Source organism: Embleya sp. NPDC059237 (assembly GCF_042754105.1).
GTDB lineage: Bacteria > Actinomycetota > Actinomycetes > Streptomycetales > Streptomycetaceae > Embleya.
Map to the genome: position 1 here is coordinate 924,781 of NZ_JBHZAE010000001.1, position 53,792 is coordinate 978,572.

Consider the following 53,792-nt stretch of genomic DNA (forward strand, 5'->3'; position numbering starts at 1 on the left):
CGTCGACCCATGAGGAGTTGCACGCCGAGGAGCTGCTGCACGACACCCAGCGGCTGGGCTGCACGAAGATCGTGGACGTGGTCGAGCGGGATCTGATCACGGTCGGCGGCACGCTGCGCACGGTGACCTTCCGGCCGCGGGCGGGCGTACCCGCGCTCGAGGCGGAGATCTACGACGGATCGGGCGCGTTGTCGGTGGTCTGGTTGGGTCGGCGGCGAATAGCCGGGATCGAGCCGGGGCGGCAGTTGGTCGCCCACGGTCGGGTCAGCACCACTCAGGGGCGGCCCGTTCTGTTCAACCCCAGGTATGAACTGCGCCCCGTCGGCCGAGAGTGAACGAGTGACCGCCTCCATGGATAAACCCGCTTCCGGCGCGCCCGGCGACCGCCAGGCCCCCACCGACAGCGCGGCCTCGATGATCGCCGCCTTCGGCGGTGTTCGGGGCATGATCGACATGACCGTGCCGGGGCTGGTCTTCGTGATCGCCTACACGATCAGTCGGTCCACCTGGACGGCGGCGATGACCGCCGGCGGTGTCGCGCTGGCGTTCGCGGTGGTACGGATCATCCGCCGGGAGACGCTGCAGCACGCGCTCGGCGGCTTCCTGGGCGTCGCGCTGGCCGGGTGGATCGCGGTGAAGTCCGGCAAGGCGGAGAACTTCTACGCGTTCGGGATGTTGTTGTCGGGCGGCTACGCGCTCGCCTACCTGATCTCGATTCTGGTCCGCTGGCCGATCATCGGCGTCCTGCTCGGCCCGATGCTGGGCGAGAACTTCACCTGGCGGCGGATCCCGGCCCGCTACGCGGCGTACCGCAAGGCCACCTGGGTCTGGTTCGTCATGTTCGTGCTGCGCATCGTGATCCAGATCCCGATCTACTGGACGGGCAACGTCACGGCTCTGGGCATCGCGAAGGTCGCGCTGGGTGTGCCGCCGTTCCTGGTGGCCTGCTACATCACCTGGCTGATCATGTCCAAGGCTCCGCCGCCGGTGAAGGTCGCCGACGAGGAGGACGAGGGCGAGGGTGCGGAGGGGGAGCGTGCCGCCGGCGTGGAGTCGGGCGCGGCTCCGGTGGTGGAGCAGCGCGACGAGCGGCGGGAAGGCCGCGTCGCGGACTGAGCGGGGCGGGTCGAGCCCGGAAGGGCGAGTTCGGAAGGGCGAGTCCGGCATTCGTTCGGGCTTGCCATTTCGGCTTGGCGCGCTCGTATTTTCGGCTTGTGTGTCCGGCTTCTTTTTCCGGACCGCGTTCTCGGCTTGCGGCACGACGGGCGTCGCGGCGTGCGTGCGGATTTTCGCTTCGACCTCGGTTCCCGCTTCGATTCCGGCTATCGTTGTCCAGCTGTCGGAGTTTATTATCGGAAGATTTGCCGAATTGGTCGCTCGAGTGATCATTCCTGCCGAGAACTCCGGTCGATCCCGGAGAATTTGGACCAGCTGCGGTCGAATCAGTCATTACCGCATGATCCCGTAACTGTGCGATTAGCGTCCCGTTAGACCTCCAGTGGACGAAGGAGGCGGGGACGGTGGCCGGAAACGGTGACCTCATCGCATTGGTGACACAAGCCGGTCTCTCCCGGCGCGAACTGGCCCGCTGGGTCAACGTGGTGGCCGAGCGCCGCGGGCTGCACCTCGGGTGCAGCCACACCTCGGTGGCCCGATGGCTCGAAGGCGCGCAGCCGCGGTGGCCGATTCCCGAGCTGTTGGCGGAGGCCCTGGGCCGACGTCTGGGCTGCGAACTGACCGTCGCGGACCTCGGCTTGCGTGATCGGCGACCACCGACCCCCGACCCCTTCGACGGGCTGATCGTCGCCCGGACCGCGGCCGAAGTCAGACACGCCGTGGCCGAATTGTCGGAGAGAGACATGAACCGCCGTACTTTCCTGGCCAACACGGCCTTCGGCGCCGGGGCGTTCGCCGCTCCCGCGTTGTTCTGGTCGACCGCATCCGGGGCCGAGGGCGAGCCCGAGCAGCTTGCCTCGCACGGCCCCACCACGGTGCGCGACGCAGACGTACTACGCATTCACCAGACCGTCCTGGCGTTTCGCCGACTCGACCGTGCCCAGGGCGGCGGGGATCTGCGGGACACCGTGGTCCACCACCTCAACGGCGTCGCGCGGACCAAGTTGGCCGGCTCCTACGGCGAGGAGGTGGGCCGCCGATTGTTCCGGGCGGTGGCCGAACTCACCGAGTTGGCGGGGTGGTTGTCGTTCGATTCCGGCCGGCACGCGCTCGCCCAGCGCTATCACATCCAGGCGCTGCGGCTGGCCCAGGCGGCCGACGACCCGGCGTACGGGGCGTATGTGATGGCCAACATGGCCTGCCAGGCGGTGTATCTGGGCCACGGGTGGGAGGCGGTCCAGCTGGCCCGGGCCGCCGAGCAGGGCGGCGGGAGCCGGTTGGGCCCGCGGGCGCGCGCGATCGTGGCCTCGATGGAGGCGCGGGGCTACGCGGCGCTGGGCGACCGGCGCGCGTGCGAGCGGGCGATGGGGACGGCCGAGCGGCATCTGGACGCGGCGAACGCGGTCGAGGACGACCCGTCGTGGTGCAACTACTTCGACGAGTCCGAGTTGCAGCACGAGTTCGCGCACAGCCACCGCGACCTGGGCCTGCCGGACAAGATCCACGGCTTCGCGGGCGCGTCGATGAAGCTGCGCCGGGCCGGCGCGACCCGTCGGTGTGCGCAGGACACCACGTTCATGGCCGCGGCGCACCTGGCCCAGGGTGATCTCGACGCGGCGTGCGCCAAGGCCGGTGAGGCGCTGCGGATCACGGGCAACCTGTCGTCCACCCAATGCAACGACTTCCTGGCGGACTTCCGCAGGCGGCTGCGCCCGTACGCGAAGGAACCGATCGCGCGTGCGTTCAGCGAGGAGGCGGACCACATCCTCGGCGACCTGGCCGCCGCCTAGGACTTGGCGGGCGGATCCCGGCGCCGTGCGGCACGGGTGTGCCGGAGAAGCAGGCGCGGGGTGGTTGCGTGCGGCTGCTTCTCCGGTGCGGTGAGGTGGGCCCGGGCGATACGGCCCCGCCGGGATCCGTCGGACCGGAGCCGGTCGCCGGTAGGACCGGCACTGCCGTCGGTCAGGCCGACAGCAGCTCCTCCAGCTCCTCTTCGCGGTGCGGCGCCGCGACGAACAGCAGTTCGTCGCCGGCCTCCAGCGAGTCGTCCTTGCCCGGGACCAGTACCCGGCCCTCGCGGATGATCGTCACCAGCGCCGTGTCCTCGGGCCACGCCACGTCGCCGACGCGCGTGCCGACGAGGGCGGCGTCGCCCGGAAGGGTCAGCTCGACCAGGTTGGCATCGCCCTGGCTGAACCGCATCAGGCGGACCAGGTCGCCGACACTGACCGCTTCCTCGACCAGAGCCGACATCAGGCGCGGCGTGGACACGGCGACGTCCACGCCCCATGCCTCGTTGAACAACCACTCGTTCTTCGGGTTGTTCACCCGGGCGACCACGCGCGGCACGCCGTACTCGGTCTTGGCCAGCAGCGAGACGACCAGGTTCACCTTGTCGTCGCCGGTCGCCGCGATCACCACGTTGCAGCGCTGCAACGCGGCCTCGTCCAGCGAGGAGATCTCGCACGCGTCGGCGAGCAGCCACTCGGCCTGCGGCACGCTGTCCACCTTGATGGCGTCCGGTGCCTTGTCGACGAGCAGGACCTCGTGGCCGTTTTCCAACAGCTCCGCGGCGATGGAGCGACCCACCGCGCCGGCGCCCGCGATTGCGACCCGCATCAGCCCTCCTCCGGTGCTTTCTCGAAGGCCGCCTCGACGGCGGCCACATCCGCCTGGTGCATGACCACGTGCACGAGGTCGCCCTCTTGGATCACGGTCTCGGAGGTCGGCAGGATGCCTTCGCCCAAACGGGTGACGAAGGCGACCCGGGCGCCCGATGCCTGTTCGAGCCGGGTGATGCGGTGCCCCACCCACGCCGAGTTCACATGCACCTCGGCCAGTTGCACGCTGCCGGAGGGGTCGCGCCACAGCGGTTCGGCGCCACTGGGCAACAACCGGCGCAACATCTGGTCCGCGGTCCAGCGCACGGTGGCCACCGTGGGGATACCCAGGCGTTCGTACACCTCTGCCCGGCGCGGGTCGTAGATGCGCGCGGCCACGTTCTCCACACCGAACGTCTCGCGCGCGACGCGCGCCGCGATGATGTTCGAGTTGTCGCCGCTGCTGACCGCCGCGAACGCGCCGGCCTCTTCTATACCGGCCTCGCGCAGGGTGTCCTGGTCGAAACCGATGCCCTTGATCCGGCGGCCGGAGAAGTGCGACCCCAGCCGGCGGAACGCGGAGGGATCGCGGTCGATGACCGCCACCGAATGCCCCAGTTCCTCGAGCGTCTGGGCCAGCGTGGATCCCACGCGCCCGCAGCCCATGATGACGATGTGCACGGCCGTCCTTCCGGATTTGGTCCGTTGTGCCCGGTCTGATGCTCGTTTGTGGTGTTACCAGGGTGGCAGACCTCGCCGAGACGTTACACGTGGACGCCTTACGGCATGCCCCCGGCCCGGCAAAAGTCGATGGGCTTACGATCACCTGCGTGTCAAGACTGACCGATCTGTCCAAGCGCATCCTTGTCGGCAGAGCCTTGCGCAGCGACAAGCTGTCCGAGACGCTCCTGCCGAAGCGCATCGCGCTGCCCATTTTCGCCTCCGACGCACTGTCCTCCGTCGCGTACGCGCCGGACGAGATCCTGCTCACCCTTTCCATGGCGGGAATGGCGACCTACCACTTCTCGTGGAAGGTCGGTCTGGCCGTCGTCGTGGTCATGCTGACCGTGGTCGCCTCCTATCGCCAGAACGTCCACGCCTATCCCAGTGGCGGCGGTGACTACGAGGTCGCGAACGTCAACCTCGGTCCCAACGCCGGTTTGACGGTCGGCAGCGCGCTCCTGGTCGACTACGTGCTGACCGTGGCGGTATCGGTCTCCTCCGGCGTCGCCAACATGGCCTCCGCGGTGCCCGCGCTCGAGGGGCACAAGGTGTTGTTGGCGGTCGGCCTGGTGCTGCTGCTGATGGCGATGAACCTGCGCGGCGTTCGCGAGTCGGGCAAGCTCTTCGCCGTCCCCACCTACGCGTTCATGGCCGCCATCCTCGGGATGACCCTGTTCGGCCTGATCCGGGGCGCCACCGGCGCCACCATGGAGGCCGAGAGCGCCGGGTTCCACATCGAGGCCGAGGACAGCTTCAGCGGCTTCGCGCTGGTGTTCCTGCTGCTGCGCACCTTCTCCTCCGGGTGCGCGGCGCTGACCGGTGTCGAGGCGATCAGCAACGGTGTACCGGCGTTTCGCAAGCCCAAGAGCAAGAACGCGGCCTCCACGCTGCTGCTGATGGGCACCATCTCGGTGACCATGCTGATGGGCATGCTGGCGCTGGCCAACATGACCAAGGTGCGCTTCGCGGAGAACCCGGAGAGCCAGATCCAGGGGGCACCGGCCGGATATGAACAAAAGACCGTGGTCGCGCAGGTCGCCGACGCGGTCTTCGGTGGCACGTTCGCGTCGCCGCTGTTCTATCTCGTACTCGCGGTCACCGGCCTGATCCTGATCCTGGCCGCGAACACCGCGTTCAACGGCTTCCCGGTGCTCGGCTCGATCCTGGCCCAGGACCGCTACCTGCCCCGGCAGTTGCACACGCGCGGCGACCGCCTCGCGTTCAGCAACGGCATCATCATGCTGGCCGCGTTCGCGATCGTGTTGATCGTCGCGTTCGAGGCCGAGCCCACCAAGCTGATCCAGCTGTACGTGGTCGGCGTCTTCGTGTCCTTCACGATGAGCCAGGCGGGCATGATCCGGCACTGGACCCGGCACCTGAAGACCGAGACCGAACCGGCCGAGCGCCGGCGGATGATGCGCAGCCGGGTGATCAACGCCTTCGGCCTGTGCATGACCGGCGCGGTCCTGGTGATCGTTTTGGTGACCAAGTTCGTGCAGGGCGCCTGGATCGCGATCGCCGCGATGGGCGTGCTGTTCCTGTTGATGAAGCAGATCCGGCGACACTATGACCGGGTGGCCACGGAGCTGGCGGCCGTGGAGATGGACGACACCAAGCTGCCCTCGCGGGTGCATGCCATCGTGCTGGTGTCCAAGCTGCACAAGCCCTCGCTGCGGGCGTTGGCGTACGCGCGCTACTCGCGGCCGAACGTGGTCGAGGCGGTCACGGTCAACGTGGACCCGGCCGAGACCGAGGCACTGCGGCGCGAGTGGGACGAGCGCGGGATAGAGGTGCCGCTCAAGGTGCTCGACTCGCCGTATCGGGAGATCACCCGGCCGGTGATCGAGTACGTGAAGTCGGTGCGTCGGTCCAGCCCGCGCGATGTGGTGAACGTGTACATCCCGGAGTACGTGGTCGGCCGCTGGTACGAGCAGATCCTGCACAACCAGAGTGCGCTGCGGCTCAAGGGGCGGTTGTTGTTCACGCCGGGGGTCATGGTGACGTCGGTGCCGTGGCAGTTGGAGTCGTCCGAGCGGTTGAAGGAGCCGAAGGCCTGGGTGGCGCCGGGGTCGGTGCGGCGGGGGCCGGCGCGGACGCCTCGGGGTGGGGACGGGAAGCGGGGTGGGCCGGGCTCGGGTTCGGGGCCGGGCTCTGCGTCCGGGTCGGGCTCGGGGTCCGGGTCGGGCTCGGGCCCGGGGTCCGGGGCTGGAGCGTCCTGAGTTCGGGTGGGTCGTGACGGTGTGTGGTGACGGTGGGCGCGGGTTCTTCGGGTAGGGACTACCCTGGAAGCCGCGCCCACCTCCGTGAGGCGCTTTCTTTGTGTCGTCGTGGTGTCGGTGTGCGCGCCTGGGCGTGGTCGGCCGCGGGGCATCCGAGGTCCCTTGTCGTGCGTCGGTTGTGTTCGGCCCCTGGTTTTTCGTCTGCTGCCCGTTGTTTTCATCGACTGTTTTCATCGACGTTGTACGAGCTGTGCTACGAGCTGTGCGAGGAGTGCCGTGTCTGTCGGATCCACCACCCCCGAGTCGGACCAGTCCCTGCGGGGTGAGCGGTACGAGGTCGAGATCGGCCCGGTTGCTCACGGTGGGCACTGCGTCGCTCGCCACGAGGGCCGTGTGATCTTCGTTCGGCACGGCCTTCCGGGCGAGCGGGCCGTCGTGGAGATCACCGACGGCGGGCCGACGTCGCGTTTCCTGCGCGCAGACGTGGTCGAGGTGCTGCACGCGTCGCCGGATCGCATCACGCCCGCGTGCCCGGTGGCCGGGCCCGGCATGTGCGGCGGTTGCGACTGGCAGCACGCCACGCCCGCCGCGCAGCGCCGACTCAAGGGCGATGTGGTCGCCGAGCAGCTGCTGCGGCTCGGCAAGGTCGACGTACAGGTCGAGGTGGAGGCCGTGGACAGCCCGCCCGGGCAGCCCGAGGGCCTGGGGTGGCGCACGCGGGTGCAGTTCGCGGTGGACCCGGCGACGGGCCGGGCGGGGCTGCGCAAGCACCGCTCGCACGACGTCCAGCCGATCGACGCGTGCCCGATCGCGGCGCCCGGTGTCGAGGAGTTGGGCATCGAGGCGCACGAGTGGCCCGGCGTGGCGTCGATCGAGGCGGTCTCCGCGACCGGCTCGCTGGACCGCGCGGTCACCGTGGTGCCGGCCGAGGGCGCGGACGGGCGCATGCCGATCGTCGAGCTGAACCGGGCCGTGTCGGTGTTCCGGGCCGACGACAAGGGCCGGGTACGCAAGGTGCACGGTCGGCCGGCAGTGCGCGAGGTGGCCGCGGGACGGACCTGGAAGGTGTCGGGCGGCGGCTTCTGGCAGGTGCACCCGGCCGCGGCCGACGTGCTCGTGGCGGCCGTCGTCGAGGGTTTGGAGCCGCGGCCGGGCGATCTGGCGCTCGACCTGTATTGCGGGGTCGGGCTGTTCGCGGGTGCCCTCTCCGAGCGGCTCGCGGACAGCGACACGATCATCGGCATCGAGAGCTCCAGGCAGGCGGTCGAGGACGCGATCCACAACCTGCGGGACGTGCCGGGCGCGCGCTTCGAGGTCGGCACGGTGGAGAAGGTGCTGAGCCGACCCGGCTTCCTGCGCCGCGCCGACATCGTGGTCCTGGACCCGCCGCGCGCGGGCGCGGGCAAGGCGGTCGTCGAGCGCATCGCGCGCCTGACCCCGCGCCGGGTCGCCTACGTCGCCTGCGACCCCGCCGCACTGGCCCGCGATGTGGCCTACTTCGCGAGCGCGGGCTTCAAGCTCCGGTCGTTGCGCTCGTTCGACCTCTTCCCGAACACGCACCACATCGAGTCGGTCGCCATCCTGGAACCGGCGCCTCGGGCGGTCCGACCTCGGCGTTAGCAATGTCGAGGGTGTCGAGAGTGTCGAGAATGTCGAGCCGATCAGTGCATTTTGATTGCACGGAGTGCACAGCGATTGCATGAAACGGCCGCCCTGACCAGCGTCAGGGCGGCCGTTTGCTGTCCTCAGCCAGGGTCGACCGGCAGTCGGTACACCAGGCTGAACCGGGCCGCCGCCGACAGGATGTCGGCGGTCTCGACCGGCCGCCCCACCGTGTCGTGGTAGGTGCGTCGGATCACCATCACGATCGCGCCGGCCGGCTCACCCAGGAGCGCGGCGTCCTCGGCGGCGGCGGGCCGCGCAGTGATGTCCTCCTCGGCCCCGATCACCTCGATCCCGATCGCTGCCATCCTGAGCGGCACGCCCTGGCCGGCGTGCGGGCCCTCCTCGGGCAGGGCGATCGGCGTACCGCCCGTGATCTCCAGCGGCTCGACCGAGTACGTCAGCATCACGGGCATGCCGTCCGCCCGATAGACGTACTGGGTACGCATCACCCGCGCTCCGGCAGGGATGTGCAGCCGAGTCGCGATCTCGGCGGAGGCGTCGATGATTTGTGACCGCGACGACCAGGTGCCGGTCTGTCCGCGGCGAGCCATTGCCGCCGCCCAGGGGGCCCGCCCGTGATGCGGTCGGGGGTGGCGTACCAGTCGGCTGAGCGCGGGCGGCTCGTGAACGTACATGCCCCCCTCGGCGGTGCGACCCCCAACCAGGCCCTCGGCGATCAGCAACCTGACTGCCGAGTGCGCGACGGTCTCGGACACCCCGTACCGTGCGCCGATGTCGACCCGTGACGGGACCCGGGCGCCGGGCGGCAGCGTGCCGTCGAGGATCTGCCGGCGCAGTTCGGCGGCAACCCGCTGGTAGGCAGGGATGTCATACGGCATGCCGCCGCCTCTCATTACACAACGGCCCCGTACCGGTGACGAGCCGGATCACGGGGCCGCAGATGCCACCGACAGGCGTAGCCTGGCCGGGACAGATACCTACAGGCAGGGTACCGCCCCCGCCCGCGCACCACAGGGGGCACCGCCCACTGCACAGGCAGGGGACACAGTGGCTGACGACCACGACATTCGCAGCATCGGACAACGCATCCACGACATCCGCCGCCGGGAGGGCATCTCCCGCGCCGACCTCGCCGCCGTTGCCGACCGCAGCACGGACTGGCTCAAATCGGTGGAGTTGGGCCGCCGGCAGCTCGACCGCATCGGCCCGCTCATGGCCATCGCCGACCGGCTCGGCGTCGACCTCACCGAACTCATCGGCGTGGCACCGCGGGACGACCGCAGCCCGCGCACCGGCTACGACGCCGTACCTCAAATCCGTCGGTCGCTGCTGCGGCACCAGCTCGGGCAGCCCACCGGCCACCCGCGACCGCTCGCAGACCTGCGCCTGGACGCGCACACCGCACACCGCCACCGGCAGGCCGCGAGGTTCGGCGACCTCGGCGCCCTTCTCCCTGGGCTGATCGATGACGCGTCGACCGCCGCCGCTGCCCACGGCGGCGACGAACGGCAGCAGACCCACGGGCTGCTGTCGGCGGTGCTGTGCGATACGGCGATGTTGGTCAAACGGCTTGGGCAGATCGACCTGGCGACCGTCTCGGCTCGGCAGGCCGTCGATGCGGCCGTGGCCGCTGGTGATCCTCTGCTGGAGATCGCTGCGATGTGGACCCAGGCGGAGGTGTGCGTGTCCGCCGGTGCGCGGGTCGAGGGTCTGGGCATCGTGCGGGCCGGGCTCGATCGACTCGACGCGCTGCTGAGCGACGACGACATGCCCGCCTGGAGTCTGTGGGGGACCATGCACCTGGTTGCGGCGGTGCAGGCCGCGCAGTGGTCGGACCGGGCGACCGTCGAGGACCACATCCGGGAGGCCACAGCCGCGGCTGAGCGGACCGGTGATCGCAACGACCACGGGACCTGCTTCGGTCCGGCGAACGCGGCGTTGATGGAGCTATCGTCCCGCCTCGAACTCGGAGATGGGCGGGCAGCCCTGGAGGCGACGCAGGGCGTCGACCTGTCGGCGCTGCCCACGGAGCGACGCGCTCGGCATCTCATCGACGTTGGCCGGGCCCACGCCCAGGCGCGCGACGACGCCGCGTCGATGCGTGCCCTGTTGGATGCCGACCGTCTGGCGCCGGAGTATGTGCACTCGCATGCGATGGTGCGCGACATGGTCGTGACCGCGCGCCGACGGGACCTGCTGACGTCGCGTGAGCCGGTGCACCGCATGGCCCGCCGCATCGGTGTGAGCTAGCCGCTGACCTCTCCGCTTTACCTTCTCTTGACGGACCGGGTACACCTTGTACCCGGTCCGTCGCCATGCCGCCATCACGCTGGATACATGGCCGATGACACCGTGCGCGTAGAGAGCAGCGGTACCGACGGCGACCAGGTGCGGATGTACATTCCCGGTCGCGTTCTCCCCGACATCACCCGGGACGAGGCCGCCGCGCTGTACCGACAGCTCGGCGCCCACCTGATCCGGACCATCCCCGCTCAGCCACTGCGCATGACCAGCAGCGGAGGCTGACCCATGCCCCCGGTCCGGCGGCAACTCCCTGCCGCCGGGTCGGGGTCCTGCGGGGCGCGGTCGGAGGGGCCCGGCTGGAGGTCTACCCCGCGCCGTCCCGACGGCGGCACCGACCCCGCCCCGCACCCCCGATCCCCTGGGCGCGACGCCGCCACCACGCAACCCGAGGACACCATGACCATGAGCATCATCAACCCCGACATCGAGCCGGCTCCGTGGGCGATCGGCGACGGGGTCACCATCCGCATCCACCCCGACGGCCGCCGGACCCGCGGGACGGTCCGGAGCCTGCGGCACGACGGCACCCGGTGGACCGCCGAGGTCGAGCACGTGATCGCCCCGTACAGCCGGGAGACCCTGCCCGCCGCCGAGCTGCTGGCGTGGGATCACCGCTGCGCCGTCATCGACCAAGCCGGGCGCATCACGCCGTGGGTCGAGCCCACCGCCGAGTAGGCCACCGTGACCAGCACGCCCGCCGCCCGCCGGTCCGCGCTCGACCGCCTGGCCGCCGCTGCCGCCACCCGCGACGAGACCGCCCGCGACCTGGCGGCGGCCGGGACAATCGACGAACGCCGCGCATGCCGCGGCGCCCTGCGCGCCGCCGCCATCCTGCTGCACGCCAGCATGGTCGACGCCCAACGCCACGGCGTACCGACCGCCGAGATCGCCGTAACCGCCCGCGCCACGGTCCGCTCCGTCGCCGCCGTGCTGCGGCGCGAGCGCGATCTCACCCGTCCCATCCCCGGCCGCGAACGGATGAGCGGACAGCGCACGCTGACCCTCGGCGCGGTCGTCGATGCCGTGCTGGCGTACGGCACCGCGCACCCGACCACGCATGCCGCGATCCGTACCGCCCACCGGCACGGCGCCAGCCCCACCGCCCTGGCCACCCTCGCTGGCATCAGCACTGCCCGGCTGTCCGCGATCCTCCTGGCCGCAGGCACGGACAGGAGACCGTGAACTGCCCATGCCTCTGCCGGACTCGGCCTACCCTGGCCACCATGGACACACCGCCCAGCCGCGCCCGCACCCTCACAGGTGGACCCCTCGACGGCGAGGTCATCACCCTGCCGCCCGACCACGGCGGCGACGGCGTACTGCTGCCCCAGACCGAGGGCGACGACGACCGGCTGCACAGCTACGAGCCGGGCGCCGACCCGGCCGACGGTCGGCTGTACTACCAGTGGAGCCTCGGCTGACCCAGGACACGACGAAGCCGGCCCGCCCCGAGATGGGGCGGGCCGTTGTCGTTCATCGCCGGCGGCTGCTCGGCTCGGTGCTCGGCGGCAGCGTCGGCGGCGGGCTGGTCGGTGCGGGCGCGCCGTCGCGGCGGCACACCAGCGCCGCCGAATCCCAGGCCGGCGCCGCGAGCGAGTAGCTGGCCGGGCACGTCGGACCGGCCGGACCGGGCGCGCCGTCGCGGCCGTCCGCGCCGGCAGCCCCGGCCGGGCCGGGCTCACCCGCCGGACCCGCAGGACCAGGCGGACCGGCTGGACCCGCAGGCCCGGCCACGCCGTCGACACCAGCCGGCCCGGTCACCGACTCACCAGGTACGCCCGGCTGACCGCCCGGCCCGGCGGGACCGACGATCGACTCGCCGTCCCGGCCGGGCGGCCCGGCGGGACCAGGCGGTCCGGCCGGGCCGCGCTCGCCCGCACGCGCGGGCAGATCCGGCACCGACGTACCCGGGTCCGGGACCACGGGTGTGCCGCCCGTGGCCTGCACCTGGGCGCGCATCGCCCGGACATCGTCCGCGAGGGTCGCGACTGCCGCGGCTCGGCGGTTGCTTTCCGCCGCGATCCGGTCGGCGCGACCCGCCTCGGCGGACACCCGGATCCACACCAGCAGCACCGCGCCGGCCAGGGTCAACAGGACGGCGGCGAGCGCCCACCATCGCCACTGCCGGGCGAGTACGCGCTGAGTCCGGGTCACGGCGAACCACCGCCCCTCGCGGCGAGTTGAGTACGCAACAGCGAACACTCCGCTTCGAGGGTCGCCTTCGCCGCGCGTTCGGCGGCGAGTTCGCGTCGCAAATCCTGCACCTGCTGGCGGAGATCACCGCGCTCCTCTTGGAGCTGATCCGTCAGGCTGTTGTAGCCGCCGATCACTCCGCCCTCCCTCTGCGCGCGCCCCGACTGTCTCGATCCGTACATGGCCGCCGCCGCAGCCAGCGGCGCGCCCACCAGTGCGGCGATCGCCGTGACCATGGCAGCGTCCATGCACAGTCCTCCGTCACGCCAAGTCCGATCAGGCGTCGCGGGTCGCCGACCCGGCCGGCGCCGGCGCCGCCCGCAGCCAGCTCGGCAGCAGCCGATCGACCGCCGGCAGAGCCATCACCCGGGTCAGGCCGGCGGCCACGGCCAGGCCGACCGCGACACCGGGCGTTGCCTCCGGGACGCCGGACGCGTTGACGATCAGCGGCGCCGCAGCCGCCGCGCTGATCACCCACTGCACCGACGTGCGAATCGTGCGCCGGGTGCCGTCGCTGATCATGCGGTCACCTCGAATCCGTGCTGGCTGCCCAGGCGGGTCAGCGACGTGCGGCCGGGGATGCCGTCGGCGTCCGACCCGGAGTAGCCGAGCCGCTGCTGGTAGGTGGCGTAGGCCGCCGTCGTCCTGGTCCCGAACGAGCCGTCGACCCAGCTGCTGGCCAGCAGGCCCTCGGCCTGTAGCGCCTGCTCGACGATCAGGCTGTCCGTGCGGTGCGACGCCGAGCCCTGCGGCGCCGACGGGTCCCGCCGGGCCGCGTCGATCACCGCGGCCAGGCTGACGGTCGGCTGGTCGCCGCCGCTGCCGCCCCGGTAGTCGCTCGGGTCGGCAGTGGGCGGGCACCCGTCCGGGAACCGCGGCGCGAAGTACCCGGTGATCCTCGCCGACCGCCGCTCGTACACGTGCGAGTACACGCCCCGGCCCTGGCCGCCGTCGCCGCCGGCCGGCAGCGTGTTGCCGCCCTTGGTCCAGACCCGGGAGCTGTCGAAGCGGGTCACGATCTCGGTGTGCGCGCCGTCGCCGAAGTTCACCCACGCGCCCACCGAGGGGTACTCCGACCACTGCCCGCGCGCCCGCGCCCAGGACGAGAACGCGCTGACGTTGTCGACCTTCGGCACGATCCCCGCCAGGCCGACATCGCTGTACATGCACCAGTCGAAGATGACGCACCACGGCACGCCGTCCTCCCCGAACTGGCGCCCCCACTTGGTGTGGTTGTCGTATCCCTCCTGGGCGTTCCAGCCCTCGTAGACGCCCTCCGGTACCGCCTGGAGATGGGCGATCAGGTCATCCCATGTCGACATGCGTGGTCCTCTCTGGACATGCGAAACGCCCCGGCCGTCGGCGCGGGGCGTGCGTTGGGAACGTGGCGAATCGACTACGTGTCGATGGTGGAATCAGGGGAATCGGGCAGCATCGTCGGCGGCCCGGTTCCGGCGCTGGGGTCCGGGTGGGCCGTGGGCACGACCACCGGCTCAACAGGGCGCGGGTCATCGCTCATGACGAGTTCACTCCAAACAGTTCACGGAGGATGGCGTACACCTGCCCGCCGCCGGTCGTGCGTTGGCACTGGACCTCGATCGTCAGCAGATCGCCCCACGCGCCGGCGCCGAGCGGGCCGCGCCAGTCGAGGTTCGCGAACCCGCCGGACGGCACGCTGACGGTCGGCCCGACCGGGGTCCCGTTGATCACCAGGCGCATCTGCCCGGTCGTGCCTGCGTCGCAGTAGGCCGACCCGAACACGACGATGTGCGAGTGCTGGCGCGGCGCATGCGACCGCGATACGGCACCCCAGGACCCGCCGGTGGTCGACGGCCAGTCCGTGCCGAACACGGACACAGGCAGCGGCAGGGGGATCCACGGGCGGCCGAGCCACCCGTCGTCGTTCGCGTCGTCCATCACGATGGCCTCGTGGCCCGCGGGCCGAGGGAACAGCCTGATCATTTGCCGGACCCCGGCCTCCTCGCCGCCGACCACCATGGCGGCGCCGGAACCGTCGGATCTGCCGACGTACAGGCCGTACTTACCGGCGTCGTACAGGCCCGTGGCCAATACCGGCTCGCCGCTGGGGGCCTCCACCCACAGCGTGCCGCCCTCGCCGATCCGGACCCGGCCGGCCAGGATCTCGTCGAGCGCCGGCCGGATGTTGGCCCGGCCGGCGAGGACCCTGACGGCGTCCTCCAGGCGCCGGATGCGGTCGAGCAGATCATTGGGGATCGCGGGCATCAGGCGGCCTCCAGGAACAGGCGGGCGGTCTCGCCGCTGCTGCGGGTCGGTGGGGTCACGGCCATGCCGACGACCCGGTACCGGCGATCGTCGCCGTCCGGGTGCCACAGGTCGCGGCGGCGGACCCGCACCGTCGCGCCGAGCATCGCCGGCGACAGGCGGTCGCCCGGGATGATGGTGATCTCCGGGATCGTCGTCTGCGACCAGGCCCGGCCGAGGTCGGCCTGGGCGTGCCCGAGCAGGGTCGCCGGGTCTTCGACCGTGGTGTGGTCGCTGGTGCCGTCGAGCCGCGGCCACCCGGCATCGATCGCGCCGGGCACCTCCTGGACGTCGGTAAGCGAGGGCGTGCTCTCGGCGGCCTGGTTGCGGTTGGTTGTCGCGCCGCGGCTCTGCCAGTGGGTTGCCCGGCCGCCGCCGTCCTCCGGATCCGCGTACGCCCGGATCGGCCCCGGGTAGTCCAGGACCACGTCCGTCGAGCCGGCAGTGATCCGGGGGTAGCCGAGCTGGAGGCGTTTGACCCGGGCGCCCGCGGCGTCGAGTTCGCTGGAGATCCGCCACTCGAACCCACCCTGGACGGCCGCCAGTTGGTCCAACAGTTGCCGGATCCTGGGCTGGTCGTAGCGGCTGTAGGTCCGGTCCCGCACGATCCCGGACACCTGGCCGTAGTCGATGACGATCCCGATGTCGCCGCCCGGCTGCGCGGCCGTGGCGGCGACCAGCTCGCGCGCGATGTCCAACTGGTCGACGCCGCCCGGCGGGGTCTCGTACGTCGTCATCAGGACGCGCCGATCGAGGTAGCTGTCCCACGTCGCGGCCTGGATCGCGTAGGACGCCCCGCCGCGGTCGCCGACCGCCGGGGTAGCCTGCCACACGATGCCGCCCCACCAGATCTGACCACCCCGGTACACCCACACCGCGGTGCGGGCCGGTTCGAGCAGCAGCGCCCGGCGGGCCATCTCGGCGGAGGTCACCGGGATTGTCCCGCGGAGGGAGCCCGCCTTGCCGATGTAGTCGTCGAAGCTCAGGCCGTCGAGCGGGATGGCGTCGATGACCTGGTCCGTGCGCAGGTCGCAGAACACGACGCGGTAGGTCGCCGCCGTCACGAAGCAGCCTCGTAGCTGTAGGACAGCCACAGACTGTCCGTCGTCCCGGGCGTGGCCGTCGGGAACGGTGTGTTGAGCGTGGGGCCCCAGTTGAACCCGCTGCCGTCCTCGATCACGGCCACCCGACTCGTCCCAGGGTTCAGTAGCGCAGTGCCGCTGTAGTAGGCGGCCCCGGTCCGGATCGCCCCGGCCGAGCCCGCCGCGTACTCCGCGTTGTCCGGCGTCGTCGATGCCGCGACCGGGATCGACCATGTCCACTGCGAGTTCGTGGCTCCTGCCGAGGTGGTCGAGCCGAACTTGAGTCGGATCCTGACCTGGATCAGGCGCCCGATCCGACACCACCGCTGATACAGCGCACCGTTGCCAATGGTGCAGGCGGCGCCGTCGGCCTGCCAGGTCGGCGTGCTCTGCGTCCACGCGCCCCAGGTGCTCGGCGAGATTGCCGATGGCAGCGTGAACTCGACCCACGCGGACCCGTCCCACTGGACCAGGCGGCCGGAGACGATCCGCGCCTGGCCCACGTAGGACCCGGCGGCGTTGGACGCGTCGACCGGCAGGATGCCGCCCGCAGCAACCGTGTACACCCGCAGGTCGGTTGCGGTGCCCCACGTCAGGCCGCCCGTGCCCGCGCTCGCGCCGGCCGGGACCGTGATCTGGTAGAGCGGCATCGTGGTGGGTGAGGGCATCGCGGGCGCCACGGGCGACGCGTTCGCCGCGCCCTGCACCACCACGATGTCGCCGATGCTCTGCCCGGTCGCGTCGTACACCGTGTCGTACACGCGGAGCGCAATCACGTCGATGCGCGGCAAGCTGGCGTGCCCGTTGCCGACGGTCACCGCGTGCGGCGCCGTGACGGCGGCAGCGTAGGCCCCCTGGGCGGTGGTGCCCTGCACGACCGCGCGCCCGAGGCCGATGGTCGCGGTCATGCCCGACCCGGACAACGCCAGCGGGCTGCCGCCCGGAATCACGCCGGACCGGGTGGTCGTCGGGCCGGTCGGCCACATCGTGCCGACCGGCGACAGCCGGGTGTCCTCGCGGGACTGGCCGCCGCCGGGGGAGGCCGGGGACGGGTACAGCCAGCTCACACGTACAGTCACGCTGACCTCCAGGTCACCAGAAGGCGGAACGCCAGCGCACGGTCATCGACGCGGCGGGATCGGTCGAGCCGGACGCGGCCCTGAACGCCAGGTCCGTTGCTCCGGGTTCAAGGCGAAACCACTCCTCCGGCACGGAGCGGCTGGTCGCCGCGTACAACCGGTCGGCGCCGGCCAAGCGCACCGACTGAGAGCGTGTGTCGACGGTGAGGGTTTCACCCGCGCCCAGCACCAGGTCGTACTCCAGGCGCACGCCGTCGGACATACGCACCATCGCCGGAGTGTCGACCGGTCCGACGAACTCGACGACCGGACTCGTCGGCGCGTAGCCGGAGTTCACGGCCGTGAGAGTGCCGGAGACGGCCGGTGTGCCCCAGTCGAGCGGGAACGTCAACGGGAACGTCAACCCGCCTTCCGCCTGGGGCAGCTTGGTCGTCGCAGTCTGCTCGACGAGTTCGTACCGGCGCGGGTCCGAGCACGACCACTGAATCGGGATGCCGACCACGGTCCCGATCCGGTACGCGCGGTCAACCGGGATCCGGCACCGGACCACCCGGCCGAACACCATCCGCGGCCCGCGCGAATCGAGCCACACGACCAGCGGGGTCTCCTCGTCGGTGAGTGCGGTCGCCCGCTCGATCCGGTCGACGACCTCCCCGGGGTCACCCGCGACGCGCATCAGCACGTCGAGGGTGACCGTGCGGGCCTGAGCGAGGAGCGGCCCCGGCATCGACCCGTGCTGTCCCGACCGGGGTACCGACGCGTCGTCGGGGGACGGCAGTTCCTGCCATCCGTCCAGGCCGCGCCAGCGCAGCGGGTCGGGGCCGAGGACCAGGTCGCGAAACTGGATCAGGCCGGGTCCCGTTACGAGTTCGCCCGCCATCCGGTCACCCCCGTCCGCGCATCTGCCAGTCCAGCGCGGCGGCGAGCTGGTCGGGCGATTCGCCGGCCGAGTGCCATCCGCCGTTGATCTGCACCATCGGGCCCGTGCGGTCCGCAGCGACGGGGGTGGTGCCGCCGACCGAGGTGATCCGCGGCAGCGCCGCCAACGACGGCATCGACGCGGTCAGGCCCGCGAGTTGGGCACGCAGGGCCGGTGTCTGCGAGTCGATTCCGTCGAGTAGCCCCTGCATGATCAACTTGCCGTTCGGCGTCAAGAGCTTGGCGTCCTTCACGGGCGGGCCCTTGGAGAACGGGATCATGTCCGTGATCGAACTCAGGACGCCCTTGACCGAGCTGATCTTGGAACTGATGCCGTCGATCAACCCCTGGATGACCTTGGTGCCCGCATCCCAGAGGAGCCGACCGACGTCACCCAGGCCATCGCGGATGGACCCCGGGATGCCCCGGACCCAATCCATCAGCGCACGGCCCTTCTCCTCGGCGCCGTCCTTCATGCTGGCGAAGAACCCGACCACGGCCGAGCTGAGCGCGCTGACCTTGTCCGACACCCACCGGCCGGCCGACGCTGCCCCGTCCTTGATCGACTGCCAGGCCCCGGATACCAGCCCGGTCACCCACGACCAGGCCGCGCGCGTCCCCGAGACGATCTCGTCCCAGTAGTAAATGACCAGCGCGGCAATCGCGATGATCGCCACCGTCACCCACGCGATCGGACCCATCGCCAGAATCCAGGCCGCCGCCATCTGCGCGCCGCGGATCAGGGCCTGAGTGCCCATCGTGACCCAGCCAGCCACAACGATCGCCGCGTTCCAGGTGGCTGCCGCGCCGGCCGCGACCCAGCCCGCAATCGTCGTCCAGTGAGCAGCAGCCGAGGTGATGGCCGACGTCGTTGCGGTCGTGCGGGTCAGCACCCACGCGGTCACCTGCGTGGCCGCGCTCACCGTGGCACCAACACCGGCCGCGACCATCGACGGCAGGAGGAACAGCGTGATTGCGGCGGCGACCGCCAGGATGGGTTCCTTGTTGTTGCCGATCCAGGTGGCCGTGTCCTTCACGGCGGGCACGACGTCGTCGCGCAGGACCCGACCGGTGGCGACCGCCGCCGGTACCACGTGGTCGTCGAGCCAGCCCGCGACGTCCCGCAGGACTGGCACTAGGTCGTCGCGCACCCACCGGCCGGCATCGCGTACGGACGGCCCGAACCGGTCCTTCATCGACCGCGCGAACTCCTCTGCGCGCGGCAACACCTTGTCGCCCAGGGTCTCGACGAACGCCTGAGTGACCTTGCGCTTGAACGCCTCCACCTTGGTAGCCGCGTTGTCGTGCATGGTCTTGCCCGCCTTGTCGGCGGCGCCGGCCACGTCGCCGAGCGCGGCCACGGCCTTGGACGGGTCGAGCGCGTACAACGCCTTGCCGAGGTCTTCGCTCTGGGTGCCGAACAGGCCCACGGCGGCAGCGTTCTGCTCCACCGGGTCCTTCATGGCCCTCAGCCTGTCGAGGACGGTTTGCAGGCCGGCGGACGCCTCGGGGCCGCCCCTGGCGATCTTCGCCGTCATCTCCTCGGCATCGAGACCCAATGCCTTGAACGCCTCGGCCGACGACTTCGACCCGTCAACAGCGCGGATCGAGAACTCTTTGAGCGCGTCGGCGACCAGGTCGCTGTCCCTGGCCCCGTTCTTCAGCCCTTGGCTGAGCAGGCCCATCGCGGTGGTGGCGTCGAGCCCCAACTTCCGGAACTGCGTGGGGTATTCGTTGAATGTGTCCAGAAGATCTTCGGACTTGTTGACGCCCTGCTGGGCGCCGCGCACCAGGACGTCGAACGCCTCGCTGGCGTCCTTGGCCATGCCTGTCTTGATCATCTGGCCGACGGTCGCGGTCACCTTTCCGACGTCCTCCTGGAGGATCGTCGAGAGGTCCATGGCCTTCGCCGCCACGGCCTCGATGTCGGCGGTCGCCGCGTCCTCGTCGATCAGACCCTGCTGCCACACTCCGCGTAGCGCGTCGTTGACCTCGCTGATGCTCTCCCCGTAGGCGCGAGAGAACAGGTGGCCGGCGATTCCGCCGAACTCCTTCGCCATCTCGGGCGACGCGCCGAGCTGGGCGGCGAGCAGGTCGGATGCCTGCTCCTGGTCCATCGCCGACTTGAGGCCGGCGACCAGGGCGGCGCCCGCAGCCGTCGCGGCGAGGGCGGCGCCCGCGATGAGCTTCTGCTTCAGCGACATGCCGGCCTTCTCGCCAGCCTCGCCGCCCGCGTCGGCAGCCTCTTCCGCCAGGGCGTCACCGAGAGCGGCGCCCGCGTCCTGGCCGGCGTCGGTGCCCGCCGACGTGGCCGCGCTGCCCAGGGATCGATCGAGGGCGGTACCCGCGCTCGCCCCGGCCTGCCGGGCGCCGGCGTCGAGCTGGGCCTGGAGCGCGGCGGCCGACGCGTCGCCCGCCTGGTTGCCGGCCTGCGTCGACCCCGGCGTGAGTACGTTCGCCAGGCCCTGCACGGCCGAGGCGGCGCCCGCCCGGATCTGGTCGATCAGCCGCCCGATCAGGCCCTGCCCGGCCCCCGTACCGGCCTGCTCGGATGTGCGGGTCACGTCGCCCGCGAGACCCTGCATCACGGCCGTGACGTGGCCGGCGCCGCGGTCCAGGTCGCGCGTGTCCAGGCTCGCGAAGCCCACCAGTTCGCCGACGTTGAGCGCCACGGATCACCACCTCCGTGGGTGCTGCGTCAGGTGCTGGGGATACCGGTGATCGCTGCGATCTCGGCCGGGTCGACGACCGCCCGCGGAGTGCGTCTCCATGCCTCGCGGAACAGGGCATCAGCGCTGAGACCGCCGAGGCAGACGCCGAACTCGCGGGTGGTCAACCGGCGGATCTCACGGGGTGTCAGGCGATACTCGCGCCGTAGGTCGGCCTCGACCACGCGCCAATGGATCAGGACCGCTTGCCAGAACTCTTGGTCTTCTTGGCGGCGGCTCGCTTCTCGGCCCTGTTCTTCGGGGCTTTTCCCGCCTCGTCCTCCTCGACGGACGCCGCCGCCTCGGCGATGGTCATGGACCCGGGGCGGGCCATGTTCGCGCCGCACCAGCGCAGCAGCACCGGCAGGGCCTCGGTGCCGAACGGGCTTGTCGACTCCCAGGCGTCCAGGGCGGCCTCGCCGAAGATGGGCGCGAGGATCAGCCGGAGGGCGCCCGCGTCCTCGCGGTCGGCCAGGCGCCGGGTCTGGAGCGTGAACGCGATCGGCACGCCAAGCGGCATCACGTGCACCTGGCCGCCGATGCGGATGCTCGCCGGGCGGACGTCGGCGTTGGTCTCCTCGATCCACGCGTCGAAGTCCTCCGGTTCCAGCGGCGCCGCGGTGCTCACGAGACCGCCATGGTGGTGGGGGCGCCGGACCGGCGGATCGTGCAGGACCAACTCGACTTGTCGTTGTTGCCGCCGCCCTGCTCGCCCGGGGACATGGTGGCGTCCCACACGACCCAGGTGGTGGTCTGGGTCTCGTGGCGGAACCTCACCCGGTTGTGGGAGGCGACGCCGAGGCCGAGCGCCCACACGCCGTCGATGTACGCCTGGCCGGGGTCCTGGGCACCGGTCGCGGTGTCGGCGGCGTGCTGGCCCTCCAGGCTCAGCGACGCCCCCCTTTGCATGACGTCTTCCTCGTAGTAACCGTCACTGCCGAAGTGCGTTGTTTCGGCAGTCTCTTCGTTCTCCCCGGGGTTGTGGGTGAACGTCGAGATGTGGCCGATGTCGAGCCACGCGTTCGCGGCGGTCTCGACCTGGAACAGCCAGCCCCTCGCGTCGATCGGTCGCTGTGCCATGGGTGTTGCCTCCTCAGGGGCGGTGGTCCGTGGGGGCACCCACGGTCAGGCGGTAGTTCGTGACGTGCTCGTGCCGGCCGTTCGCGTCCACGCCCATCGACGCCGGTGGGGCCTGGGCGACGCACAGCACCAGCCAGGTGCCGTCCGGCAGAGCGGTGCGGGTCAGGCCGTGCAGGGCCGAGTAGATGGCGTAAGAACGGCGGCGCGAGACGCGCGGGTCGGCCGTGCCGCGCACCCGCACCTGTAGCGACGGCTCGTCCACCGGGATCCGCGAGTCCGGCTCGGGCCCGCCGTACAGGGTGAGCACGACGACCCCATCCGGCGCCGGTGGCATGTGCTCGGCGAAGGTGTCGCCGGCCGCTCCGGTCGGGTCGTAGGTGACCAGGCCGCGGGCAGCCAGGTAGCGGGCGAGGCCGTCGACCAGGTCGAGGTCGTCAGCCACCGGTCACCCGCCGGGCCCGAGCCGCGACCAGGGCCATGACCTGATCACCGGCCGCGTTGAACGGTGTTTCCAGGTATTTCGCGGCCCTGCCCGGCAGGTGCTGCCAGGTCAGCTCCTCATGCTGCCGGACCGCGTACGGCGTCGAGTAGCTGACCGCGCCCGTCATCGTGTTGCGGTCGACCGAGGCGACGCCGGACCGCTCCAGGGTCGCCTCGTCGAGAGGGACCAGTTTGCGGCTCTCGCTCAGGGCGTACTCCATGCCCTCGTACAGGCCCTGAGCCATCGCGTCGCGGAGTGCGGTCACGGCCTGGTCGACGGTGAGCCGCAGCGTTGCGCGCGTCATTCCAGCGTCACCTCCTGGTGGTCGGGCGTGGGCAGGCCGCCGCCGTCCCGATCGGCCGTCGTGATCGCCGTGGTGCGTCGGCCCGACGGCAGAGTGACCCGCGACCCGGGCGGGCACACCACGCCGCGGCGGGTGTAGATGGTCGACGACGACGTGACCTCGGCGCCGGTGGGCGCCCGCACGATCCGCACCGTGTCGTCGACCATCGCCCGAACGGTCGCCTCGGGCCCGTAGATCGGGCCGTACGCGCCGTCCCCTATATGCGGCTCGATCCGCACCTGGTGCCGCAGCAGCCAGCCCGGTACCGCGCCCATCAGGACCACGTCCCGACCGCGCCCAGGCGCAACCGGCCGGCGAGTCGCGGCGACCGCAGCAGCGTCCACACCCTCGGCGGAACCTCGTCGCCCGCCGCGGCCTGGCCGGTGGCTGCCCGCGAGAGCGACACCGACCCGATTGACACCGACGCGTACGCCGCCGCCGTCCCCAGGTCATCGCCGAGTTCGTCCCACCACCGCACGAGTGCGCACGTGGCGGCGGCGAACGCGGCGATCACGACGGGGTCGGTGGGGTTGCCGTTCGCGTCGGCGTCGTACACGGCGGTCAGCAGCACCTGTGTGTCGAGGACGGCGGACGCGTCGGCGAGCAGCCGGTCCGAGTCGGCTGGTATCGGCAGGTTCGCGCTGGGCCATGCGGCCTCCAGGTCGGCCGTCGTGGCGTACACCATTCCGGCACCTCCGGGTTCAGGCGGGCGGCACGGCGACGGCCGCGACGGTGACGCCGGTGACGGCGCTGTAGTCGACCCAGACCTTGCCGCTGGCCTGGTTGTAGGCGGCCGGCCACGGGCCGATCACGACATCGCCGGTGTTCGCCGGGATGGTGACCTGGCGGGCGGTCACGGCCTGGCCGTCGACCGTGGCCGGGATGGCGAACGTCACCGTTTTGGCGGCGGCGTCCGAGTTCTTCACGCGCAGGAGCGTGCGGCCGTCGTTCGGGAACATGTGGCCGTCGACCACGGCCGCAGTGAACGCGGGCGTGAGGCCGGCGCGCGAAACGGCCTGAACAGTCAGGTCAGCCCTGGCCATCGGCGGCACCTCCGTACTTCTCGATCAGGTCGGCTTTGGTCATGCCGTCGGCGGTCTCCGGGTCGGCGCCGCAGGCGACCGCCCAGCCGACCCACGCCGCTTTGGGGGCGGACGGCGCGGGTCGCTCGGTCGGCGGCGCGGGTACCTCGGCCGGGTCGGCGTCGTCCGGGTCGGTCCAGGGCGACCCGTCCGGGTTGACCCGCCGCAGATGCCCGCGGGCGAGACGTTCGGCGATCGGCTCGGACAGCGGCAGGTCCATCGCCCACACGCCGCCGCCCTCGCCCAGGAGGTGAACGGTCTCGGCCATCAGGTGTTCCTCGGGACGCGGAACGCGGTGATCGAGCCGGCGACGTAGCCGGTCGCCACGTCCACGAGCATCGACCCGTCGTTCTGAAGGAAGCGGCCGGACTCGAACGGTCCGGCCCAGACCGTTGCGCCGTTGCCGACCGCAATGACCAGGTCGCCCTGGCCGGCGGCGATGGCGGGCGGGTTGGCGCCGGCTTTGATCGTGACGTTGCCGCCGGTCGCGCCGGCGACCAGCCGCAGCACGGTCAGTTCCGGCGCCGCCTTGGCGATGGTGTGGCCGTTGCCGACACCGGCGTTGGTGGCGGTGCCCGCCGGGTCGGCCAGGTTCGAGTTGGGAATGAGGTTGCTGTACGCAACAGCGGTGCGTGCCATGGGTCTTGTCCTCCGATCAGGTCTGGGAGACGACCGCGGTCGCCAGCGATTCGGGACGGATGACCTTCGCGCCGTACAGGCACAGGCCCTTGATCGCGTCGCTGAAGCTGCTTTCGGGCCGGTACGCCTCGGTCTTGTTGATCTGCTCGGCGTAGGAAATCGCCGCGTTGGTGCCCGCGGTCACCACGTAGTCGTCGCCGGTCGGGTTCGGCGCGTTCTGGCTGATGAGGATGTCGAACCCGGCAGCACGCGCCACCATGCCGTTGCGCAGGCCGGTGTCCGTGCCGGACTCGTTGACCTTGACGAACCGGTCGTCGCGGAGGGCCCGGCCGTGCAGCCACGGCGGCACAATGCAGTAGCGGCCCTCCAGCGGCACGGACGCGTCGTCCAGGCGGACCTTCAGCGGCACCAGGACCTTGTCGTAGAAGTCCTTCGGGGAGGCGTCGGTGACCGCGATGGTGCCGAGCTGGTTCGCCGCCTGGGCCTGGGTGTAGAGGCTGGCGATGTACTGGTCGATGACGTCGGCCAGGGCGTAGGCCGCTTCGTCCATGGCCTGCGGCATGACGTTGCCCTTGGCCTGGCGGGCGTCGACGTCGTCGACGCGGAAGGCGAAGTACTTCGCCTGATCGACCGTCAGCGTGCGCTGTGCGTCGGTCAGTTCCTCGGGGGTGATGATGGTCGAGTTCGGCACGTAGGTGCCGACGGTCGGGCGGCTGACGGACGTGATGCGGACCGTGTCGCCGGCCTCGCTGATCTCGCCTTCGTAGTCGCGGTTGACGATGGTCGGGCCCGCGTAGACGAGCCGCTTGCGGAGCGCGACGAGCAAGCGCGCGCTCCAGATCTCCGGGCGAAACCGGGTGAAGGCCATGCGGGTTGCTCCTCGGGGTTAGAGCAGGTGCGCGAGGAGGCCCTTGTCCTGGGCCTCTACGATCTGCTCGGCGGTCATGGTGGCCAGGTCGGCCTCGGTGAGCTGGCGCTGGCCGGGCTGACCGGCGCCGGTCAGGTCGGCCGGGCCGGACGCGGGTCCGGCCGGGATGGCGCGCAGCGCGGCGTTGCCCTCAGCGGCGGCCTTGGCCGCGGCGACGACGGCGGCGGTGTCGGTTGCGTCGAGGCCGGCGGTCGCGGCCTGGAACGCGAGGGAGTCGGCGAGCGCAGCCGGGTTGGCGCCGTGCTCGGCGGCGTGCTCGTACAACGCGGCCTTGATCAGCGCCGTGTGTGTGGCCTTCTGCTGCTCGCTGAGCTTCTGGCCCAAAACCGCCGGGTCGTCGGGCTGCTTCTGCCCGGTTGCGGTGGCGATGGCGTCGAGGACGGCCTGGGCCCGCTGCTCGGCCGCGCTCGCCTTGCCGCTGGTGTCGGTGATCAGCTTCTGGGCCCACTTGGGCAGGGCGTCCAGCCGTCCCTCGGGGATCTCGATCGGCGCCGGTGCTCCAGGTGCAGGCGCGGGCGTGGGCGGGGCGACCGGAGCAGGTACCGGGGCCGGCCCGGTCGCGGGGGCCGGCGCGCCCGGTTCCGGGGCGGGCGCCGGGGTCGGCGGGGTGGGTGTGGTCACGATGCCCTCCAGGGCGGGTAGGCGCGATCAGCGCAAGGTCTGGATGAAGGCGCGCTCGAAGGGGGTCAGAACGGCCTCGGCTGCGGCCTGTTCGGCGGCAGAGGGCGGTACGTACTTCGGGATGTTCTTCATACGGCGGCGGCGCATCTCGGCGATGATCCGCAACTGGCGTGCAATGGCCTCGGATGTCTCGGCGCCCGAGGCGGCGGCGGCCCGCTGTGCGGCGCGCTGCGTGTACTCGTTGCGAAGGTCGTCCCGGGTCATGCGTCGCAGGTCCCGGCGCGGGATTTCCGTCCTCGGCGCCCTGGGGCCCGACGGGGCGGCGGTCGGTGCCGCGGGTGTCGGCGGGCGCGGGGAGACCGGCGCCGGAGTGGGTCCGGAATCGGGTCGTGGTGTGCGCGGTCCCGGCGCGGGACCGCCTTGGCCGCCGTAGCCGCGCATCGGCTGCTCGCGCTCCGACTTGCGCCGCAGGCCGGTGCGTTCGACGTGTTCGCGCATCGCGGCCTGATGGGCGCGGATGCGGGCAGCGGCGGCCTTGCGTGTGGGCTCGTCCAGCGCGGCCTCGCGGCGCTTCTTCCATTTGCGGATCTGCCGCTCGATCGCCCGCTGCCGCTGGGTGTCCTCGTAGGTGGCGCCGTCTGGGTGCGGGATTGGTCGCGGCGGCGTCGAGACGCCGGGCAGGTACACGCTGATGCTGCACCGGCAGTTCGGGTGCAGGAGGCCGCGGCTACGGGCGTCGGGCAGGGACCCGGCCACCGTGACGCTGACCCATCCCCCGTCCGTGGCGTGCTGGAGCATCACCGTGCCGGCCGCTCCGGACGTCCGCCACAGTACTTTGCCCGCCCAGGGGTCGCAGCGTTTGCAGTGCAGCGGCTGTTCGCTGACCATGACGACCTGCTGACCGGCGGCGGCCAGGCGGTCGCTGTGGGCCTCGATCCCGGCCCGCCCAGTCGCCGACCTCAGCGCCATCTCGGCGTACTCGGCCATGCCCCAGGAGCGGCCCGCACTGTCGGTGAACCGAGCAACGCCGCGGTCGACGAACTGGTTCAGCGCCTGCTGTGTGGCCGCCCGCCGGGTCTCGACGCCGAGCACGGGCGCCGCCGCCGACCGGGCGATCACCTCCCGGTACACGTCCGTGGTCTGGCGCAGAATCGACGAGTGCACGGCCGTGGTCGTGTCGAGCACAGCGGCGGCCAGGCGGTCGACGACGGACGCCGTCGGCAGCACGGTGGCCGCGGCGGCGGCCTGCGCGACCGGGACGGCGCCCATTTCGGCGATGGCGGCGGCCTGGCCCCGTTCGTAGGCGGTAGACAGGGCCTGGCGCACCGTGCCGTCGGCGTCGACCGCCAGGGCGTCGACCACCTCGGCCAGCGCGCCCGACAGGTCCCGCAGAGCGGCCAGGCGGTCCTCGGCCCACGTCGGCAGCCCTTCGTTGCGGGCGAGCATGCCGCGGATCACCTGGATCAGGCTGTACTCGGCCGCTCGGTACAGGTCGCCCAAGACCGCGGCCAACTCCTCGGCGATGGCGGGTGAGACCGGCACGGCCACCCCCTACGCGTACGTCGGTTCCGGATCGGGGGGTTCGGTGACCGGGTCGGCGCCCACCTCGGTCGGGTCGCTCGCCACCAGGCCGAACTCGACATGGATCCGGTCGACCTCCTCGGCGATCTGCGGCTCTGCCCAGTCGGGATGCACGAGCCGCACCAGGGCGTCGGTCGAGGCGGCCTGGGCGCGATGCAGGACCTCGGCCGTGTTCGCCAGGGTCAGCATGTCCTCGGACACGCTGTCGCCGAACGCGATGCTCGGCCGCTCGGGCACGATGCCGCGGGTGCCGATCATGAGGGCGTCGACCATCAGCAGGGTTTCCAGGATTTCGCTGATGGCGGGCCGCTGGTACAGGATCTTGCGGTCCCGGGTGATGAACGAGCGGCGCTCGCGGGCGTTCACCTCGGTGGCGGTCATCGCCGCGTCGCCCGTGCCGCCGAACGTCTGCGAGCTGTATCCGGCGGCCCGCAGGGTCAGTTCGGTCAGCTCGTCGCAGGTGTCGCGGTGCTCGGCCACGCGGATGGCGAACTGAACGATCGTCAGGTCCGTGGTGCCGCCAGCCCGTTGCAGGATGTTGAGGCCGCTGTAGATCTCGCGGTCCTGGTCGAACACCGCTCCCTTGCCCGGCCCCTGGGACTCCAGCATGGACTCGGGCACGATCAGCCGGCCGCGGGCCTGCCGGACGTCCCGCATCCAGGACGACAGCGTTTCGTCCAAGCCGTCGAACAGCGGCTCGCACTGGTGCAGGTCGGACCGGCCGAGGTGCGCGGCGGCCGGGTTGTCCTCCCAGATGGTCGGCCGCATGTTGGGCACGTACACGGCCGTCAGTCGGTCCTTCAACCCGGTTGGTACGGCGGGCTTCAGGCCGGCGGTCGCCGGGTCCGCCTCCAGCCCTACGGCCAGGCCGAGGGTGTCGCGGGTGCCGTCGTACAGGCCGTGCAGGATCACGCCGCGTTCGTGGCGCTCCAGGTGCCGGCGAACCTTGTCGCCGTCGCAGTGCAGGACGCGCCAGAACGTGACGGCGGCGAGTTCGCCCCACCGCCATTCGGGGACGGCGTGCCGGGTCGAGGCGGACGCGATCCAGGGTCGGGGCCGCATGTTGCGGTCCCACACGACCCGCAGGTAGCCGCCGCCGCGGGCCGCCTCCAGCTCGGCGGCCTCGGCGAGGACGGCGTGCATGCCGTCGTCCATGAGTTCGTCAAGGCGGGCCTGGGTGGTCGAGTCGCCGACCAGGGCGGTCGGCGGCTCGGAGTACAGCAGTTGCGCGCTCGCCTTGCAGATGTCGGCGGGGAGCGGCACGTGGTACTTGGTGCGCTGCTCGCCGGGCGTCAGCCGGGTACCCCAGAACCAGCGGGTGAACGCGGTCCGTGCGCGGCCGAGCAGTCCGGGCCGCCCGGACTCCGAGCCGAAGAAGTCGCCGGCCGCGCCCGCGTAGGAGCGGGCGCCGCCGTACAGGCTGCTGATCTCGTCGGGGTCGCCGCGGTACCAGGCGTCCCAGACGGCGATCTGCTGGTCGGGCCCGGCCAGGGCGCGGGGCGGCCACGGGGTCTTGCCTCCCTCGGGCAGGGGCATCAGCGGGTCACCTCCTGCGGTTGGGTGGGGATGTGGCCGCGCCACAGGGACTCGGTGGTGTAGACCGCGTACCGGCCGGCGTCCATGCTGTGGTCGTCCTGCTTCAGCGGCTCGTCACGGCCCTGGGCGGTCGCCTTCGGATCCCACGAGTAGCCGGTGATCTCGTCGATCCAGCCGCGGCATGAACTGTGCACGCGCAGGCGGTCGTTGCCCAGGAGCGACCCGATCGCCCGGATGCCCGGCAGCACCTCGTTGTCGGCCTGGGTGACGCCCGGCCAGCCGTCGCGGAACAGTTGGGTGATGAACGAGGCTGCCGACGGGTCGACGACCGTCCAGGCCGGAACCTGACCGGCCAGGGGCTGGTAGCCGCGGACGTGGGCGCGCAACGCGGCGGAGTACTCGGCGTCGGTCATCGCCCGCCGGGACACGCGCGAGTCGTAGCGGTACTCGGACGCCAGGTACAGCCGGCGATCCTCGCCCAAGCCCAGGAGCAGGCCGACGAGGGGGTTCGTCGTGCCGTAGTCCACGCCCAGGCCCGGCCAGCGGATCATGTTCGGCAAGGTGTCGACGATGTGCCGGTCGTCGTCCCACATGTCGTAGATGGCGCCTTCGGCGGCGACCCACTCGCCGAGGATGTACCGCTTGTAGAACAGGCCGACGTAGCCGCGCTTGAGCGACGCCAGGTAGTCGGCGGAGAGGTGCGGGTTGTCGTCGAGCTGGAACGAGAACCGGTGCAGGTCGAGCACGTCGTCCCCCGACGACCGCAACACCGAGCCGTCGCGGGTGAGATGCAGCGACGCCCTCGACAGGTGGTCGCGCATCAGCCAGTGGTTCTTCGACTCGGGGTTGGTGGTGCCGAACCACTGGGCGCCGGGAATGCTCAGCCGGGTGGTGAACATGGAGAAGAAGCTCTCCGGGTACGTGGTGACCTCGTCCAGGTAGCCGCCGGCCAGGGTCATGCCCTTGACCTTGTCCGCGCTGCGCTCGTCGTGGGCGCCCGCGGTGTAGATGGTGCGGTCGAACAGGTCGACTTCGCCGGCGCCGCTGCGGTACGTACACCGCGACCGCCCGACCATCTCGATGATCGGGTCGATGATGTTCCGCTTCAGGGTCCGTTCGGTCTTGCCGACCATCAGCAACGGTCCCTGGGGGCCGCGGCGCACGTACTGGAGCCACCGGAAGATGCTGCTGACCGTCTTGGACGATCGAACGGAACCTTCCCAGAGGTTGCCGCGGGCGGTGGCCAGTCGCACGCTCTCGGCTTGCTTGCCGACCAGGGGGGCGATCACGTCGCCTCCTCGCCGGTCATCGCGGCAAGCCACGCGTCAACGGCGGACAGGCCGTTGGGGTCGATGCCGTGCTTGTCCAACGCCAGGTGCTTGTCCGTCGCAACGGCGGCGATGACTGCGGCCTTTGCGGCGTTGGCGTCGTCCAGCTCGGCCCGCGTGTGGGCGACGGCTTCTTCGGCGAGGGTCAGCCAGGCGTCGCCGAGGGCGGCCCGGCGGGCGGCCTGGTCGACGGTCGCGGCGGCGGTGGCCTTTTGGGTCTGCGTACGTTCGAACGCGTCCGCAGGGCCAGCCTCGGCGGCGAGCTTCGAGACGGTGCTGGGGCTGACACCGTGCCGCTTCGCGATGGCGCGGCACGACAGGGCGCCAGCGGCGACGTCGGCGAGGATCGCCGCCCGTACGGTGTCGTCGATGCGAGGGGGCACATGGTCACCCCCTCGCTGGTCGATCGGTGCTAGCAGCCGTCCCAGCGCCAGGTTCCGGCCTCGCGGGTCCAGGTCTGGGCGGTGCGGTCGAGGGTGGGGACGCCCACGGAGTACGTGACCCGGGCCCGGTCGCCGGTGATCTCATCGACCTTGATCGACTTGACCGTCAGCGCGCCGTAGACCTTCTTGGCCTGGGCGACGATCGCGCCGTACTCGGTGGTGGTGGTCTTGCCTTGGCATCGGGTCGACAGGATCTCGTAGGCGCCGGGGCCGTCTCCGGCGAACATGCGCGCGGTGTAGGCGCGGACCGCAGTCTCCAGAGGAGCGGTGTCCGGGCCAGTGTTGACCGGCCCGGGTGATGCCGGTAGCGGGACGGAGGTCACCGTTGCGGTGGCCTTCTTGTCGCCGTCTCCGTCGCTGCTACAGCCGGTGGCTAGGAGGAGCACCGCCGCCAGGGCGGTGGTGGTGGTGTGTCGGGTGATGCGCTGCACTGTGCCCCCAGGGTGTGTGTTCCCTGGTAGACCGGCGGCGCGGTTGAGAGGTTGTACGGCGGGCGGTGGAATCGCACCGAGGGCGAACGACACGCCCGAGGGAAAGATTTTACCGGGGAAATATCGACCAAGAATTGCAACGGAGAGCAGCGGAGAGCAGTGAATTGCCACGGCCCAGCGAACGCCGGGAAACGCTACGCAACGCTGACCTGCACGTTTCGTGTTCCGCGAGTGCTGCGTGTGTTGTCCACAGGGGCGTGGTTGCGTGCGCGCGGAATGTCTCCACCCTCGTTCAGACTGGATGCGCCCTGATTGCGGGGTGAGTTGGCGGGCCGTCCAGTGATCTTGGCGGATGCGGGACGGCCCACCGTACGAGTTCTCGGGAGAACCCATATGTCCGAAGCTAGCACCGACGTTATCGGCGAGCACCGACGCCGCTGGTTGAGGTTCGGCCGTGACGTAGCCGTTCAAGTTGTGGGCAGCGTCATCGCGGTGGGTCTACTGGCGCTGATCGCCTACCTGTTGGCGAGGTAGGGGCGCGCGCGAGCCCCGGGTCGGTGTTCCGGCTCGGGGCTCTTGGGTGTTTCCGGGCATGCCGAAATCACGAGCTGTGGATAACTCAGATCAGGTTAGGCGTCGCTGACGGCGTGCGCAACTGACCCGTCCGATCAACGGGTTGGCCAGCGCTCAACGCGTCGACCCGGCAGTTCGGTTGGCGCATCGCATCCGCACGGTTGGCGGGTTCGTGTCCGGACACCGATCACGCCGTGTCCGACGCTCGGTGTCCGGACACGACCGGTCACGCCGCGTCGGGCGTCAACTCGGCCCGCAGCCGGTCACGCTCGGCCTCGGTCAACCCGGGCGCCCGCCCGGCCAGTTCCGCATCGGTCACCAGTTCTGCCCGGTCGGCCCGCGGCGGTGCGTCGAGCGCACGCCCGAGGTCGGCGAGATCGTCCCAGCGCCACATCGGCCGACCCTGGATCCAGGTGCTCGACGGCGCCCGGCAGATGACTCGGCGGCCGGTGCACTCGACGTGCGGGCCGAGCGGGTGCACCGGCCGCATCATCAGCACCGACCCGCACCATGGGCACGGCTGGAGCAGCCGCAGCGGCCGTTCGTCGCCGAACCCGAGGACGCCGACGACCTGGCGGGCGACCGGCCGCAGGGTGGTGTCGATCCACGCGTTCTGCTCGCGGTTGAGCCAGGCCCGGTAAATGCCAAGGTCGGCGCACGCCGCTGGCACGGTGTTCGGGTTGCCTGCGGGCCGGCTGTAGAGGGCGAGGCCGAGGGTTGCTCGCGTCTCGGCCTCGACGTACAGCACGGCCTGTTCGACCGTGCGCATGACGTCGACGGCGGCCAGGTTGGCGGCGGCGGGCGACGTACCCCGGGCGAGCGTCGACCGCTCCGCCCGCTCGATCCGGTCGCGCTCGGCGATCGCCGCGGCGAGGTGCCGTCCGATGTGGCTGGCGCGCGGCCGGCGGGTGCCGGGTACGGCGGCGGCCCGCAGGTCGGCCCAGTGCACGGCGATGACGTCGGCCGGCGGGGTGTCGGTGTGCTGCACGGGGTTCTCCTGCGGTCGTACGGTGTCGGGTTCGGGGCCGTGGGGCCCGCCCCTCGCGACGGGGCGGGCCGCGCGTGGGTCAGGTGGCGCCGTCGAGTGCCGCGCGGACCTGCGCGGCCAGGTATCGCTCGCCGCAGCGGTCCGGGTCGGAGTCCTGTGGGAGTCGGCTGCTGAGGACGGCGCGCACGCGATCGACGGCGCCACACACGGTGGTGAGCTCGGCGGCGTGCCGGTCGCGTTCGGCCCTGGCGTGGGCGAGTTCGGCACCGAGTCGGTCGCGGTCGGCGTCGGTGCGGGCCTCGGCCAGGAGGCCACGGAGCATCGTCACTTCGGCGAGCAGGTCGAGGACGTGCCGGTCGGAGATGCGTTCGAGTGCCTGGAACGAGTCGGTCATGGTGACGTCGACCAGGCCGCCGCTAGTGGGTGGCGTGGCGGCGGTGTGCAGGTCCGCGATGATCGGGGCCAGGTCGAGCCGGCCGGGCACGGGCGCCGGGTCGAGGCCGCAGCCGCGTCGGATCGCGGCGATGACCGATTCGGCGTCGCCGGGGCGGATGCAGATGCCGCACTCGCAGGAGGGGGCGAGCGAGACGCCGCGGGCGGTGGCCTGGTCGATTGGTGTGATCACCAGCTCGCAGCCGGTCTCGTCGGTGAAGTGGTAGCTGCGCGGTTCATGCGGGTCGGTCACGGCTGGCCTCCGAGGATGGTTCGGGCGATGGTCAGGGCGGCGGCAACGGCGCCGGGTTCGTCGACCGACCCGGTCGCTGCCTGGGTGGCGCACTCGTCGAGCCAGGTGGCCAGGGCGAGGCCAACGGCCGGGCCCATGGCGGCGACGTACCGGGCGTCGGGACCGCGCAAGAACGGGGCCCGGCCGCGGGTGCCGGATCGGCCGTGAACGAGGGTGCCGCCGCTGCCGTCGGTCACGTCGGCCGATCCGGTCGGGTCGTCGGCCCAGCGCGGCCGGACCGCCCAGGGCGGCGCGGAGGCGGCGGCGGCGAGGGCGCGCAGGTGTTCGGCGGCGCGGCGGATGGTGTCGGCGGGCTCGTCGGTCACGTCCTACTCCTGGTGGTGAGTGCGATGTCGGCGGAGACCTGATCGAGTGCGATTGCGAGGGCCACCGCGTGGGTGAAGTTGCGGGCGCCCAGGCGCCGGATGACGGCCAGGCGGTGTCCGTACACGGTGTGGGTCGTAATCCACATCTCGGCGGCGGTTTCCTCGATGGTGAGACCGCGGGCGCCTGCGGAAACGGCCTGGCGCTGCCGGTGGGTGAGGACGTCGCGGGACGTGGAAGGGATGCCGAGGGCAACTCTGTCGCGGCGGATGCTGCTGGCATCGACGCCGAGTTGGTGGGCGATGGCGGCGGTGTCGAGGCCGTGGGCGACGAGGTCGCGGACCCGGTCGCGGCGGAGCTGGACGCTCGTGGTGGGCGTGGTCACGTCTCGCTCCGGGTGGCGGGTGCGGGGTGGGTGATGCGGAGAATGCGGCGGCCGTCGTGCTCGGTCTGGCGCAGGTCGGTCATGCGGAGGGTGACGCCGCGGGCAGTGGCCCGGTCAGCGGCTCGGTCGAGGACGGCGCAGAAGCGGCCGACCGGGATCGGCAGGCGCACGACCAGGTGCCGGCGAACGGTGCCGGTCACCGGGTCGTCTCCAGCTGGCGGGCAATGCGGCGCGCGTCCTCGGGCAGGGCGCGCTGTTTGGTGGTGATGGGGCTCGGGCCCTGCACTGTGGCAACGACGGTGCGGGCGAGGTCGGCCAGGCTGGTGTCGCGGTCGGCGATGAACGCTTCGGCGATGAGGTCGTGAACTTCGCGCTCCAGCGGGGTCATTCGGGTCATGGGGTCACCTCCGGGGTGCCGGGCGCCCGGTGGTGGGCGCCCGGCAGGTCGGGCTAGAAGGGGGGTTCCGAGTCGCTACCGGGCGGGGGTCCCCACCCGCCGCCCTGCTGCCGCCCGCCGCCGGAGGGGACGGCCCACGGGTCGTCGGCGGGCGGTCCGCCGCGCTGCTGAGCCTGGCTGCCGTAGCCGCCCTGCTGCCGCCCGCCGCCCTGGCCGCCGCCTCCGCGGCTCGCCTTGGTGACCTTGGCGGTGGCCCACTTCAGGGTCGGCCCGATCTCGTCGACCTCAAGCTCGACGACGGTGCGCTTCTCGCCTTCCTTGGTCTCGTAGGACCGCTGGCGCAGCCGGCCCTGGGCGATGACCGCGGTGCCGCGCTGGAGGGATTCCGCAATGTTCTCGGCCAGTTGCTTCCAGGCCGTGCAGCGGAGGAACAGCGGCACGCCGTCCTTCCACTCGTTCGCCTGCCGGTCGAAGGTGCGCGGCGTGGATGCCAGGGTGAAGTTCGCGACCGCAGCCCCGTTGGGCAGGTAGCGCAATTCCGGGTCGGCGGTCAGGTTGCCGACCACAGTGATGGAGGTGTCTCCGGCCATGTGCTGTGTCCTGTCTGGTTGGTGACGGGTGGTCAGGTGGTGGGGTTGACGGCGGCGGCATATGCCTCTTGCCGGCTGCGGTGGGTACCGTGCTGGAGCCGGGTGCCGCTGATCGAGCCGCGGCACTGGTCGCCGGCGGCGGCGCGGCACTGCTGGTACGGGCAGGCGATGCCGAGCTCGGGAAATCGCGTGCTGGCCGGGCCCCGGGTGATCGCGGCGATCTCGGCGCGGCATCGGTCGGCGGGCCGGGCCGCGGCGAGCTGCGCGAGGCTCGGCCACTGGCCGTCGATCTCGCGGTTCGGTGCCGGGTCGGCGTGTCCGGCAACGACGGCACCGCGCGACGCGGCCAGGTGGGCGCGGTAGGCGGCCTCGTCGTCCGGGTCGACGGGCGGCAGCGGATCGGTGTGCCGCTCCAGCAGCGTCCGGCGCTTCGGCGCCCACGCGGCCATGACGGCGGCGGGGCTGATCGCCCAGAACCGGGCCTGGTCGTTGGCCTCGTAGTACTCGTTGACGGCGACTCCGGCCCGCCAGCCGACCGCCTCGTGCGAGGCCGGGACGTCGCGGAGCGCGGTGTTCCAGGACTCAATCGCCTGCATGGCGGCCTCGGTATCGCTCATGACGCGGGCCATGCGGGGGTCGAGGGTGGCGGCGTACGTCAGCAGGTTCACGATGGCGTCGCGGTGCATCAGTGGGCACCTTCCTGTCGTGCGTGTGCGGTGGCGAGGCGGTCGCGCTCGTCGAGCTCGGCGGCGGCCTGGGCGAGAACCTCGGCGGGTGTGAGGCGACGGGATGGCGGCTGCGACGGGCCAGCGCCGGGACGCGGCGCGGCTCGTTCGCGCTCCTCCATCGCCTTCAGCCGGAGAACGTCGTACTTCTCGCGCAGCTTCGGCATGCTCATGACGTTCGATCGCCAGAACGTGCTGTCCTGGCACCAGTCGATGGCGCGCAGGATTTGGTCGACGGTGCGGCCGTCCTCATCGATGAGCAGCCGGGCCTGGGTTCGCCACTTCGCGGTGATCGTCGGTCGCTTGCTGCCGTTGTCCGCGACGCGGTCGGCCAGGTGCTGGCACACCTGCTCGACGTCTGCGCGGGCGGGAGGTAGTTCTTTCTCTTCTTTGAGGGTTTCTTGAGGAGTAGGGGTCCGGGGTTCCCGGACCCTATTCACGTGGTTCCCGGACCCTTTCTCCGGCTTAGGGTCCGAGGTTTCCGGACCCTGTGGGGTCGATTGGGTCCGGGGTTCCCGGACCCTTTCGGACTCTTTGGGTCCGGAAACCCCGGACCCTTTCTCGGAGTTAGGGTCCGAAGTTTCCGGACCCTGCTCGGTACTCAGTTCCACGATTCGGTAGACGGCGCGGTTGCCTCGGCGGCCCGCAGAGACCGTCTCCAGGACACCCTTCGAGCGCAGGGCCTGGAGCACTTCGTATCGGCTCGATCGCGCGGGTAGCCGCATGCGGTGGGCGATCGCGGGGTCGTCCTCGACCCCGGGCCAGCACTTGCGTGTGTCGTCCCGCGCCGTCTCGGCGAGCACGCTCAACACGTGCCGCTCGCGCCACGTCAGCGCGTCGGGCGCGTGGTCCAGCACCTCGACGAACAGACGGATTCCCACTGGTGGTGCCTCTCGGGTTGTGCGGCGGGACGCGGTAACGACCCCTTCACTTCGTCTATGTCGTGGGAGGCTCGTTTTTCGCGCGTGAAAGCGAACTTTCTGAATCCGTGGCCGGCGGGTCGGGTCGCCGCCGGCCACGGGGTCTAGTCGGTGACGGCGCCGACGGTCGAGCGCCAGGCGAGCGCGGAGCAGTCGAGGCGGCGGCGGGCACGGGTGACCGCGACGTACAGCAACCGGGCCTCCTCCCGGCGGAGGACAACCACGCCGTCGGCGTTCGGCTTGGGCGGTGCCCACTCGCCGATCAGGACGCGGTCCCACTCGCGCCCCTTGCTCTTGTGCGCGGTGCTGATGACCAGCTCGGCCGCAGACTCCTCGACCAACTGGTCGACAGCCGCGAGGATCCGGGCGGGCCCGTGCAGCGAGACCAGCTCGACCAGGACGCGCAGCGATCCGCCGTCCTCGGCCGCGTACTCGCGCAGCTCGGCCCACGATCCGAACCCGCACAGCTCCGGGTGGTCGGTCGGGCGGCCGGCCTGGAGATCTCGGGCGGCCCAGGCCAAGCGCTGGATGTCGAGGCCGCCGCCGACCAGCGCGGTGCGCCGGCCGCTGCCCACGGCGTCCATGACCGCCGCCATCGCGCCCGCGTTGCTGCGGGTCAGGATCGCGTCCGGGTCGGTGACCTCGCCGACGGTGGAATCGGTGCCCTCGTGACCGCGCAGCCGGAGCGGGCCACCCACCCAGTGCAGCCACTGGTTCGCCTGCTCGGCGATGCTCGGCCCGAACCGGAACGACTGGCTGAGCAACCGTTCCTCGGCGCCAGCGGCGACGAACTTGCCGAGCGCGTCGTTCGCCCCGCGCCAGGCGTAGATCTGCTGTGCGGAGTCGCCGACCACAACCCGCTGAGCGTGGTCCTGGCGCTGGATCACGTCGGCGAGAACGTCGTTCGTGTCCTGCCCCTCGTCCAGCAGGATGCAGTCGGCGGCGATGCGCGGCTCCGACAACGCCCACATCTTCAGGTAGTGATCGTGCTCCATCCTGACCGCGCCGTCGTCGCGGCAGAGGTCGTCCCAGATGGCGCGGGCAACCGGCAACACCAGAGCGGCGACAGCCTCACGGACCGGTGCCGACAACAGGTTGACGATGAACGGGATGTGCTGCTGGTCGAGTTCGGGGTCCGCCGAGTAGCACCAGGCCGTGATCGCGTCCAACGCCAGACGGGCGATGCGTTTGCCGGTGAACGGCACGGGAGCGCCCAGGTCGCCGTCCACCGTCGGCACGATCCCGGGCTGCAACCCGAGGAGGTGCTGGACGTCGAGATCCTGCGCGAGTTGGTGCGCGGTCTGGCGCGGGGCCTGAAGTCGGCGGCCGAACCTGGGGTCGAACGCCAGCGAATGCCCGGTCTTGCAGACAGCGTTCGGGGGGAACGCGCGGGCCATGTCCGCCGACGCGCTCTTGTTGTAGGCAATGGCCTGGATGCGGGTGCGCGGATCGGACCTGGCGATCAACTTCAACGTCGAGGTCTTGCCGCAGCCCGCGCCGGCCTGAACGACCATGTCGATGCCGTCGCCGTAGGTGTCGACCACCTCGGCCTGCTCGGCAGTGGGTTGCATCGGGTGTGTCTCCCGGTTGTAGGCGGGCGCGTGCTCGGCACACAGCACGCCGTGCTGGTAGCGGCGGACGCCGACGTCGGACCCGCACGGCCCGCCGGGCAGGCCGCGGGCACAGGTGCGGACGGCGGTCGCGGTGCTCACGCCGCCGCCCTGGTGTGCCAACGGCAGGCCCGCCCGAGGCAGCCCTGGCACGCCGCCGGGACGGCGCCGGTCGCGGTCCGGGCGCGCTGCACGGTGCGCTTCGCCACGTGCAGCAACTCGGCGATCGGCCCGGCCGCCAAGCCGCGGGCGGTCAACCGGCGCACCGCCTCATACCGTTCGGCGGGCGTCATGTCCGGCAGAGGATCCCCGTCGACAGCCCGCAGGACGTATGCCTCCTCGACGTCGGTGGTCGGCCGCCGGGCCGGCCCGAGCTGGGCCCGCACGCGCCGGCGGTAGTCCCGAACGCGCTCGTTGTGGCAGGTGCGGCAGCGACGGCAGCGGCCGTCGGGGCGGCTGCGGTCAATGACGAACGCATCGATCAGCAGGGTGCGCTTGCACCGCGAACAGGTCTTCACTTGTCCGTCCCCCAGTCGTAGACGTACGACAGGTCCAGGCACGGCTGGCGCATGCAGCGGTCGGGCGAGGACGGCTCGTCCGGGTGGGCCTGGCGGTGCAGGCCGATGTACGCGACCCGCAGCGGCGAGTCATCGGCCGGGCAGTCCTCGGGGGTGTGCAGCCCCTGTTCGTCCAGGTCGATGTCGACGGTGATCGTGTGGGTGCTCACGTCGCCTCTCCCTCGGTCGGCCAGTACGGGATCGGGTGGTCGGGGAACACGTCGGCGAGCAGCCGGCACGTCGGGCACGGTTGGCCGTCGTAGCGGCCCGGGTCGGGCGTGGGCGAGCACAGCCAGCAGCGATCGAGCGCCGGGTCGACCAGGTGCAGCGGCAGCGGGACGACCGGCACAGGCGGCCGGGGTGCGGCCGGGGCGGCGAGCGTCGACCGGGACAGCCGGCGCAGGACCACATCGGCCAGCCAGCCGGCGGCCAGGCCAGCAACGATGGCGCCGAGGATGACGGGGATCAGCGCCACGGGTGCACCACCCGGCAGGTCCAGCAGCGCCAGCCGCCGCGAGTGTGCGTGCCCAGGCGGCGGGTGCCCCGGCAGGTCGGGCAATCCTGGGCGGTCTCGGCGGGCGGGGCGGCGATCCGGTGCGCGCCGCCGTCGGCGGTGGTGGGAGCCAGGCGGGCCGGGGCGCGAACGCCCCGCCCCGCCACCACCACGGTCGCCGTCACGCCGCCTGCGACGTCGCCGCCGCAGCGTCCGCGTACCGGCCCAGCTCGGCCGCGCGCCCGTCGGCCGGCATCTGCTGCACCAGGTTCAGCGCGTCGAGTACGCGGCCGGCTTCCGGCACGGTCAGGTCCTTCATCGTGAGGACCGGCCGGCCGACGATGCCCGAGACGATCGCCAACCGCCGGGCGCGCTCGCTGCTCTGCACGCCCACGGCGTTCATCACGGTGGCGATGGCCCGGGTCTGGCCGGCGCTCGCGCGCTGCGGCTCGCGCTGGTTCCACTCGCCCGGCGGCGGCACCTGGTTGGCGGGCGTCGCCTCCTGCACCGGCTGCGGCCGGGTGCCAGCGAGGTCGCCCAGGCGGCCGTCGATCATTCGGTGCAGCGGGATCGTGCTGCCGTCGCGAGTCGGCACCTCGCGATCGAGCAGGCCCTGATCGGTCGCCGTCTGCCGGCATGTCGCCAGCGCCACATGGTTGTTCCAGCCCACACGGATCGCGTCGAGCAGGGTCGCCAGGGGATCGCGGGCCGGGACGTCGTCCGGCGGCGGCTCCTCCTCGGCGGCCTCGGCGGTCGCGTTCGCCTGGTCGAGCTGTGCGGCGGCAACGTCGAGGGTGCGCACCCGGGCGGCGAGCATCGCACCGAACGGCACCGGACCCGCCTTGCTGTCGACCATCGCATCGGCCAGGCCCGCGCGACCGGCCGCCCCGAGCAGGGTGGTGAGCGCGTCGCGGGTGGTCCACGCCAGCTGGGCCTCGGCAACCAGCTCGGCCAGGCGGTCGGCATCCTGGGCGGGGTGCTGCACCCGTTCCGGTTGTCGTGTGTTCTCGGCCTCGGCTTGTGCCGGCGCGCCGTCAGGGTCGGTGTCGTCCGCGACCTGCGGGTCGTCCGGCTGCGCGACCGGCTCGGTCTCGTCGCGGTACGCCAGCGAGAGGCCGACGACCGGATCCAGGGATCCGTCGTTGTACAGGCTGAGCCCGAACTGGTCGCCGAGGTTCGCGGCGCACCGCTTCAGCGCCACGCTGATCGCCGACTTGTACGCCAGGTCGTGCGCGCCGGCCGCGCTCGGCTGGTTCTTACCGGCGCCCGTCGCGCCGTCCTCCCAGTGGCCAACCTCGACCCCGTGCCGGTCGCGGATGGTCAGCCGGCCGGTCGCCCGGTAGATCGCCGTCCACTTCCCGCCCTGGTTCACCTCGCTGACCAGTTCGGTCGACTTGATCTCGAACGACCAGCCGGTGAACCCGAAGATCCGGGTAAGCGTTCGACGGACGTCCCACGCGGCGAGGTGGGCCTGGCCCTGCTTGTAGAGGACGCGGTTCCTTGGAATGGGCGTGAACAACTGCCTGATCTGTGCGTCGGTCAGCACGGGTCCTCCTTGGCGGTGGCCTGGGTGCGGGTGGTGCGGACGTGGTGTGCGGCCTGCTCGGCGTCGAGGACCAGGCCGACGGTCGGGCACGGCCACGGCACGGTGACGGCGGGCCGCGAGCAGTGCCGGCAGAACCGGACACCGAACGCCTCGTCCCACTCGTGCAGCCCGACGACGGCGGCGACCTGTGCAGCGAGCCGGTCGACCTCGGCCAGCACCTCGATGCGGGCGTTGTGGTGCCCGACGGCCTGGACGAACAGGCCGTGCTCGACGGCGTCGTGGAAGACACCGAAAACGTGGCGGTCGCGCTCGGTGAACTTCATCTCGCGGATGACCGCGAGGCGGCTGGCGGACATGGTCATCGGGTGTCTCCCGGGATGTTGTCGGTGGTGTGCCAGCGGTCGCCGTCGTGCCAGGCCAGGAGCCACACCGCCGGGTCGCGGCCGGCGGCCTGGTCCTCGGCGCGGGCGATCTCGACGGACTGGATCGCGTAGTGCCGCTCGGCGTGGGCGGGCGATCCGTGCCGGGTCGGCCGGGCGATCGAGCCGGTGATCCGGCCGTCGGCGGCGACGTCGGCACGGTGCACCAGACCCCACGCGTAGGCGGTGCGGGGGGCCGCCGCCCCCGTGGTGGGGGCGGCGGTGGTGGGCGCGGTCACCGGCGGGCCGGCCGCAGGTCGGCGAGCGCCCGCCCGACGGCGGCACACCAGGCGGAGCACCAGTCGCGCGGCGGCTCGGACGACGCGGGCACGTCGGTGCGGTGCCAGCCCTCGGCGGGCGCGGCGCCCTCGGCGGGCCGGCCGCAGCCGTCGACCGTGCAGCGGTCGACCACCGGCGCACCGGCCGGCTTGCGGGCCTTCCCGCCCGTGCCCGCGTTCCACACGTGCGCGGCCTTGGCGGCCATCAGCGACCACCCGCCGCGCGGCCGATCGCCGCCGCCAAGTCGGCCGCCCACTCGCTGATCGCACGGTCCGCGGCGAGCAGCCCCGCCGTGAGGTCGGCACCGACCCACCGGCCCGTCGCGAACTCGCCGGGCCCGATCAGGTACAGGCCAGCCAGGTTGCTGCCGAGCCAGACGCTGCCCTCGTCGAACCCCTCGGCGATCCAGGTCACCCCGGCAACGGTGCGCTTCCACCGCGCGTCGCCGGTCTCGGCCCACGCGGGATGCGGCTGCGGCTCGTCGTCCTCGGCCGGGTCGGTCGGGTCCGGCTGCGGGTCGCCCACGCACTGGCCGCACACCCGAGTGCCGGGCACGACCGGCGCGCAGGCCGGCGCGCAGGCGAACGCCTGGCCGCCGCCGTCGATCCGCCCCACGGGCGTGCTCACGCGCGGCTCGACGCCGCACAGGACACACGCGACGCCGTCCAGCTGGGCCCGGGTCAGGCCGTCCGCCGCGAACAGGCGGGCCACCGGCCGCCGATCGACGCCGTTCAGGACACCGACGCCGGTGATGGTGACCGGCGTCGGCCCGGCGCCCGGCTCGATCCGCCCGCTGCCGGTCAGGTCGATGCGCCCCCGGTAGACGATGCGGCCGTCGCAGCGGTGCGGCGTCGCCAGCACGGTGGCGTCGAGCGCGCCCGCCCACGCCCCCAGGTCGGCGGCGACGTCGGCGTCCGGGCCGGCGGTGCGGGTGCCGACCACGTGCCCGGCCGGGTCCACCGACCACGTCAGCCGCGGCAGGTCGGCGCGCTGGCAGACCAGGGACTGCATGATGCTGGCGGCGCGCACCTGCGCCAGGTCGTCGGGGCGGGTCTCGATACTGTGGTTCACGTTCGTGCCACCTGTCTGTGAGTGGTGAGTGGTGCGGGCAGGGGCCGTGCCGCTGGCGAGACCGGGTCGTATCCGGTCGTCGGCGGCCGGCCCTACCCATGTGGGTGGTTGGCTCAGGCCGCTCGACCGCGGCGGGCGCGGTGCGTCCGGCGCTCGATGCAGGCGGCCAGTCCGGCCTCGGTGACGCGGACTCGGGACCGCGTGGCCGTGCCGACATCCACGACGTCGCCCAGGTCGCCGCGGGCGATGAGGTCGTACACGGACGTCCGGGAGATGCCGAGACGGTCGGCAACCACGGGGATGCTGAGCAGCCCGGCGGCCCGTGCCGCCGTCATGCCGCGCTCCCGTTGTCGGTCAGGGCCTCGACGGGGATGCCCTGGGTGATCGCGGCGAGCGGAACCTGGAGGGTGGCCGCCAGCGCGGTGGCGATCTCCGGGCGGCACTGGTCGCGCCGGCCGGACTCGATGTTGGACAGGTAGCTGTGCGAGATGCCGACCGCAGCGGCGAGGCGGGTGAGGCCCCAGCCGCTGCGGGTGCGGATGGCGCACAGGGCAGCGCCGTTGACCGGGAGACCGGTCCTGTGGAGGTTCGGCATGCCCTGATCGTAGGAACATTCCGGAACGTTCGTCAAGAACATTCGGAACGTTCATCGCCGTGTGGCACGTGTCGCGGAATCGGCCGAATCTGTGCCTGTCAATGAGGAACATGCAGCCCCATGATGGGCATCGTTCCTGTACGTTCCGGAACGGAGGAGAGAGGAGGAGCTATGTCGACACGCGACTGGAAGCATCTCGGGCGCGAACTCCAGGCCGCCCGGATCGCTGCCGGGTTCAACACCTTGGAAGATCTCGCGCGCGCCGTGAACCTATCGAGCCGGATCCTCGGCGACATCGAGGCGGGGCGTAGGGAGAGCTACCGGCCGAGCACTCTGCATCGAGTGGAGCGGGCAGTGGGGTGGACTACTGGCTCGTACGAAAGCGTTCTCGCAGGTGGTAGTCCCAGGCTGGCCGAGGACGGCCCGGGTGAGCAGGGATCGCGGCCCACTGACGCCACGCCAGTTGGCTACGGGATCGACCCGGACGTCCTGGTCGAGCTGGCCACGGCTACGCCAGAGCAGATCCAGAGGGTCAAGGATTTCCTACTCGGGATCAAGTACGGCGACCCGGGTCGCCGAAGAGCGTAACGATCTAGCTACATGCGGTTATAGTTTCGAACGTTCCTGAATGTTTCCCTGATCTGCGTTATCTTGACGGTTCGGCCGACCGGAGCGTGGGAGTCCGCTCTGTACGGCGCGGCGCTGTGGGATGCGCGAGGGGGAATGACCTTGTCCGGCCGGCCGTATTGCCCGTGGGTGGCCCTGAGTGAGCGACCAGATATTACGTACGGTGAAACCCCGCTGCCCGGTGGTATGGCGGGAATGTGGTTCCCCGATATCCGAGGAATCGCAACCGACTCCCGACTGACGCGCGTTGAGCGACGGTGTGCACTGGCCCACGAGCTGGTGCACGCCGAGTACGACCACGCACAGTGTGCAGGTGGGGGGCCGGGCACCGCGCGCATCGCCCGACGGCTGGAGCGGTGGACTACCACGCTCGCCGCAACCAGGCTCATCCCGCTCGGTTCTCTGATGAGCGTTCTCGCAGAACGCCTACCAGCGTTCGACGCTGCCGAACAGCTCGCGGTAACCGAACGAATGTTGCATGTGCGAATCAAATACCTGACCACCACCGAACGCCTGCGAATTCACCAGGCATTGGGCGGTGATGACCTCGACGTACTTCAGGTAGGAGGGTGACCGATGGGTCACATTCGAAAATTGCCATCAGGAAAATTTCAGGGCATCGTCATCGGGCCGGACGGAAAGCAGATCCCCGAGACGTTCCCACTGAAGTCTCAGGCCAAAGCCTGGGTTCAGGAGCAGGAGGTAAAGCTTGCGCGCGGCGCGTGGCGCGATCCACGCGCGGGCAAGCAGAAGGTGAAAGTGTGGCACGAGCGGTGGGAGGCGGCCCGCGTCGTCGAGCCTCATACTCTCCGGGGCGATCAGTCGTGCATCCGGACCCACGTGCTGCCGCACTGGGAAACGTGGTCTCTCGCGTCGATCACCAGGCTTGACGTGCAGGCGTGGATCCGGCGGCTCGTCGCGGCTGGCGTCGGCACCAGCGCGATCCACCGCGCCTACAACTTGTTCTCGTCGATGATGAAGGCGGCCTTGTATGACGAAGTGATCGCCGTGTCCCCATGCCGGGGTATCGACCTGCCTCCGATTGCGGAGAAGCCGCCGCAATGGTTCACCCGCGACGAGGCGTATGCGGTTCTGGGCGAACTTGTCGAACCCTGGCGCACGATGTGCCTGACCGGCATCTACACCGGGCTGCGATGGGGTGAGCTGTCCGGCCTGCACGGTCACCGAATCGACTGGTTGCGGAGCAGGCTGTTCGTGGTCGAGGTCAACACGAAGTCGGGAATCAAGCAGTACCCGAAGTCTGCCGCTTCTCGGCGTGAAGTGCCGCTGACGGCCGAGGTAATCGAGTCTCTGTCGCGCCACATGCACGGCAGAGACCGCGATGGCGTGGTGTTCACCACCGTGACACCCGGCCGGTCCGGCCGACTGCTCAGTGATGGCAACTGGCGCAGGCAAACGTGGTGGCCGTCAGTCAAGCGCGCCACCTACAAGACCGACGACAAGGTGCTGCCCGTGCGGCACTATCCGCCGCACGTGATGCGGCATACATGCGCAAGTTGGCTCGTGCAGGAGGGCGTCAGCCTGTACGTCGTCCAGCACCTGCTCGGCCACGAGAGCCACACGACGACTCAGCGGTACGCACACCTGGCGCCGGACGCCCACCAGGCCGTCACCGATGCGTGGGCGCGCATTGCACCACCATTGCACGGCACTGCCGCCAGTAGCGCGATTGCCTAGCTGACCAGTGTGTTTTCGATTCCGACCTCTTCCCGAACACGCACCACATCGAGTCGGTCGCCATCCTGGAACCGGCGCCTCGGGCAGCCAAGCGAGAGGGCGCACGCGGCCGCCGCTGACCGGAGGACGACGACGCCTCGGTGGCGCCGCCGATCGGGCCGCCCCGGCAGGGCCGGGGCGGCTTGATCGTTTGCCGGGGCGGGGCGGGATCGGCGCTTGAGCGGGTGGCCGTGTTTATGCGGCGTATGGATGCCTCGGTCTGCGTGTCGCATGTTGCATGTTGCGTACACCGCGTACGGCGTTGCGGGTGGCGGGGTGGCGGGGTGGCGGGGTGGCGGGGTGCTGGGAAGCGTGCTCGGTTGGTGGGAGCCACGTGTAACCGTGCGTTGCCGGAGTCCGCGCTGCGCATCCGTCCTTGCGCACCCGCCCTCCGCCCGGCTCCGGCCCGCGCACTGGCACTCCGCCGGGCTCCGGCCCGCGCACTGGCACTCCGCCGGGCTCCGGCCCGCGCACTGGCACTCCGCCGGGCTCCGGCCCGCGCACTGGCACTCCGCCCGGCCCTGGCCCGCGTGCCCGCACCCGCACCCGCACCCGCACCCGCACCCGTGCCCGTGCCCGTGCCCGCACCCGTGCCCGTGCCCGTGGCCGTGCCGCACTTGTATCCGCGCTCGTGGTCGCGCGCGATGCGGCCCATCGTGGCGTTGTTGGTCGCGCCGCAACCCTGGTTCGCACCCGCGCCCTCGCAGGGGGCGGCGGGCTCGTCCACCCCTACGGCCGCACCGGGTCCGCATCGACCTCCACACGCCCCAGTCCCTTGCCGCGGCCCCGAACCGCCGTGCCCGCGCCCGCGTCGGCGTTTGCGCCCGGGTCCACGTCCGCGCTCGTGTCTGCGCCCCCACCCGCGCCTGTGTCTGCGTCCTCACCCCGCCCGCGTCCCCATTTCCGTTTGCTTCCGGGGTTGCGGCTGTGTTTCGGGTCTGTGCCCGGCTCGGCCTTTGTCCGTGTCGTCTTCAGGGGCGCTCCTCGGGGGGTTCTTCCGAGGTCGACCAGGCTTGGGCCGGGTGGGTGGCGTAGCGGTTGCTCCGGCGGGGGCGGGCCGGGGTGGTGGGGGTGCCGCCCGTGGTGGGGGCGGTCACCCACGTGGGTGATGTGGGCGTGGTGGGCGTGCCGTCGTGGGTGGTGCCGCCGAGGACGGTCGTGACGGGGTCGGCGGTGTGTGCGGCGTCGTGTGTGGCCGCCGGGTGGTCGCCGGCGCCGCCGCGCAGGCCGGGGGCGATCCGGATGCCGGTCACCGGGGCGATCGGGGGCGACGGCGGTGGGGCGGCCTGACGCAGACGCGGGCCGATGCCGGCCGGCTGTACCGGGCGGGGATCGCGGGGGAGCGGGGTTCCGACGACGGCTGGTGTCAGCGGGGTGGGCATCGCGGCTTGTGGTGGGCAGGTGATCGGCGGTGGTCCCGGCGCCGGCGGGGTGGTCGGTGGCGGTGGTGGCGTGGTGGCGGCGATGCACGTGGCCAGTGGGGCGGTGGGCGGTGGTGGTTGCGCCGGGGGCGCGGGCGGAGGCGCCGCGGGTGTGTCGGGCGTCGGTGGCGCGCAGGGGGTGGTCGGATCGACGGGTGTCGGCGGGGGAGTCGGATCCGCGACGGCCGCCTCCGTTGCGGTCGGAGCCGAGGCGGCGATGTCCGGGTCGCCGCTCGGGGGAGCGGTCGTGGCGCATGGTCGGCTAGGAGGCGGTGCGTCGGCCGGGGTGGTGGTGGGGAGCGTGGTGGTCGGTCGGCTCGGCGCGGTGTCGGCGGGAGTGCACGGCAGGAGGGGCAGGCGCTCGCCCAAGTCGCGGTAGGTGCCCTCCAGTTGCGCGATGGCGACCTCGGCGGCCTTCGGGTCGGTGGCGCTCTTCTGGGCCCGGGCAAGGGCATGTGCCGCCTCGGTGAGGTGTTCGTGCAGCGCGGTGCCCTGGCCGGCGAGCCGATCCGCGCTGTCGGCCAGTGCGTGGCAGCGGGCGGTGAAGCGTTCGGCGCCGCCGCCGGACCACACCCGCGTGCCGAGGCGGGCGGTCTCGGCCAACTCGTCCCGCAGTTCGGTCAACCGCGCGGCGGCCAGGCGCCACCCGTCGGCCGCCGCGCCGACCAGACCGGGGCGGGCGGCGTGGATCGCCGCGAACGGATCCGTGTTGTCACCGGCGCTCACCGTGCCGCCACCGCGCGCAGCAGGGTGCCGACCTCGGTCTCGGTGTCGGCGAACCGGTCGGCGGTACGGCCGAGCTCGACCCGCGTCGTGGCCAACTCGGCGCGGATCTCGGTCAACAGGTCGACCATCCGCGCGGCGGCGCGGCGATGCCGGTCGGCCAACTCGGCGGCGCCGGGGAACCGTCCCAGCGCCTCCGTGTCGAGCGCGGTGTGGTCGGTGACCCGGCCGGGCTCGGCGGCGCAGCCCGGTGCCAGGTAATCGGCTCCGATGTTGTGCAGGCGTCGTACCAACCCGTGCAGTTCGGCCGTGTCGACCGCGTAGCCGCTCGCGCCGCCGCAGTCGGTGCGGGACATGCCACCACCCCCTTGATCTGTGCTGGATCGCCGATCGCCCTCGGGGATCGCAGCCGGCGCGAACTCGACGCTCGCCCGAGGCCGATCGCGACACCCCTTCGGGAAACGACGAGGTTGGCACAGTGGTCACCCTGCGTGCAGAAGCCCTGTGGACAACTCCGGAATACATCACTCCGACGAGTGAAACCCCGCCGAAATACGCTCGGTTGTCCACAGATTGTTCGATGGCGAGCGATCCGTCCGCTCCCCGGGCGCAACCTGGAGTCGTCGGAACACACCGGCCGAACTCCGGACGAGCCGGACGGGCACCGCACGAGGGAGCGATCACCATGCACACCATCGAGACCTTCGCCGAGTTGGACGACGAGCTGGCCACGGTCGATTCCACGCCACGCGCGCTGACCGCGGTCGCGCTCGCCCTGCACACCGTGCAGGAAGTGGTACACGCCTGGAGCGGCAAGCCGGACCGCGGCGGCTGCCTGTGTCGGGTCGCCGACGAACTGGGCGACGCGCGGGAGATCGTCGCCCGGGTCGTGGGCTCGGCCGCCGACACGGTCGTCCCGCTGCCCGGAGGCGACCCGGCCGGCGTGCCGATCGCGGGCGCCGCCCGGGTGCTGGGTCGGGCGGCCAAGGTGCTCACCCTGCTGGCCCGACAGGGCGTGGCGGGCAGTCCCTGCGCGGACTGGGCGCGGTTGGCGCCCGCCGAGCGCCGGGCCTGCGCGGCGGCCTGGGCGATCGTCTTCCGCAACCTGATCAGGCTGCGTGCGGCCGAGGAGAGCGCCGCCTGGTCGGGTCAACCGCACCGGCACGCCCCGGCGATTCCCCAGCGGCGACGGCGCGGCTCGGCGCGCGTGGTGCCCTTTCCCGCGCGGCTCGCATGATCGGGTCCGGGGTGCTTCGCGCCCTCGCCTCGCACGCGTCCCGCGCTCTCGGGAGAGGATGGGCGCATGGATCTTCGTATCTTCACCGAGCCCCAGCAGGGCGCGACCTACGACACACTCCTGACCGTGGCCAAGGCCACCGAAGACCTCGGCTTCGGAGCCTTCTTCCGCTCGGACCACTACCTGCACATGAGCGGCGACGGCCTACCGGGTCCCACCGACGCGTGGATCACCCTGGCCGGACTGGCCCGCGAGACCAAGCGCATCCGTCTGGGCACACTGATGACGGCGGCGACCTTCCGACTGCCGGGCGTGCTGGCCATCCAGGTCGCGCAGGTCGACGCGATGTCCGGCGGCCGGGTCGAACTGGGCATCGGCGCAGGCTGGTTCGAGGAGGAGCACACCGCCTACGGCATACCGTTCCCGCGCGAGAAGTTCGGCCGCCTCGAAGAGCAGCTGGAGATCGTCACCGGGCTCTGGGACACCCCGGTCGGCGCCGACTTCCGCTACGAGGGGCGCTACTACTCGTTGGCCGACTCGCCCGCGCTGCCCAAGCCCGCGCAGCGTCCGCATCCGCCGATCCTGGTCGGCGGCCTCGGCGCCAAGCGCACGCCCGCGCTGGCGGCCCGCTTCGCCGACGAGTTCAACATCCCCTTCGCGTCGGTGGAAACCAGCGCGCAGCAGTTCGGCCGGGTCCGCGAGGCCCTGGTCGAGCACGGCCGCAAGGCCGAGGACCTGGTCTTGTCCAACGCCCTCGTGGCCTGCGTGGGCCGGGACGACGCCGAGGTGTCCCGGCGCGCCGCGACGATCGGCCGCGAGCCCGCCGAACTCAAGGAGAACGGTCTCGCGGGCTCGCCCGCCGAAGTGGTGGACCGGATCGGCCGCTTCGCCGAGGTCGGCTCGACCCGGATCTACTTCCAGATCCTGGACCTGCACGACCTCGACCACCTGGAACTGATCGCCTCGGAGGTGATGCCCCAACTCGGCTGAGCCGAGGGCCCGACGGCCCGGGGGACGGGAAAGGGCCCTGTCGCAGCCCGTGCGCTGCGACAGAGCCCCCTTCTCACCCCACCGCCCGGGTGTCGCAGGCGGCCGTGCGGTGTGTTTCCTCGTCAGGCGGTCGCGGGAGTGTCCTCGTCGCCCTCGCCGAAGGTGCCGCTGCCGGCGAGCAGCGCGCTGCGACTGCCGCGGGCGCGGTACCACATGACGCCGCCGATCAGCAGCAACGTGCCACCGGCGGTGCCGAGCAGCCGCGGGTCGAGCAGCGCCCCGGTGTGCGCGAGCCCACCGCCCCCGCCACCGTTACCGGTCCCGGCCGAACTGCCCGAGCTGGTCCCGGTGCTCGTTCCGGTCGTGGTGCCCGTGGTCGTCCCCGTGGTCGTCCCGGTCGTGGTGCCGGCGGTGTCACCGGCCGTGGTCCCGGAGGTCGTCCCTGTGGTGGTGCCCGTGGTCGTCCCTGTGGTGGTGCCGGTGGTCGTACCCGTCGTGGTGCCTGTCGTCGTACCCGTCGTGGTGCCGGCGGTCGAGCCGTTGGTGGCGCCGGCGTGAACCAGCAGCAGCTTGAAGGGAATCTCGACCTTCGTGCCGGACGGGGTGGCCGTGGCCGTCACCGTGTAGTTCCCGTCGACCCAGGTGGCGCCGTCACGAGGGAAGATGAGCTGGTTGTTGACATAAGCACCGATAGTGTCCGTTTTGGCCTTGGTGAGCTCTACGGACGGGAAGGCGGCGTCACCCGACTTGGTGATGACGGCCTTGAAGTCTTCACCCGCGGGGAAGCCGGACAGGCTCAGGCGCGCCGCGACGGGGCCCGCGTCCGGGATTCGTATCTCATCGTCGAAGGTGCCGGCCGGAGTGGCGTGTTCGACGACCTTCCACGTGCCATCCGTTGCCAGCAGGTCGACGCGAGCGAGGTCGTCCACCACGATGGCTCCGCCGGCATCGAGGCATTGGGCGCGAATGTGGTAGTTGCCGGTGGTGGCGGCGCCGCCCGGGAACATCTTCTTGTTCGGGTAGACGGGCTTGAGGTCGGCGGGCAGCGGCAGGGGAGTGAAGCCACCCATACGCTGCTCCGACTCCTGGCCGGGAAGCTTCAGCTGGAACAGGGCCGAGGTCGCCGTCGTCGGGCACGCCTTCGAGGAGGTGATGGTCGTCTTCTGGTCCATCGGCCCCGTGGTGGGATTGAGCACCAGCACCTCGTCCGACCCACCGGGCGGCGTGGTGGTCGGCGGCGTGGTCGTCGGGGGCGTGCTGGTCGGCGGCGCGGTGGTGGGCGGGGCCGCCACGGTCCACGCCTTGCCGTCGGGGCCGTCGGCGGTGGTGAGATCGACCGCCGCGAGTTCCTTGAGCACATTCCCGGCGTTGTCCATGCACTCCGAGGACAACTTGAACGTACCGTCCAAGACGGTGCCGGTCAGGAAGAGCTGGATCGGGTTCTCCCGAACCGGGATTCGGTCCGGGGGCAAGGTGTTGCCCGTGGTGCCACCGATCAACCTCGGTGCGGTCAAGGTGCCGCCGGTGACGACCCACCGGTAGTTCGTCGCCGGTTCCGGGCACGGCGCAGTGGCCTTCAACGTCACCTTGGTGGTGGCCCCACCGGTCCCCGGGTCGACGACGATCGTCGGCGCGGGTGTACCGCCGTCGGCGGCCGCTGCGATCGCCGGCAGCGCCGACAGCACGAGCAGCCCGGCTCCGCACGATGCCAGCACGCGCGCGAGTCTTAGGCTCATCTGGTCAACTCCGTTGAGAAATAAAGGAAACGGGGACGGACGGCAAGTGGGCCACCGGGACGAATCCCGATGGCCCAAGGCGTGTCACCGACGCCGCGTCACCACCACAGGCGGGACGAGTCGAGGGTGATCGCGACCGAGGAGGTCGCGTGCGAGTTCGTGCCGGAGAGCACGAGGGTGTAGGAACCGTCGGCCAGGTTGGCCGGCAGCGTCAGCAGCGCGCCGCCCCAGGTGCCGTCGGGGGTGATCTGCGGCTGCAGCGAGACCGGGGTGGAGGTGCCGTCGGCGGCGCGCACGACGCCGTCCACGCGGTCACCGGGCGCGAAGCCGCGGAACAGGACCAGACCGAAGCGCAGCGCGCCGATCTTGGTCGGCAGCGCGCGCACCTCGGGTGAAAGCGAGGTCCACACACCGTTGTTGACGCGCAGGTCGACCGACGCCGGCTCGGTGATGGTCAGCGCGCCGTCGGCGTCGAAGGTGTAGCACTGCGCGACCAGCTTGTGCGCGACGCCCTCCTGGGCGGCGGAGCCCGCCGGGAACAGCGCGCGCTGACCGACGACCGCGGTGTCCGCGACCTTGTCGGCCGGCAGGGCGGTGCCGAGGAACGAGCCGCCGAACACACGCTCGTTGGCGCCGGGCGAACGCAGGACGAAGCGGAACTTGGTCGCGTCCGGGCCGCACGGCACGCTCGCCCGGGCGGTCGCCTTGCCGGTGCTGTCGGCCGGACCGTACAGCGGGCTCACCGTGACGGTGCCCTGTGCGGCGGTCGCGGGCGCGGCGGGAGCGGCGTCCTCGGCGACGGCCGGCACGGTGGCGATCGCGAACGCGGCCGGAACCGCGACGGCGAGCGCGAGCAGACGACGGAGCTTCATGAAGAATGCCCTTCCGGGGTCGGTGGGTTCGAGCAAAACAGCACGCGGCGGCCTGTTGGGCATCCGCGGGGGAAACGTCGGACGCTCGCGATGGCGGACGGATGAGCGATCCGCCACCGGAGGGTGAACAGTTCTTCCGCGACGTGTGCGGAGGGCCGGATCGGCGGACTCGAGGGCGCGGGCCCACCACACGGTTCAGGGCATGAACCCCTACGTGGCCCGGATCGCCCGTTGATGCGGGGCACAGGTCCACGTGATGACGGCGACCGTTTCCGCGTCGATGATCGGGTAATGGACGAAGTAGACGCCGCGATTGCCGGGAGGCGCTCGGGTCGGTGCCGTTCCGTCCGGTCTGCCCGGGAACCTTGCCGTCGATGTTGCCGAGCCGAAAGCCATTCGTGCGGTGGAGACACCTGACGCGGCGGGCGGGAACGGGCCGTCTCGAATCGCCGATCCGAGACGGCCCGCTGCCGATCACGTCATGTCATGCGATGCCGATCGGGCGTGGCTCAGACGGCGAAGCCGAAGGTGTTCCAGATCGGGCGCTGCGCCGGGTTCTTGGCCCAGTTGATGAAGGCGACGACGTTGGCGTTGGCCGCCGTGCCGTTCTGCGGGTCGTAGACGAAGTACACCGAGCGGTTGCCGACGAAGCCGGTCGCGTTCGGCGCCTTGGAGTCGATGTTGCCGAGCTTGAAGCCGTTGGTGTGGTTCGGCACACCGGAGGCGGGGGTGGTCTGCTCGCCGTAGGCCGCGGCCGAGTAGGCGATGATCGCGTCGGTGGAGGTGATCTGCGGCGCGTCACCGCGGTTCTCCTGCGCGGTCTGGATGACCGTGGCGGCGCACGCGCCGTTGGAGGCGGCGGTCGGGTCGAAGCCGAGCACCTTGTCCTGGAACTCCGAGCGGGTGCCG

70 protein-coding genes (2 of these 70 only partly in view) are annotated in these 53,792 nt (G+C 71.5%); 15 read left to right on the plus strand and 55 right to left on the minus strand.

The annotated features are described in order from the left end of the window. The 3 genes from ACFXKZ_RS04055 to ACFXKZ_RS04065 form a co-directional block, all read left to right on the plus strand. On the plus strand, positions 1-335 hold the 3' portion of the coding sequence (locus ACFXKZ_RS04055; RefSeq protein ID WP_078974939.1) for an OB-fold nucleic acid binding domain-containing protein. Its footprint begins 67 nt before the window's first position; 335 of the gene's 402 nt are visible here — the last part of the coding sequence; its start codon lies off the left edge, out of view; it ends in the stop codon at positions 333-335. A 16-nt stretch (positions 336-351) separates the two neighbouring features. Next, entirely contained in the window at positions 352-1,116 is a 765-nt protein-coding gene (locus tag ACFXKZ_RS04060; protein WP_379996113.1) for a DUF3159 domain-containing protein, read from the plus strand. 404 nt (positions 1,117-1,520) lie between these two features. Further along, positions 1,521-2,906 (plus strand): transcriptional regulator, encoded by a 1,386-nt coding sequence (locus ACFXKZ_RS04065; RefSeq protein WP_379996115.1) that lies wholly within the window; start codon positions 1,521-1,523, stop codon positions 2,904-2,906. 172 nt (positions 2,907-3,078) lie between these two features. On the opposite strand, the gene ACFXKZ_RS04070 is transcribed toward ACFXKZ_RS04065, so the two are convergent. Both ACFXKZ_RS04070 and ACFXKZ_RS04075 read right to left on the minus strand, forming a co-directional pair. Further along, positions 3,079-3,735, minus strand: coding sequence for a TrkA family potassium uptake protein (locus tag ACFXKZ_RS04070; protein ID WP_078974936.1), 657 nt, complete (start codon positions 3,733-3,735; stop codon positions 3,079-3,081). Next, positions 3,735-4,397 (minus strand): potassium channel family protein, encoded by a 663-nt coding sequence (locus ACFXKZ_RS04075; protein ID WP_379996117.1) that lies wholly within the window; start codon positions 4,395-4,397, stop codon positions 3,735-3,737. The genes ACFXKZ_RS04070 and ACFXKZ_RS04075 overlap by 1 nt, the downstream gene beginning before the upstream one ends. A 149-nt stretch (positions 4,398-4,546) precedes the next feature. Here ACFXKZ_RS04075 and ACFXKZ_RS04080 point away from each other — a divergent pair, with 149 nt between their 5' ends. After that, positions 4,547-6,658: an APC family permease gene (locus ACFXKZ_RS04080; protein WP_379996119.1), complete on the plus strand. Its 2,112-nt coding sequence runs from the start codon at positions 4,547-4,549 to the stop codon at positions 6,656-6,658. A gap of 276 nt (positions 6,659-6,934) precedes the next feature. Continuing rightward, positions 6,935-8,278 carry a class I SAM-dependent RNA methyltransferase gene (locus ACFXKZ_RS04085; RefSeq protein ID WP_379996122.1) on the plus strand — a complete coding sequence of 448 codons (1,344 nt, stop codon included), beginning with the start codon at positions 6,935-6,937 and terminating at the stop codon, positions 8,276-8,278. 125 nt (positions 8,279-8,403) lie between these two features. Here ACFXKZ_RS04085 and ACFXKZ_RS04090 read toward each other — a convergent pair whose 3' ends face one another. Then, complete coding sequence (locus ACFXKZ_RS04090; RefSeq protein ID WP_379996124.1) at positions 8,404-9,162, minus strand: GntR family transcriptional regulator; 759 nt, start codon at positions 9,160-9,162, stop codon at positions 8,404-8,406. A gap of 169 nt (positions 9,163-9,331) precedes the next feature. Between ACFXKZ_RS04090 and ACFXKZ_RS04095 the strand changes: the two genes are divergently transcribed. The 5 genes from ACFXKZ_RS04095 to ACFXKZ_RS04115 all read left to right on the plus strand — a co-directional run bounded on the left by ACFXKZ_RS04095 (position 9,332) and on the right by ACFXKZ_RS04115 (position 12,009). Further along, positions 9,332-10,534, plus strand: coding sequence for a helix-turn-helix domain-containing protein (locus ACFXKZ_RS04095; RefSeq protein WP_379996126.1), 1,203 nt, complete (start codon positions 9,332-9,334; stop codon positions 10,532-10,534). Positions 10,535-10,621: 87 nt separating this feature from the next. Beyond that, a complete protein-coding gene (locus ACFXKZ_RS04100) occupies positions 10,622-10,810 on the plus strand; it encodes a hypothetical protein (RefSeq protein ID WP_379996128.1) in 189 nt (62 codons plus the stop codon). 180 nt (positions 10,811-10,990) lie between these two features. Next, positions 10,991-11,263: a hypothetical protein gene (locus tag ACFXKZ_RS04105; protein ID WP_379996130.1), complete on the plus strand. Its 273-nt coding sequence runs from the start codon at positions 10,991-10,993 to the stop codon at positions 11,261-11,263. Positions 11,264-11,269: 6 nt separating this feature from the next. After that, entirely contained in the window at positions 11,270-11,770 is a 501-nt protein-coding gene (locus ACFXKZ_RS04110) for a hypothetical protein (RefSeq protein ID WP_379996131.1), read from the plus strand. A gap of 41 nt (positions 11,771-11,811) precedes the next feature. After that, the gene (locus ACFXKZ_RS04115) at positions 11,812-12,009 is read left to right on the plus strand and encodes a hypothetical protein (RefSeq protein ID WP_379996133.1); all 198 of its coding nucleotides are present in this window, start codon (positions 11,812-11,814) and stop codon (positions 12,007-12,009) included. A 52-nt stretch (positions 12,010-12,061) separates the two neighbouring features. Here ACFXKZ_RS04115 and ACFXKZ_RS04120 read toward each other — a convergent pair whose 3' ends face one another. The 47 genes from ACFXKZ_RS04120 to ACFXKZ_RS04350 all read right to left on the minus strand — a co-directional run bounded on the left by ACFXKZ_RS04120 (position 12,062) and on the right by ACFXKZ_RS04350 (position 43,540). Next, positions 12,062-12,742, minus strand: coding sequence for a collagen-like protein (locus ACFXKZ_RS04120; protein WP_379996135.1), 681 nt, complete (start codon positions 12,740-12,742; stop codon positions 12,062-12,064). Further along, positions 12,739-13,029, minus strand: coding sequence for a hypothetical protein (locus ACFXKZ_RS04125; RefSeq protein WP_379996137.1), 291 nt, complete (start codon positions 13,027-13,029; stop codon positions 12,739-12,741). Before ACFXKZ_RS04125 ends, ACFXKZ_RS04120 begins: the two co-directional genes overlap by 4 nt. Before the next feature lie 28 nt (positions 13,030-13,057). After that, positions 13,058-13,303, minus strand: coding sequence for a hypothetical protein (locus tag ACFXKZ_RS04130; protein ID WP_379996139.1), 246 nt, complete (start codon positions 13,301-13,303; stop codon positions 13,058-13,060). Continuing rightward, positions 13,300-14,103 (minus strand): hypothetical protein, encoded by an 804-nt coding sequence (locus ACFXKZ_RS04135; RefSeq protein ID WP_379996141.1) that lies wholly within the window; start codon positions 14,101-14,103, stop codon positions 13,300-13,302. The genes ACFXKZ_RS04130 and ACFXKZ_RS04135 overlap by 4 nt, the downstream gene beginning before the upstream one ends. Positions 14,104-14,296: 193 nt before the next feature. Further along, positions 14,297-15,025: a hypothetical protein gene (locus ACFXKZ_RS04140; RefSeq protein WP_379996143.1), complete on the minus strand. Its 729-nt coding sequence runs from the start codon at positions 15,023-15,025 to the stop codon at positions 14,297-14,299. Then, the gene (locus ACFXKZ_RS04145; RefSeq protein WP_379996145.1) at positions 15,025-16,128 is read right to left on the minus strand and encodes a hypothetical protein; all 1,104 of its coding nucleotides are present in this window, start codon (positions 16,126-16,128) and stop codon (positions 15,025-15,027) included. Before ACFXKZ_RS04145 ends, ACFXKZ_RS04140 begins: the two co-directional genes overlap by 1 nt. Beyond that, entirely contained in the window at positions 16,125-17,225 is a 1,101-nt protein-coding gene (locus tag ACFXKZ_RS04150) for a hypothetical protein (protein ID WP_379996147.1), read from the minus strand. The genes ACFXKZ_RS04145 and ACFXKZ_RS04150 overlap by 4 nt, the downstream gene beginning before the upstream one ends. 13 nt (positions 17,226-17,238) lie before the next feature. Beyond that, the gene (locus tag ACFXKZ_RS04155; RefSeq protein WP_379996149.1) at positions 17,239-18,105 is read right to left on the minus strand and encodes a phage distal tail protein; all 867 of its coding nucleotides are present in this window, start codon (positions 18,103-18,105) and stop codon (positions 17,239-17,241) included. A 4-nt stretch (positions 18,106-18,109) separates the two neighbouring features. Beyond that, positions 18,110-20,815: a phage tail tape measure protein gene (locus ACFXKZ_RS04160; protein ID WP_379996151.1), complete on the minus strand. Its 2,706-nt coding sequence runs from the start codon at positions 20,813-20,815 to the stop codon at positions 18,110-18,112. A 26-nt stretch (positions 20,816-20,841) separates the two neighbouring features. Next, positions 20,842-21,036 carry a hypothetical protein gene (locus ACFXKZ_RS04165; protein WP_379996153.1) on the minus strand — a complete coding sequence of 65 codons (195 nt, stop codon included), beginning with the start codon at positions 21,034-21,036 and terminating at the stop codon, positions 20,842-20,844. A gap of 11 nt (positions 21,037-21,047) precedes the next feature. After that, positions 21,048-21,479 carry a hypothetical protein gene (locus ACFXKZ_RS04170; protein ID WP_379996155.1) on the minus strand — a complete coding sequence of 144 codons (432 nt, stop codon included), beginning with the start codon at positions 21,477-21,479 and terminating at the stop codon, positions 21,048-21,050. Beyond that, positions 21,476-21,931: a phage tail tube protein gene (locus ACFXKZ_RS04175; protein ID WP_379996156.1), complete on the minus strand. Its 456-nt coding sequence runs from the start codon at positions 21,929-21,931 to the stop codon at positions 21,476-21,478. Before ACFXKZ_RS04175 ends, ACFXKZ_RS04170 begins: the two co-directional genes overlap by 4 nt. Positions 21,932-21,944: 13 nt before the next feature. Then, positions 21,945-22,373, minus strand: a complete 429-nt coding sequence (locus tag ACFXKZ_RS04180; RefSeq protein WP_379996158.1) for a minor capsid protein — start codon at positions 22,371-22,373, stop codon at positions 21,945-21,947. Continuing rightward, positions 22,366-22,716: a hypothetical protein gene (locus ACFXKZ_RS04185; protein ID WP_379996160.1), complete on the minus strand. Its 351-nt coding sequence runs from the start codon at positions 22,714-22,716 to the stop codon at positions 22,366-22,368. Before ACFXKZ_RS04185 ends, ACFXKZ_RS04180 begins: the two co-directional genes overlap by 8 nt. Further along, complete coding sequence (locus tag ACFXKZ_RS04190) at positions 22,713-23,030, minus strand: hypothetical protein (protein WP_379996162.1); 318 nt, start codon at positions 23,028-23,030, stop codon at positions 22,713-22,715. Before ACFXKZ_RS04190 ends, ACFXKZ_RS04185 begins: the two co-directional genes overlap by 4 nt. Next, a complete protein-coding gene (locus tag ACFXKZ_RS04195; RefSeq protein WP_379996164.1) occupies positions 23,030-23,440 on the minus strand; it encodes a hypothetical protein in 411 nt (136 codons plus the stop codon). Before ACFXKZ_RS04195 ends, ACFXKZ_RS04190 begins: the two co-directional genes overlap by 1 nt. Positions 23,441-23,456: 16 nt before the next feature. Then, on the minus strand, positions 23,457-23,807 hold the full coding sequence (locus tag ACFXKZ_RS04200; protein WP_379996166.1) for a hypothetical protein: 351 nt from the start codon (positions 23,805-23,807) through the stop codon (positions 23,457-23,459). Further along, a complete protein-coding gene (locus ACFXKZ_RS04205) occupies positions 23,785-24,105 on the minus strand; it encodes a hypothetical protein (protein ID WP_379996167.1) in 321 nt (106 codons plus the stop codon). Before ACFXKZ_RS04205 ends, ACFXKZ_RS04200 begins: the two co-directional genes overlap by 23 nt. Further along, positions 24,105-24,476, minus strand: coding sequence for a hypothetical protein (locus ACFXKZ_RS04210; protein WP_379996169.1), 372 nt, complete (start codon positions 24,474-24,476; stop codon positions 24,105-24,107). Before ACFXKZ_RS04210 ends, ACFXKZ_RS04205 begins: the two co-directional genes overlap by 1 nt. A gap of 16 nt (positions 24,477-24,492) precedes the next feature. Next, positions 24,493-25,344, minus strand: coding sequence for a P22 coat protein - protein 5 domain protein (locus tag ACFXKZ_RS04215; protein WP_379996171.1), 852 nt, complete (start codon positions 25,342-25,344; stop codon positions 24,493-24,495). A gap of 18 nt (positions 25,345-25,362) precedes the next feature. Beyond that, positions 25,363-26,025: a hypothetical protein gene (locus tag ACFXKZ_RS04220; protein ID WP_379996173.1), complete on the minus strand. Its 663-nt coding sequence runs from the start codon at positions 26,023-26,025 to the stop codon at positions 25,363-25,365. Between the two features lie 27 nt (positions 26,026-26,052). Beyond that, positions 26,053-27,567 (minus strand): phage minor capsid protein, encoded by a 1,515-nt coding sequence (locus ACFXKZ_RS04225; protein ID WP_379996175.1) that lies wholly within the window; start codon positions 27,565-27,567, stop codon positions 26,053-26,055. Positions 27,568-27,576: 9 nt separating this feature from the next. Then, complete coding sequence (locus ACFXKZ_RS04230; RefSeq protein WP_379996177.1) at positions 27,577-29,142, minus strand: capsid protein; 1,566 nt, start codon at positions 29,140-29,142, stop codon at positions 27,577-27,579. Beyond that, positions 29,142-30,431, minus strand: coding sequence for a PBSX family phage terminase large subunit (locus tag ACFXKZ_RS04235; RefSeq protein WP_379996179.1), 1,290 nt, complete (start codon positions 30,429-30,431; stop codon positions 29,142-29,144). Before ACFXKZ_RS04235 ends, ACFXKZ_RS04230 begins: the two co-directional genes overlap by 1 nt. After that, positions 30,428-30,853, minus strand: coding sequence for a helix-turn-helix domain-containing protein (locus ACFXKZ_RS04240; RefSeq protein ID WP_379996181.1), 426 nt, complete (start codon positions 30,851-30,853; stop codon positions 30,428-30,430). The genes ACFXKZ_RS04235 and ACFXKZ_RS04240 overlap by 4 nt, the downstream gene beginning before the upstream one ends. A gap of 29 nt (positions 30,854-30,882) precedes the next feature. Further along, positions 30,883-31,344 (minus strand): hypothetical protein, encoded by a 462-nt coding sequence (locus ACFXKZ_RS04245; protein ID WP_379996182.1) that lies wholly within the window; start codon positions 31,342-31,344, stop codon positions 30,883-30,885. 799 nt (positions 31,345-32,143) lie between these two features. Then, on the minus strand, positions 32,144-32,905 hold the full coding sequence (locus tag ACFXKZ_RS04250) for a hypothetical protein (RefSeq protein WP_379996185.1): 762 nt from the start codon (positions 32,903-32,905) through the stop codon (positions 32,144-32,146). Between the two features lie 79 nt (positions 32,906-32,984). Then, entirely contained in the window at positions 32,985-33,590 is a 606-nt protein-coding gene (locus ACFXKZ_RS04255; RefSeq protein ID WP_379996187.1) for a hypothetical protein, read from the minus strand. Beyond that, positions 33,587-33,955, minus strand: a complete 369-nt coding sequence (locus tag ACFXKZ_RS04260) for a hypothetical protein (protein WP_379996189.1) — start codon at positions 33,953-33,955, stop codon at positions 33,587-33,589. Before ACFXKZ_RS04260 ends, ACFXKZ_RS04255 begins: the two co-directional genes overlap by 4 nt. Then, the gene (locus tag ACFXKZ_RS04265) at positions 33,952-34,338 is read right to left on the minus strand and encodes a helix-turn-helix transcriptional regulator (RefSeq protein ID WP_379996191.1); all 387 of its coding nucleotides are present in this window, start codon (positions 34,336-34,338) and stop codon (positions 33,952-33,954) included. Before ACFXKZ_RS04265 ends, ACFXKZ_RS04260 begins: the two co-directional genes overlap by 4 nt. Beyond that, positions 34,335-34,538 (minus strand): hypothetical protein, encoded by a 204-nt coding sequence (locus ACFXKZ_RS04270; RefSeq protein WP_379996193.1) that lies wholly within the window; start codon positions 34,536-34,538, stop codon positions 34,335-34,337. The genes ACFXKZ_RS04265 and ACFXKZ_RS04270 overlap by 4 nt, the downstream gene beginning before the upstream one ends. Continuing rightward, a complete protein-coding gene (locus ACFXKZ_RS04275) occupies positions 34,535-34,735 on the minus strand; it encodes a hypothetical protein (protein ID WP_379996195.1) in 201 nt (66 codons plus the stop codon). Before ACFXKZ_RS04275 ends, ACFXKZ_RS04270 begins: the two co-directional genes overlap by 4 nt. A 53-nt stretch (positions 34,736-34,788) precedes the next feature. Next, positions 34,789-35,325, minus strand: a complete 537-nt coding sequence (locus tag ACFXKZ_RS04280) for a single-stranded DNA-binding protein (protein WP_379996197.1) — start codon at positions 35,323-35,325, stop codon at positions 34,789-34,791. Positions 35,326-35,357: 32 nt separating this feature from the next. Then, a complete protein-coding gene (locus tag ACFXKZ_RS04285) occupies positions 35,358-36,011 on the minus strand; it encodes a hypothetical protein (protein WP_379996199.1) in 654 nt (217 codons plus the stop codon). After that, positions 36,011-36,931: a hypothetical protein gene (locus ACFXKZ_RS04290; RefSeq protein WP_379996201.1), complete on the minus strand. Its 921-nt coding sequence runs from the start codon at positions 36,929-36,931 to the stop codon at positions 36,011-36,013. The genes ACFXKZ_RS04285 and ACFXKZ_RS04290 overlap by 1 nt, the downstream gene beginning before the upstream one ends. 143 nt (positions 36,932-37,074) lie before the next feature. Beyond that, on the minus strand, positions 37,075-38,682 hold the full coding sequence (locus ACFXKZ_RS04295) for a UvrD-helicase domain-containing protein (protein WP_379996203.1): 1,608 nt from the start codon (positions 38,680-38,682) through the stop codon (positions 37,075-37,077). Further along, complete coding sequence (locus tag ACFXKZ_RS04300; RefSeq protein ID WP_379996205.1) at positions 38,679-39,098, minus strand: hypothetical protein; 420 nt, start codon at positions 39,096-39,098, stop codon at positions 38,679-38,681. The genes ACFXKZ_RS04295 and ACFXKZ_RS04300 overlap by 4 nt, the downstream gene beginning before the upstream one ends. Next, the gene (locus ACFXKZ_RS04305) at positions 39,095-39,307 is read right to left on the minus strand and encodes a hypothetical protein (RefSeq protein ID WP_379996207.1); all 213 of its coding nucleotides are present in this window, start codon (positions 39,305-39,307) and stop codon (positions 39,095-39,097) included. The genes ACFXKZ_RS04300 and ACFXKZ_RS04305 overlap by 4 nt, the downstream gene beginning before the upstream one ends. After that, positions 39,304-39,612, minus strand: a complete 309-nt coding sequence (locus tag ACFXKZ_RS04310; protein ID WP_379996210.1) for a hypothetical protein — start codon at positions 39,610-39,612, stop codon at positions 39,304-39,306. Before ACFXKZ_RS04310 ends, ACFXKZ_RS04305 begins: the two co-directional genes overlap by 4 nt. After that, on the minus strand, positions 39,603-39,815 hold the full coding sequence (locus tag ACFXKZ_RS04315) for a hypothetical protein (RefSeq protein WP_379996212.1): 213 nt from the start codon (positions 39,813-39,815) through the stop codon (positions 39,603-39,605). The genes ACFXKZ_RS04310 and ACFXKZ_RS04315 overlap by 10 nt, the downstream gene beginning before the upstream one ends. Further along, entirely contained in the window at positions 39,812-41,176 is a 1,365-nt protein-coding gene (locus tag ACFXKZ_RS04320; RefSeq protein WP_379996214.1) for a Rad52/Rad22 family DNA repair protein, read from the minus strand. Before ACFXKZ_RS04320 ends, ACFXKZ_RS04315 begins: the two co-directional genes overlap by 4 nt. Next, positions 41,170-41,538 carry a hypothetical protein gene (locus ACFXKZ_RS04325; protein WP_379996216.1) on the minus strand — a complete coding sequence of 123 codons (369 nt, stop codon included), beginning with the start codon at positions 41,536-41,538 and terminating at the stop codon, positions 41,170-41,172. The genes ACFXKZ_RS04320 and ACFXKZ_RS04325 overlap by 7 nt, the downstream gene beginning before the upstream one ends. Next, positions 41,535-41,834: a hypothetical protein gene (locus ACFXKZ_RS04330; protein ID WP_379996218.1), complete on the minus strand. Its 300-nt coding sequence runs from the start codon at positions 41,832-41,834 to the stop codon at positions 41,535-41,537. The genes ACFXKZ_RS04325 and ACFXKZ_RS04330 overlap by 4 nt, the downstream gene beginning before the upstream one ends. After that, a complete protein-coding gene (locus ACFXKZ_RS04335; RefSeq protein ID WP_379996220.1) occupies positions 41,831-42,079 on the minus strand; it encodes a hypothetical protein in 249 nt (82 codons plus the stop codon). The genes ACFXKZ_RS04330 and ACFXKZ_RS04335 overlap by 4 nt, the downstream gene beginning before the upstream one ends. Then, a complete protein-coding gene (locus ACFXKZ_RS04340; protein ID WP_379996222.1) occupies positions 42,079-42,945 on the minus strand; it encodes a hypothetical protein in 867 nt (288 codons plus the stop codon). Before ACFXKZ_RS04340 ends, ACFXKZ_RS04335 begins: the two co-directional genes overlap by 1 nt. A 113-nt stretch (positions 42,946-43,058) precedes the next feature. Further along, positions 43,059-43,280 (minus strand): helix-turn-helix transcriptional regulator, encoded by a 222-nt coding sequence (locus tag ACFXKZ_RS04345; RefSeq protein WP_379996224.1) that lies wholly within the window; start codon positions 43,278-43,280, stop codon positions 43,059-43,061. Beyond that, entirely contained in the window at positions 43,277-43,540 is a 264-nt protein-coding gene (locus tag ACFXKZ_RS04350) for a helix-turn-helix domain-containing protein (protein ID WP_379996226.1), read from the minus strand. The genes ACFXKZ_RS04345 and ACFXKZ_RS04350 overlap by 4 nt, the downstream gene beginning before the upstream one ends. A gap of 171 nt (positions 43,541-43,711) precedes the next feature. Here ACFXKZ_RS04350 and ACFXKZ_RS04355 point away from each other — a divergent pair, with 171 nt between their 5' ends. The 3 genes from ACFXKZ_RS04355 (at position 43,712) to ACFXKZ_RS04365 (ending at position 45,865) form a co-directional block, all read left to right on the plus strand. Next, positions 43,712-44,128: a helix-turn-helix domain-containing protein gene (locus tag ACFXKZ_RS04355; protein WP_379996228.1), complete on the plus strand. Its 417-nt coding sequence runs from the start codon at positions 43,712-43,714 to the stop codon at positions 44,126-44,128. A gap of 168 nt (positions 44,129-44,296) precedes the next feature. Beyond that, positions 44,297-44,740: a hypothetical protein gene (locus ACFXKZ_RS04360; RefSeq protein WP_379996231.1), complete on the plus strand. Its 444-nt coding sequence runs from the start codon at positions 44,297-44,299 to the stop codon at positions 44,738-44,740. 3 nt (positions 44,741-44,743) lie between these two features. Then, positions 44,744-45,865 carry a tyrosine-type recombinase/integrase gene (locus tag ACFXKZ_RS04365; RefSeq protein ID WP_379996233.1) on the plus strand — a complete coding sequence of 374 codons (1,122 nt, stop codon included), beginning with the start codon at positions 44,744-44,746 and terminating at the stop codon, positions 45,863-45,865. A gap of 1,010 nt (positions 45,866-46,875) precedes the next feature. On the opposite strand, the gene ACFXKZ_RS04370 is transcribed toward ACFXKZ_RS04365, so the two are convergent. Together ACFXKZ_RS04370 and ACFXKZ_RS04375 are read right to left on the minus strand one after the other, a co-directional pair. Continuing rightward, positions 46,876-48,051 carry a hypothetical protein gene (locus tag ACFXKZ_RS04370; protein WP_379996235.1) on the minus strand — a complete coding sequence of 392 codons (1,176 nt, stop codon included), beginning with the start codon at positions 48,049-48,051 and terminating at the stop codon, positions 46,876-46,878. Then, a complete protein-coding gene (locus ACFXKZ_RS04375; RefSeq protein WP_379996238.1) occupies positions 48,048-48,404 on the minus strand; it encodes a hypothetical protein in 357 nt (118 codons plus the stop codon). The genes ACFXKZ_RS04370 and ACFXKZ_RS04375 overlap by 4 nt, the downstream gene beginning before the upstream one ends. Before the next feature lie 329 nt (positions 48,405-48,733). Between ACFXKZ_RS04375 and ACFXKZ_RS04380 the strand changes: the two genes are divergently transcribed. Both ACFXKZ_RS04380 and ACFXKZ_RS04385 read left to right on the plus strand, forming a co-directional pair. After that, positions 48,734-49,285, plus strand: a complete 552-nt coding sequence (locus tag ACFXKZ_RS04380; RefSeq protein WP_379996240.1) for a hypothetical protein — start codon at positions 48,734-48,736, stop codon at positions 49,283-49,285. A 66-nt stretch (positions 49,286-49,351) separates the two neighbouring features. Then, positions 49,352-50,275: an LLM class F420-dependent oxidoreductase gene (locus ACFXKZ_RS04385; RefSeq protein WP_379996242.1), complete on the plus strand. Its 924-nt coding sequence runs from the start codon at positions 49,352-49,354 to the stop codon at positions 50,273-50,275. Positions 50,276-50,397: 122 nt separating this feature from the next. Here ACFXKZ_RS04385 and ACFXKZ_RS04390 read toward each other — a convergent pair whose 3' ends face one another. The 3 genes from ACFXKZ_RS04390 to ACFXKZ_RS04400 all read right to left on the minus strand — a co-directional run. Further along, complete coding sequence (locus ACFXKZ_RS04390) at positions 50,398-52,089, minus strand: hypothetical protein (protein ID WP_379996244.1); 1,692 nt, start codon at positions 52,087-52,089, stop codon at positions 50,398-50,400. A gap of 20 nt (positions 52,090-52,109) precedes the next feature. Continuing rightward, positions 52,110-52,883, minus strand: coding sequence for a hypothetical protein (locus ACFXKZ_RS04395; RefSeq protein ID WP_379996246.1), 774 nt, complete (start codon positions 52,881-52,883; stop codon positions 52,110-52,112). Between the two features lie 509 nt (positions 52,884-53,392). Next, on the minus strand, positions 53,393-53,792 hold the final stretch of the coding sequence (locus ACFXKZ_RS04400) for a PstS family phosphate ABC transporter substrate-binding protein (protein WP_379996248.1). Its footprint extends 575 nt past the window's final position; the window shows 400 of its 975 coding nt (coding positions 576-975); its start codon lies beyond the right edge, outside the window; its stop codon occupies positions 53,393-53,395.

Excerpts from the sequence above, each read along its gene's own strand:
- ACFXKZ_RS04355 (WP_379996228.1), top strand. The coding sequence starts at position 43,712 with ATGTCGACACGCGACTGGAAGCATCTCGGGCGCGAACTCCAGGCCGCC.
- ACFXKZ_RS04280 (WP_379996197.1), bottom strand. The coding sequence starts at position 35,325 with ATGGCCGGAGACACCTCCATCACTGTGGTCGGCAACCTGACCGCCGAC.
- ACFXKZ_RS04380 (WP_379996240.1), top strand. The coding sequence starts at position 48,734 with ATGCACACCATCGAGACCTTCGCCGAGTTGGACGACGAGCTGGCCACG.
- ACFXKZ_RS04195 (WP_379996164.1), bottom strand. The coding sequence starts at position 23,440 with ATGGTGTACGCCACGACGGCCGACCTGGAGGCCGCATGGCCCAGCGCG.
- ACFXKZ_RS04105 (WP_379996130.1), top strand. The coding sequence starts at position 10,991 with ATGAGCATCATCAACCCCGACATCGAGCCGGCTCCGTGGGCGATCGGC.
- ACFXKZ_RS04285 (WP_379996199.1), bottom strand. The coding sequence starts at position 36,011 with ATGCACCGCGACGCCATCGTGAACCTGCTGACGTACGCCGCCACCCTC.
- ACFXKZ_RS04375 (WP_379996238.1), bottom strand. The coding sequence starts at position 48,404 with ATGTCCCGCACCGACTGCGGCGGCGCGAGCGGCTACGCGGTCGACACG.
- ACFXKZ_RS04155 (WP_379996149.1), bottom strand. The coding sequence starts at position 18,105 with ATGGCGGGCGAACTCGTAACGGGACCCGGCCTGATCCAGTTTCGCGAC.
- ACFXKZ_RS04190 (WP_379996162.1), bottom strand. The coding sequence starts at position 23,030 with ATGGGCGCGGTACCGGGCTGGCTGCTGCGGCACCAGGTGCGGATCGAG.
- ACFXKZ_RS04215 (WP_379996171.1), bottom strand. The coding sequence starts at position 25,344 with ATGGCCTTCACCCGGTTTCGCCCGGAGATCTGGAGCGCGCGCTTGCTC.
- ACFXKZ_RS04395 (WP_379996246.1), bottom strand. The coding sequence starts at position 52,883 with ATGAAGCTCCGTCGTCTGCTCGCGCTCGCCGTCGCGGTTCCGGCCGCG.
- ACFXKZ_RS04325 (WP_379996216.1), bottom strand. The coding sequence starts at position 41,538 with ATGACCATGTCCGCCAGCCGCCTCGCGGTCATCCGCGAGATGAAGTTC.
- ACFXKZ_RS04205 (WP_379996167.1), bottom strand. The coding sequence starts at position 24,105 with ATGGCCGAGACCGTTCACCTCCTGGGCGAGGGCGGCGGCGTGTGGGCG.
- ACFXKZ_RS04130 (WP_379996139.1), bottom strand. The coding sequence starts at position 13,303 with ATGATCAGCGACGGCACCCGGCGCACGATTCGCACGTCGGTGCAGTGG.
- ACFXKZ_RS04090 (WP_379996124.1), bottom strand. The coding sequence starts at position 9,162 with ATGCCGTATGACATCCCTGCCTACCAGCGGGTTGCCGCCGAACTGCGC.
- ACFXKZ_RS04385 (WP_379996242.1), top strand. The coding sequence starts at position 49,352 with ATGGATCTTCGTATCTTCACCGAGCCCCAGCAGGGCGCGACCTACGAC.
- ACFXKZ_RS04135 (WP_379996141.1), bottom strand. The coding sequence starts at position 14,103 with ATGTCGACATGGGATGACCTGATCGCCCATCTCCAGGCGGTACCGGAG.
- ACFXKZ_RS04350 (WP_379996226.1), bottom strand. The coding sequence starts at position 43,540 with ATGCCGAACCTCCACAGGACCGGTCTCCCGGTCAACGGCGCTGCCCTG.
- ACFXKZ_RS04125 (WP_379996137.1), bottom strand. The coding sequence starts at position 13,029 with ATGGACGCTGCCATGGTCACGGCGATCGCCGCACTGGTGGGCGCGCCG.
- ACFXKZ_RS04060 (WP_379996113.1), top strand. The coding sequence starts at position 352 with ATGGATAAACCCGCTTCCGGCGCGCCCGGCGACCGCCAGGCCCCCACC.
- ACFXKZ_RS04175 (WP_379996156.1), bottom strand. The coding sequence starts at position 21,931 with ATGGCACAGCGACCGATCGACGCGAGGGGCTGGCTGTTCCAGGTCGAG.
- ACFXKZ_RS04335 (WP_379996220.1), bottom strand. The coding sequence starts at position 42,079 with ATGGCCGCCAAGGCCGCGCACGTGTGGAACGCGGGCACGGGCGGGAAG.
- ACFXKZ_RS04210 (WP_379996169.1), bottom strand. The coding sequence starts at position 24,476 with ATGGCACGCACCGCTGTTGCGTACAGCAACCTCATTCCCAACTCGAAC.
- ACFXKZ_RS04115 (WP_379996133.1), top strand. The coding sequence starts at position 11,812 with ATGGACACACCGCCCAGCCGCGCCCGCACCCTCACAGGTGGACCCCTC.
- ACFXKZ_RS04345 (WP_379996224.1), bottom strand. The coding sequence starts at position 43,280 with ATGACGGCGGCACGGGCCGCCGGGCTGCTCAGCATCCCCGTGGTTGCC.
- ACFXKZ_RS04100 (WP_379996128.1), top strand. The coding sequence starts at position 10,622 with ATGGCCGATGACACCGTGCGCGTAGAGAGCAGCGGTACCGACGGCGAC.
- ACFXKZ_RS04230 (WP_379996177.1), bottom strand. The coding sequence starts at position 29,142 with ATGCCCCTGCCCGAGGGAGGCAAGACCCCGTGGCCGCCCCGCGCCCTG.
- ACFXKZ_RS04275 (WP_379996195.1), bottom strand. The coding sequence starts at position 34,735 with ATGACCCGAATGACCCCGCTGGAGCGCGAAGTTCACGACCTCATCGCC.
- ACFXKZ_RS04365 (WP_379996233.1), top strand. The coding sequence starts at position 44,744 with ATGGGTCACATTCGAAAATTGCCATCAGGAAAATTTCAGGGCATCGTC.
- ACFXKZ_RS04185 (WP_379996160.1), bottom strand. The coding sequence starts at position 22,716 with ATGACGCGCGCAACGCTGCGGCTCACCGTCGACCAGGCCGTGACCGCA.
- ACFXKZ_RS04140 (WP_379996143.1), bottom strand. The coding sequence starts at position 15,025 with ATGCCCGCGATCCCCAATGATCTGCTCGACCGCATCCGGCGCCTGGAG.
- ACFXKZ_RS04070 (WP_078974936.1), bottom strand. The coding sequence starts at position 3,735 with ATGCGGGTCGCAATCGCGGGCGCCGGCGCGGTGGGTCGCTCCATCGCC.